Genomic DNA, 55,125 nt, shown 5'->3' with positions numbered 1-55,125 from the left:
CCGCGGGACGACCAGTCCGGGGTGCTGAAGCGCTGCCGGTGGTCGACCGCCTCGGGGCGGGTGACCGTGATGCCGAGGGACTCCAGGAGGGTGATGAATCCGTCGAGTTCCCGCTGGGCCCGCTCGATCAGGACGCGCGGGTAGCGGAACCCGGCGGCCAGTCCCTGCAGACGTGCCGCCCGCGGGGGGACGTTGCAGGTCACGACGGGATGGTCGGAGGGGATCGTCGCGCCCTCCAGCCGTCCGACGACGACTTCCTCCAGCGGGTCCCACTCGTTGTGGGAACCGACCGGCGGGGCGACGGGTTCCGCCGCCTCCGCGACACCGGTACCGGGCTCCTGCGCCACCGCCATGACTGACCGCTCTCGATCGATACGGCTCCGTGACGTTCCGGTGCCCGCGAACCGGGCCGACGACACCGCCGTTTCCGCGAGGCTTGCCAAGCCTATCGTTATTCGATAGATTTCCATCGTGGTTCGATTGGAGGAGGGGTGATGGGGCAGCTGACGACGCTTGCGCTGCGCGGTGTGATGGTGGTGCTGCTCGCCGGGGCGGCCTTCATCCAGGGCGTGTTGATCTGGCTGCTGGCGGCCGGCACCGGTGATCCCGACGCCGCTCTGGCGGCCGTGCGCACACCGGTCTTCCTGATCATCGTGCTGGGGGCCGCGGCTGCCGAGGTGGTGCTGGTCTGCGTGTGGCGGCTGGTGACGATGGTGCGGCGGGGGACGGTGTTCTCGCTCGGCGCCTTCCGGTACGTGCATGTCGTGATCGGCGCCTTCGTCGCGGCCGCGCTCCTGGTGTTCGCCCTCGCGGTCGTCCTCGCGCCGGGTGAGGCCGTCGCGCCGGGCATCGTGCTCATGCTGGGCGGGGTCGTCGTGGCGATCCTGGGCGTCGCGCTGGTGGTGCTCGTCCTGCGGATGCTGCTCGCCCAGGCCGTCGCGCGCGACATCGAGGCGGCGCGGATGCGGGCCGAGCTGGCAGAGGTGATCTGATGCCGATCGTCGTGGACATCGACGTGATGCTGGCCAAGCGGAAGATGTCCGTGGGGGAGCTCGCGGAGCGCGTCGGCATCACCCCCGCCAACCTGGCGGTGCTCAAGAACGGCCGCGCCAAGGCGGTGCGCTTCACGACGCTCGCCGCGCTCTGCGCCGTGCTCGAGTGCCAGCCCGGTGAACTGCTGCGCTACGAGGCCGGGGCCGCGAACGAGGGGGAGTGACGACGGGGCGGCGTCGGTCGCGGGTGGCTCCGCAGGCCCTTCCGGGCGCAATCTGGGAGAAGATCTGCGTGCCACGCGCGCCCGCGGGCGCCGACCCGGAAGGACCCGCTTGTGATCATCTTCGGCACCAAGGGATACCTCTACCAGCTCGCGGTACTGACGCTGGTGTGCGGTCGGTGCGGCAACCCCTCCGCACACACGCTCAGGAAGCGCGTCAACAAGTTCACGCTGTTCTTCGTGCCGCTGTTCCCGTTCTCCACGAAGTACCTGACCCAGTGCACCTTCTGCGGTGCCGAACAGCAGGTCGGCAAGGAGCAGGCGGAGCAGCTCGAGAAGCAGGCCGTGAGCGGCCAGAGCGGGCCCGGCACCGGCGGTCAGGCGTACGGGCAGGCGCCGCAGCACCCCTACCACCGGCCCTGACACCCGGCCCGCGTCCGCGGTCGAGCGGAAGACCGGCGATCGCGGGCCCGCGATCGCCGCGCACCGCCACCGGTCACCGCGCACCCTCACCGGTCACCCCGGGGGCCGCGCCCGCGTCGGCGGGGCGCTGCCCCCTCCCCCGGCGCGTTGCCGGTTTCCGGCAGCCCTGACTACCCTCACGTTGCCGAGACCGCGCACCGGGCGTGACCGGCAGGGGAGGCGCGGGGTGACGGACCAGCAGGCGGAGGACCAGGAGACGTACCTGGACGGGTACGCCGGGATACTCGGCGAGGCCGCCGCCACCGGGCGCCGGCTGACCCGCGACGAACTGGAGGAACGCCGGCGGCTCGGAGAGCGGGCCGCGGAGGCCGGACACAGCCTGCGCAGCCTCGTACGGTTGCACCTGGACGCCACGCGCACCTCCTGGCCGGGCGGTACCACCGCCTCCGGCACCGGCGTCGCCGACAGCGTGCTCGCCGCCGTCACCCAGGCCGTCGACGCCTTCGCGGAGGGCTACGAGCGCGCCCAGCGCCTCGCCGTACGGCAGGAGGAGGCCGCGCGGCGGGAGTTCATCGACGACCTGCTCTACGGGCGCAGCGACCTGGGCCGGCTCGCCGAACGGGCCGAGCGCTTCGGACTGGTCCTCTCCCGCGCCCACGCCGTCGCGGTGGCCGAGGGGCCCGAGGCGTACGACGACACCGCCCCCGTCACCCGGCTCGTGGAGACCGCGCTCATCTCCCGCTTCGGCGACCGCCGCATCCTGATCACCACCAAGAACGGGCAGCTCATCTGCATCGCGCCCGGCGACCAGGACGACGTCCTCGCGTTCTTCGCCAAGCAGGCCTACGCCGCCACCGACGGCAGCCGGGTCGCCATCGGGCGCCCGCAGACCGGCGCGGGCGGCGTCGTGCACAGCTACGAGGAGGCGCTGAGCACCCTGGAGCTCGCCGAGCGGCTGGAACTCGACGAGCCGGTGCTGCGCGCCGCCGACCTGCTCGTCTACCCGGTGCTCACCCGTGACCGGCAGGCCATGGCCGACCTCGTGGGGAGCGTGCTGGGTCCGCTGCGCGGAGCCCGGGGCGGGGCCGAACCGCTGCTGCGGACCCTGGAGGCGTACTTCGACTCCGGCTGCACCGCGGCCGAGGCGGCCCGGCGCCTCACGCTCAGCGTCCGGGCCCTCACCTACCGGCTGGACCGCATCCACCAGCTGACCGGGGCCAACCCGGCCGACCCGGTGCACCGCTACACCCTGCAGACAGCGGTGATCGGGGCGCGGCTGCTGGGCTGGCCCGCCCAGGAGATCTGAGCGGGCCGGCCGCAGGACGGCGGTGGCTGGTCAGCCGGTGATCTCGACCTTGCCGTTGAGCTGCTCCGGACCGGCCTGCGGCTCCTGCGAGTCGCCCTTCGCCGTGATGTTCTTCAGCAGCGCCGCCAGGTCGACGCCCGTGGTGGATCCCAGCAGTTCCATGCCCTGCGCCACGTTGTCGGCGACCGTGCGGGACAGGCGGCTCGCGCCGTCCGTCGAGATGACCGTCATCTTGTCCACGGCCGACAGCGGCTCCGACGCCTTGGCCACCACCTGCGGCAGCACCTCGACCAGCATCTGGAGCACGGCCGCGTCGCCGTACCGCTCGAAGGCGTCGGCCTTCTTGTGCATCGCCTCGGCCTCGGCCGCGCCCTTGGCGCCGATCGCGACGGCCTCCGCCTCGCCCTCCAGCCGTACGGCCTCGGCGATCGCCGCACGCCTCGCACGCTCGGCCTCACCCTGCTTCAGGCCCTCGATGGCCTCGGCCTCCGCGAGCGCGCCACGCCGCTGCTTCTCGCCCTCACCGGTCAGCCGGGCCCGCTCGGCCTCGGCCTGGGCGCCCGCGATCTCGGCCGCCCGGTCCGCCTCCGCCTGCTTGACCCGCGCCACCCGGCGGGCCTCCGCCTCCTGCTCGGCCTCGTACCGCTTGGCGTCGGCCGGCTTGCGCACCTCGGTGTCGAGCTGGCGGTCCTTCAGCGCCGCCTGCCGCTCGGCGACCTTCTCCTGCTCGGCGAGGATGTCCTGCTGACGGGCCGCCTCGGCGAGCGGACCGGCGGCGTTGGCACGGGCCGCGGCCTGGTCGGTCTCGGCCTTGATCTCGGCCTGCTTCAGGTAGAGGGTCCGCTGCGCGACCGCGATCTCCTCCTCGGCCTTCAGCCGCGCCTGCTCGGCCGCCCGCCGGGCCACGGCCTCGGCGATGTCCGCCTCCTGCTTGGCCCGCGCCGCCTCGGGACGGCCGAGATCCTCCAGGTAGGAGCCCTCGGTGGTGATGTCCTGGATCTGGAAGGCGTCGAGGACCAGACCCTGCCCGGACAGGCTCGCCTCCGCCTCCTCGGCGACCTGGCCGGCGAACGCGGCCCGGTCCCGGATGACGTCCTCCACGGACATCCGGCCGACGATCGCGCGCAGCGCGCCGGACAGCACCTCCTGGGTGAAGCCGACGATGCCGTCCTGCTGCATCAGGAACCGCTGCGCCGCCGCGCGGATCGCGTCCTCGGTGCCGCCGACCTTGACGATGGCGACGCCCTCCAGATTGGCCTTCACACCGCGCAGCGTCACCGCACCGCGCACGGCGACCGGGATGTGCCGCGAGGAGAGGTCGAGCGTGAACCGCTGCTGCACGAACGGCACGACGAACACGCCGCCGCCGACCACGACCTTCTGGCCGCTGTTGTCGGTGAAGACGCGGCCCGTCTCCGGGTCGGTGGACTTCTTGCCACGCCGCCCCGTGACGATGAACGCCTCGCTCGGACCGGCCACCTTGTAGCGGCTGACCACCACCAGCGCGAGCAGCACCAGGAGTACGACGACTCCCAGTACCGCGATGACGACAGGACTCATGGCAAGGCCCCCGAATCACAGAGAGGAACAGACGGAACAAGAAGAAGGAGGACGGAGGGGTCGCTCAGCGGTCCACCGGGCGGACCACGACCGACGTCCCGGTCGGCACCGCCTCGACCCACACCTCGGTGCCCCGCGCCACCGGCTCCGCGCTGCGCGCCGCGCACTTCAGCGGCTGGCCGCCGAGCCGGAGCAGCACCTCGCCGAAGCCGTCCGCGGGGATGGCGGTGACGACCTTGCCGGACGTGCCGAGCAGGTCGTCGGCACTGGGTGCGACGGCGGTCCGGTCGCGCATCAGCGCACGGCTGAAGCGGTACGTCAGCCAGCCGGCCCCCGCTCCGGCGACCGCGCCGGCCCCGGCGGCGCCCGCGGGGCCGGTCCAGCCGGTGCCGAGGGCGATGGCGCCGGCGAAGCCGGTCATCGCCGTGAACCCGGCGACGACCGGCAGCGACAGCCACCCCTCCAGGAAGCCGTCCGGCGCTCCCCCGAACGCGCCTTCCAGCACTCCGTCGAAGATCAGCGACAGGGCGAGCAGCACGACCCCCGTGATACCCAGCCCGAGAAACCAGGCCATCGTGCCGTCCCCCTCTCGCCCGTCGCTGAGCTTCGGTGAAAGGCATGTTCACACGCGGCGGGACATCCCGTCATTGCCGTGATCCGGCAGTCTTAACGCGTCTTTGATGCCGCCCTCCGGCTCTCCTCGATCCCCTCGGCGACTCATGGAACCGCGGCTCGCGCCGGTAATGTCCTTCAGCAAATGGGGACTTCGACGTGGAGCGTTCCGAACCAGGGCGGGCAGGGCGACGCGTACGCGCACATGGTGGTGTGCGGCGACGACGGACTGGCGCACCGGCTGGCCGCCGAACTGCGCGGGGTGTACCGCGAACAGGTCACCCTCGTCGTCCCGCCCTCCGGGCCCCGGGTGCGGCAGCCGGTGGCCGGGCGGGCCCGCGCGGCCTCGGCGGCGCTGCGGGACATGGTCAGCGCGGCCGTGAACCGCTCGGGCAGCGGCGCCCCGGAGGGCGGTGAGCCGAGCGGCGCCGGACGCGAACTGGAGGCCGCCGAGCCGACCGACGAGGTGCTCGCGCAGGCCGGCGTGGACCGGGCGGCGGCCCTGGCCCTCGTCTACGACGACGACGAGACCAACATCCGCGCCGCGCTGGCCGCCCGCCGGCTCAACCCCCGGCTGCGACTGGTCCTGCGCCTGTACAACCGGCGGCTCGGCCGGCACATCGAGGAACTGCTCGACCAGAGCGCCGCGCTCGCCACCGGCGACACCCGGGACGCGGGACTGGACGGCGCCGGGACGTCCACGACCGTGCTGTCCGACGCGGACACCGCCGCGCCCGCGCTGGCGGCGACCGCGCTGGTCGGCACCAGCAAGGTCGTCGAGACGGACGGGCTGCTGCTGCGCGCGGTGGAACGGCAGCCGCCGCGGCCCGGCGAGGTCGCCGACCCCGGGCTGTGCACGCTGGCGCTGCTGTCCGCCACGAGCAACGACCCGGCCGGGGCCGACGGTTCGGAGGGGAGCGGCGAGCAGGGGCCGCAACTGCTGCCCGACGCGGCGGCGGCGGAGGCGGCCACCGGACGCGGCACGGTCGTCCTGGAGCAGGTGTCGTACTCCGGTCCGCCGCTGCCCGCGGCGCGGGCGGGTGTGCCGCCGTTCGGCGAGCTGTTCTCGCGGCGGCTGCGGTGGTCGCTGGCGGGCCTGGGCGCGTGCGTGGTCGCGCTCGCCGTGGCGCTCATGGTGGTCACCGGGGACCATCCGCTGCACGCGACGTACGTGACGCTCCTCGACCTGTTCGCCATCAACGAGCCCGCGCACAACGAGGACTCCGGGCGGCAGGTGCTGCAACTGCTCTCCGGCTTCGTCGGACTGCTGCTGCTGCCGGTGCTGCTCGCCGCCGTGCTGGAGGCCCTGGGGACCTTCCGCAGCGCGACGGCGCTGCGCAAGCCGCCGCGCGGGCTCGGCGGGCACGTCGTCCTGCTCGGTCTCGGCAAGATCGGCACCCGCGTGCTGACCCGGCTGCGGGAGATGGACATCCCCGTGGTGTGCGTCGAGGCCGATCCCGAGGCGCGGGGCATGGCGACGGCGCGGCGGCTGCGGGTGCCGGTGGTGCTCGGCGACGTCACCCAGGAGGGCGTCCTGGAGGCCGCCAAGATCCACCGCGCGCACTCCTTCCTCGCGCTGACCAGCGTGGACACCACCAACCTGGAGGCCGTGCTCTACGCCCGTTCCGTGCGCTCCCGGCTGCGGGTGGTGCTGCGGCTGTACGACGACGACTTCGCGACCGCCGTGTACCGGACCCTGCGCGCCGCGCACCCGGGGGCGCTGACCCGCAGCCGCAGCGTGACGCACCTGTCCGCGCCGGCGTTCGCGGGGGCGATGATGGGCCGCCAGATCCTTGGGGCGATCCCCGTCGAACGGCGGGTGCTGCTGTTCGCCGCGGTACGGGTGGCGGGGCATCCGCAGCTGGAGGGGCGGACGGTCGGGGAGGCGTTCCGGGCCGGGGCCTGGCGGGTGCTGGCGCTGGAGGTCCGCGGCGACGCATCCGGCAACGCCTCCGAGGGTGATGCGGGGCAGGGGTCCAGGCTGGTGTGGGAGCTGCCCGACACGTACGTCCTGCGGGGTGAGGACCGGGTGGTGCTGGCGGCGACCCGGCGCGGGTTGGCCGAGTTGCTGGGGCGGCGGGCGCGGCAGGGGACGGGGCCGTAGGGGCGCCGCCGCCCCTACGGCCCCGCCGCGCGGCTAGCCCTGCGGCAAGTGCCTCGCCGCGAAGTCCAGTTCCAGCCGGACCTGCTTGATGCGCTCGTCCACCACCAACGACCCGTGCCCCGCGTCGTAGCGGTAGACCTCGTGGACCGCGCCCCTCGCCTCCAGCCGCTCGACGTAGTTCTCGACCTGGCGGATCGGGCAGCGCGGGTCGTTGACGCCGGCCGAGATGTACACCGGGGCCTTGACCTGGTCGACGTAGGTCAGCGGGGAGGACGCCTCGAAGCGGTCGGGGACCTCCTCGGGGGTGCCGCCGAGGAGGGTGCGGTCGAGGGCCTTCAGGCCCTCCATCTCGTCGTGGTACGCGGTGACGTAGTCGGCGACCGGGACCGCGGCGATGCCCAGCGTCCAGGACTCGGGCTGGGTGCCGATGCCGAGGAGCGTGAGGTAACCGCCCCAGGAGCCGCCGGTGAGGATCAGGCGCTCGGGGTCGGCGAGGCCCGAGGTGACCGCCCACTCGCGCACCGCCGCGATGTCCTCCAGCTCGATCAGGCCGACCCGGTGCTTGAGCGCGTCGGTCCAGGCGCGGCCGTAGCCGGTGGAGCCGCGGTAGTTGACCCGGACCACCGCGTAGCCGTGGTCGACCCAGGCGGCCGGGCCCGCGGCGAAGGAGTCGCTGTCGTGCCAGGTGGGGCCGCCGTGGATGTCGAACACCGTCGGGAGCGGGCCGACGGCGCCGGCCGGCTTCTGGACCAGGGCGTGGATGCGGCCGCCGGGGCCCTCCACCCACACGTCCTCCACCGGGACCGAGCGCGGCGACTTCATGCCGGGCGGGTCCAGGACGACCCGGCCGCTGGTGGAGCGGACGGCCGACGGCTCGGCGGCCGAGGACCACAGGTACTCCACGCTGCCGTCGGGGCGGGCCGTCGCCCCGGAGACGGTGCCGGCGGGGGTCTCGATCTCCACCAGCTCGCGCTCGGCGAAGTCGTACCGGAACAGCTCGCTGCGGGCCTCGAAGCCGTGCACGATCAGCAGGCCGCTGCCGTCCGGATACCACTCGGCACTGACGTCACCGGGCAGCTCCAGGGCGAGGTCGGTCTGCTCGCCGGTCGCCACGTCCCACACCAGGGGCTCCCAGCGGCCCCGGCGCTGGTGGCCGATGAGCAGGCGGGTGTCGCCGTCGACCGGCGCGAAACCGAGCACCTCCAGGCCGAGCTCCTCCTCACCGCCCCGGGTGTCGTCCAGCTCGGCGACGGTGGTGCCGTCGGGGCGCATCACGCGCAGCGCCGAGTGCATCGCGTCACCGTGCTCGGTGTGCTCGATCGCGATCAGCGTGCCGTCGTGGGAGATGTCGCCGACGCCCGCGGACTCGCGGTGGCGGTAGATCTCCACCGGGGCGCCGTCCCCGCGCGCGAGGTGGATCGTCGTGCCGTCCTCGTCGGTGGAGCGGCCGATCACCGCCGTGCGCCCGTCCCGGGCGAGGGCGAGGCCCGCCGGGTAGGACGGGTCCAGGCCGGGCACCGCGAGCTCGTCCTCGCCGCCCCCGAAGGGCTGACGGCGCCAGACGCCGAACTCGTCGCCGTCCTTGTCGTCGAACCACCAGATCCAGTCGCCGTCGGGCGAGAGCACACCGTCCGTCGTGCCGTTGGGCCGGTCGGTGACCTGGCGCTGCTCGCCGGTGGACCGGTCCCAGGCGTACAGCTCGTACGTCCCCGTCGCGTTCGACACGAACAGGGAGCGGTCCGGCGCGTCCTCGGCCCAGTCGGGCAGCGACACCCTCGGCGCCCGGAACCGCTTCTCCCAGTCGGGCATCTGCTCGTCCTGCGTCTGCCGCTCGTCCACGCCCACGTCCGACGGAACGGACCCGTTGCTCTCAGTCATGGCCCCATACTGCCCCGACCCGGCGACAACGCGCAGACCAGACCCCCAGCCTGTGGACAACCTCGTCCGTCCCGCCGCGCTCCCCCTGGTTTTCCACAGCCCCGCGGCAGAGGCGCCCGGGCGCGCCCCGTACCGTGGAGGGCGTGTACCGGTTTCTGCTGACGCCCCGCTGGTGGGGGATCAACGTCTTCGTCGTCCTGGCCATCCCCTTCTGCATCTTCATGGGTTCGTGGCAGCTGGGCCGGTTCGAGGACCGGGTCCAGGACCACGAGACCGTCACCACCCAGCAGGATCCGTCGCAGCGGGGGGCGGCCCGCCCCCTGGCCGAGATGCTGCCCGTGGACAAGGCGACGGTCGGCAAGCAGACGACCGTCAGCGGCCGCTACGCCGACCAGCTGCTGGTCCCGGAGCGGAAGCTGGACGACCGGGAGGGCTTCTACGTCCTCACGCTGCTGCGCACCGACGCCGGCAAGGCGCTGCCGGTCGTGCGCGGCTGGCTGCCCGGCGATCCCGACACGGCCAAGGTTCCGGCCCCGCCCACCGGCCACGTCACCGTCACCGGAGCGCTCCAGGCGGCCGAGTCGGTCGGCAGCAACGGCGTCAGCGGCCGCTCCGGGTGGCCGGACGGGCAGACCGGCGCCATCAGCGCCGCGACGCTGCTGAACCTGGTGCCGTACGACGTGTACGACGCGTGGGTCACGCTCAACGAGGGCGACTCCGGGATGCGGGCCGTGCCCGTGAGCGCGCCGCAGGGCACCGGGCTGGACCTGAAGGCGTTCCAGAACCTCGGGTACACCGCCGAGTGGTTCGCCTTCGTGGGCTTCGTGATCTTCATGTGGTTCCGGCTGCTGCGCCGCGAGGTCGAACTCGCCAGGGACGCGGAGCTGGGCCTGGACCCGGAGGACGGGACCGGGAGCGGGGGCGCGGACGGGGGCCGGTCCACGGAGCGGGACGCGGCCGAGGACGAGCCGAAGCCCCAGGCCAGCCCGTCCGGCGTCTGACGCCGGAGGCAGCCGAAGGGCGACGACGGCCACCGGCGGGTGCCGACCGGTGCCGACCGGTGCCGACGGGTGCTACGACGCGGCCAGCACGCCCGTCCAGTACACGGTCCCCGCGCACGCGCCGGAAACCGTCGCCGTCGCCGAGCCCGAGCCGCCCTCCGGGGTGTACGTCACCGCCACGCTCCCGTCGGCCGGGCCGTCCTCGGTGACCAGCTGGGTCGTGGTGCCGGAGTCGGCACCGTCGCCGCCGCCCGTGGAGGTGCCGCCCGCGGCGGTGGTGTCGGCGGTGGGCGAGGGGTCGGGCGACGGTCCGCCCGTGCCGCCGCCGGTGGTGTCGCCGGGGGTGGGACAGGTCTCCGAGGGCACCCAGGCGAACTGCACCTCGTACGCCGAGGCGGGCGCCAGGGTCAGCGAGGTGGTCTCCAGGGACGGGTCGGGCAGTCCGGCCGCCGCGTCCCCGGCCGCGTGCCGTGCGGTGCCGATCTTGCCGGCGTCCGCCGCGCCCTGCGGGGTGGCCGTCAGGGTGCCGGCGCCGACGACGGTACAGCCCTCGGAGGAGACGTTGGTGACGCGGAAGGAGCCGTAGACCACGCCCGTGGAGTCGGGGCCCGCGCTGCTCGCGACGGCCGGGCCGAGCTGCTCGGCCGTACACACGGGGACACCGGCGGCGGCGCTCGCGGAGGGGCCGGTGCCGGGGGCCGCGCCCGTCGCGGCGCCGCTCTCCTTGTCCTCGGGCTGCTCCTTCGGGTCGCCCTTCTCCTTGCCCTCGGCCGTCCCCGCGGTGCCGGCCACGCCGCTCTGGCCGCCGGCCGGGTCCTTGCCCTGGGAGGCGCCGCCCTGGGCCTGTGAGGCGTGACCGGCGACGGAGGGGTCGGCCCCCGGGCCGGTGGACTTGGAGACGTGCACGAGGGCCGGGACCGCCGTGCCGATGAAGAGGGCGGCGGCCGCCATGCCGACGGCGGCCTGGCGCTTGCGGGCCCTGCGGGCGGGCACCGCGCGGCGCAGGTGCTCCAGGGTGCCGTCGCTCGGCTCCACGTCCTGGACCGCCTGGCGCAGCATCCTGCGCAGGACCAGCTCGTCGGGGTCGAGCCCGTCGGGTTCCCGAGGAGGACCGTCCGCCCGCGAGGCCGCCCCCTGTTCGTGGGGGTCGGGGCTTGAGGCGTCGGGGCCCTGGTCGTCGGGGCCGTGATTCACAGTTCCGTTCCCAGCGTGCGTGTGCTTGTGCTCGTCACGGGCGTCGCGCCGTGCGTCGTGGCCGTCGCTCATGCCGGTGCCTCCATGGCGACCCTGAGCGCCGCGATGCCGCGCGAGCCGTAGGCCTTGACCGAGCCGAGGGATATGCCGAGCGTCTCGGCGACCTGGGCCTCGGTCATGTCGGCGAAGTAGCGAAGGACCAGGACCTCGCGCTGGCGGCGCTGGAGCCCCTTCATCGCCTTGATCAGGGAGTCGCGCTCCAGCTGGTCGTAGGCGCCCTCCTCCGCGCTCGCCATGTCCGGCATCGGCTTGGAGAGCAGCTTGAGGCCGAGGATGCGGCGGCGCAGCGCCGAACGCGACAGGTTGACGACGGTCTGGCGCAGGTACGCCAGGGTCTTCTCCGGGTCGCGGACGCGTTTGCGCGCCGAGTGGACGCGGATGAAGGCCTCCTGGACGACGTCCTCGCAGGAGGCGGTGTCGTCGAGGAGGAGCGCGGCGAGGCCGAGCAGCGACCGGTAGTGCGTCCGGTAGGTCTCGGTGAGGTGGTCGACGGTGGTACCCGCCGCCGCGGCTTCCTCCGCGCCGTCGCGCTGGTTCGATATGCGGGCCGGCCGCGCTGCGGGCATGGGCGCGATCACCGGCATGCCACCGGCCGGACCGGCCACACGGGGACGGACGGGCCGGACGGGTGGCCGCACGGCGGGGCCACGCGTCGCCGCGGGGAAATCGAGTACCTCTGCCACGCCAGTTGGACACGCCCACCCCCGTGAGGGTTGTACGTGCCGGGCGTCACGTTCCCGCGCCGGCCGGGCGGCAGCCCGGCCGGCGGTGCGTCATAGGCCCTCATCGTCCCGCTCTTCCCCTATGTCCCATGTGAACGAGCGTCCCCACGCCCGCCCTCGGCGTCCCCGCGCCACCTCACGCGCCCCCACGCCCTGAATGGGTGACCGCAAAGACGCTCCCCGCCCTCCGCACGGTTGCGGAGGGCGGGGAGGAAATCCTCTGATGCCACAGGTGCCGGGTACAAGTAGTCCGGACCGACTTCCGGATCACATCTCGTCCACGGATCCTACAAACGAACCCCACGGCTGCCGGGACGTATCGCCCCACCGGCCCCTGTCCGTCGGGCCGGTGACCCGCGCTCAGCCGAACTCGGCCGCGACCAGTTCCGCGATCTGAGCGGTGTTCAGCGCGGCTCCCTTGCGCAGATTGTCCCCGCAGACGAAGAGTTCGAGCGCCGTCGGGTCGTCCAGGGCCCGCCGCACCCGGCCGACCCAGGTCGGGTCGGTGCCGACGACGTCGGCGGGGGTGGGGAACTCGCCCGCGGCCGGGTTGTCGAAGAGGACGACGCCGGGCGCGGTGGCCAGGATCTCCCGGGCCTTGTCGACCGTCACCTCGCCCTCGAAACGGGCGTGCACGGTCAGCGAGTGCGTGGTGACGACCGGGACCCGTACGCAGGTCACCGCCACCGGGAGGTTCGGCAGCCCCAGGATCTTGCGGGACTCGTCCCGCACCTTCATCTCCTCCGAGGACCAGCCGTCCTCGCGCGGCGACCCGGCCCACGGCACGACGTTCAGCGCGACCGGCTCCGGGAACGGCCCGGTGTCGTCGCCGACGGCCCGCCGCACGTCACCGGGGTGCGTACCCAGCTCGGTCCCGGCGACCAGGGACAGCTGCCGCCGCAACGTCTCCACGCCGTCCCGCCCGGCCCCGCTCACCGCCTGGTACGACGAGACGACCAGCTCCCGCAGCCCGAACTCGGCGTGCAGCGCGCCCAGCGCCACGATCATGGACAGCGTCGTGCAGTTGGGGTTGGCCACGATCCCGCGCGGCCGCATCCGCACCGCGTGCGGATTGACCTCGGGCACGACGAGCGGCACGTCCGGGTCCATCCGGAACGCGCCGGAGTTGTCGACCACCACCACACCCTTGGCGGCGGCGATCGGCGCCCACTGCGCGGAGACCTCGTCGGGCACGTCGAACATGGCGACGTCGACCCCGTCGAAGGCCTCTTCGCCGAGCGCGACGACCTCGACCTCCTCACCCCGCACGGCCAGCTTGCGGCCGGCCGAGCGCGGCGAGGCGATCAGGCGGATGTCGCCCCAGACGTCCGCGTGCTGGGACAGGATCTGGAGCATGACCGCACCGACGGCGCCGGTCGCTCCGACGACGGCCAGGGTCGGCCGCCCGGTGCGCCCGGCACCCGCGATGTCGACCATCAGCGCCCGGTGCCTCCGTAGACCACGGCCTCGTCGCTGTCGGAGTCCAGCCCGAAGGCCGTGTGCACGGCGCGGACGGCCTCGTTCACGTCGTCCTTGCGGGTGACGACCGAGATGCGGATCTCGGAGGTCGAGATGAGCTCGATGTTCACCCCGGCCTCGGACAGCGCGGTGAAGAAGTCGGCGGTGACGCCCGGGTTGCTCTTCATGCCCGCGCCGACCAGGGAGATCTTGCCGATCTGGTCGTCGTAGCGCAGCGAGTCGAAGCCGATGCCCGCGCGGTTCTTCTCCAGCGCGTCGATGGCCTTGCGGCCCTCGGTCTTCGGCAGGGTGAAGGAGATGTCCGTCAGGCCGGTGGAGGCGGCGGACACGTTCTGCACGACCATGTCGATGTTGACCTGGGCGTCGGCGATCGCCCGGAAGATCGCGGCGGCCTCGCCCGGCTTGTCCGGGACACCGACGACGGTGACCTTGGCCTCGGAGGTGTCGTGCGCGACACCGGAGATCATGGCCTGCTCCACGTGCTTTTCCCCTTGCTTGATCGGCTCGCTGCTCACCCACGTGCCCTGAAGTCCGCTGAAGCTGGACCGCACGTGGATCGGGATGTTGTACCGGCGGGCGTACTCCACGCAACGGTGGAGCAGCACCTTGGAACCGGAGGCCGCGAGCTCCAGCATGTCCTCGAAGGAGATCCAGTCGATCTTCTTCGCCTTCTTCACCACGCGCGGGTCGGCGGTGAACACGCCGTCGACGTCGGTGTAGATCTCACAGACGTCCGCGTCGAGCGCGGCGGCGAGGGCGACGGCCGTGGTGTCGGAGCCGCCGCGGCCCAGCGTGGTGATGTCTTTGCTGTCCTGGCTGACGCCCTGGAAGCCGGCCACGATGGCGACGTTGCCCTCGTCCACCGAGGTGCGGATGCGACCCGGCGTGACGTCGATGATCCGGGCCTTGTTGTGGACCGAGTCGGTGATGACTCCGGCCTGGCTGCCGGTGAACGACTGGGCCTCGTGGCCCAGGTTTTTGATCGCCATGGCCAGCAGCGCCATGGAGATACGCTCCCCGGCGGTCAGCAGCATGTCGAGTTCGCGCCCGGCAGGGATCGGGGAAACCTGCTCGGCGAGATCGATCAGCTCGTCCGTCGTGTCGCCCATCGCGGAAACTACGGCGACCACCTGGTTGCCGTTCTTCTTCGCTTCCACGATCCGCTTGGCGACGCGCTTGATGCCCTCGGCATCGGCTACGGAGGAGCCTCCGTACTTCTGCACGACAAGGCCCACGTGCGCTCCTCGCTCAATCCGTCTCTTTCCGCACGTACGTACATGTACTGCGGTCGGCTCATTCTATCGAGCGTCCGAAATTCCCCCCTGCGGTATCGCATGGTGAGACTTCCGGGCCCGTCCAGGCAGGCTCATGCCCAGGAGGGCGCGGGTCACTCGGGAAAGTGCCCTGTGTCACACGTTCACAAGGGGGAGGCGCCCCGGATCCTCCCGCACGCTCAACGCACCGGTGTCGTAGAAGGCTCCGGGCTGAACCGCGGCGACGAACGCCGACCGATGACACTCCGGGCCGTTCTGCTCACGCTTTCCAGCGCGACACCCGTCCCCGGCCCACGCGACCGGACCGCGTCACCGCACCGGCCGCAGCCCCAGCGGGCCCGCGATCTCCCGCACCATGACCTTGCCGGCCTCCGTCTCCAGGGTCTCGTCGCCGAGGTCCTGGTCGGTGTCCAGGCCGTCCAGCTCCTCCAGGGGCTGGTTCAGGCGGACGTGGGCGACGACGGACTGGAGGGCGCGCAGGGTCGCGGACGCCGTGGAGCCCCAGTTGGAGAAGTAGGAGAACTGCCACCACCACAGGGCCTCCGTGGTGCGGCCCGCCTTGTAGTGGACCATGCCGTGGCGGAGGTCGGTGATGACGTCGGTGAGGTCGTCGGAGATACGGGCCGGGACCGGCGCCTTGCGCGGCTCGTACGGGTCGAAGACCTCGGAGTAGACGTCGATCGGGTCGAGGATGCGGGCGAGGTTCTCGCGGAGCTCGTCCACGTCCAGCTCGGGGCCCGGGTCGGGCTCGTAGCGCTCGTCGGGGACGATGTCCTCGTGGGCGCCCAGGCGACCGCCGGCCAGCATGAGCTGGGAGACCTCCAGAAGGAGGAAGGGGACGGCGGAGTCCGGCTCGTCGCCCTTGGCGACCTCGGTGACGGCGACCAGGAAGCTCTCGATCTGGTCGGCGATCTGTACCGCGAAGTCGTCCGGGTTCTGGTTGGTCGCGTGCAGCGTGGCGTCAGACATCTAGGAGTCGTCTCCCCTCGAAGGCGCGGCCGAGGGTCACCTCGTCCGCGTATTCCAGGTCGCCGCCCACCGGGAGGCCGCTGGCCAGGCGGGTGACCTTGAGGCCCATGGGCTTGATCATGCGGGCGAGATACGTGGCCGTGGCCTCGCCCTCCAGATTCGGGTCCGTGGCCAGGATCAGTTCCGTGACCGTACCGTCGGCCAACCGCGCGAGAAGTTCCCGTATACGCAGGTCGTCGGGGCCGACCCCGTCGATGGGGCTGATCGCGCCGCCGAGCACGTGGTAGCGCCCGCGGAACTCGCGGGTGCGCTCGATGGCGACGACGTCCTTCGGCTCCTCCACGACGCAGATGACGGCGGGATCACGCCGGGTGTCGCGGCAGATGTTGCACTGCTCCTCCTGCGCGACGTTTCCGCAGGTCGCGCAGAAGCGGACCTTGGCCTTCACTTCCATGAGGGCCTGGGCGAGCCGCCGTACGTCGGTCGGCTCCGCCTGGAGGACGTGGAAGGCGATCCGCTGCGCGCTCTTGGGACCGACGCCGGGCAGCCGCCCGAGTTCGTCGATGAGGTCCTGGACCACGCCTTCGTACAACGGACTGCCGTCCTTCCTGGGGTTCCTGCACTACGTACGGTAGAGGGCTTCGGCCGGTCTGAGAAAGGCGAACTCAGAAAGGCAGGCCGGGGATGCCGCCGCCGCCCAGGCCCTGGGCGAGCGGGCCGAGCTTCTGCTGCTGGAGGTTCTGCGCGTTCTCGTTGGCCGCCTGGACGGCCGCCACGACCAGGTCGGCGAGGGTCTCGGTGTCCTCCGGGTCCACCGCCTTCGGGTCGATCACGAGGGCGCGCAGCTCGCCTGAGCCGGTGACGGTGGCCTTCACCAGACCGCCGCCGGACTGGCCGTCGACCTCCGTCTGCGCCAGTTCCTCCTGGGCCTTCGCCAGATCCTGCTGCATCTTCTGGGCTTGCTGGAGCAGCTGCTGCATGTTGGGCTGGCCACCACCGGGGATCACGTTCAGCTCCTGTCGCCGCTGTCGCCGCGGGGTCGCCGCGGGATTTGCCGTTCGGCACGAGCCTACGTGGTCCGGGCGGCCCTCGCTCCAGCACTCTTTCGAGTGACACCGCGGGAGCCCTATACCTGATCAACGCCCTCTTCCGGGCGGAAAAGCTGCGGAACCCGGGGCCGGGCCACCCATTGGGCGGTAGGAAGGTTCCGGTGTACGGGGTCCGCGGGTCTCCGGTCTTCAGTCTTCAGGTTCTTCTGTCTTCAGGTCCTCACGGACGGTGAGCAGTAGGGAGTGCCGGGTGGGTCAGCCGGAGATGCAGCCCGAGAGGCCGCCGCACGACGGGCGGGGCGGTGAGGGGGCGGCCGGGCTCCGGCCGGGCGACCTGACCGGGCGGGCGTTTCCGCTCGGGGACTGGGCGCTGCCCGCGGAGCGGCTGGACGAGCTGTACCGGTGGGTGGAGCGGGGTGCGCTGGACACGGCGGCCTGGTATCTCGCGGACCGCGTGTGGAAGCGCCGGGGCGCCGTGGCGCTGCGGGGCGGGGCCGCGGCAGGGGCGCTCGCCGGGGCGGCGCTGCCGCTGCTGGACATGTCCGGGATGGTGGACGGGGCCGCGCCCTGGGGTTATCTCGCGCTGCTGCTGGCGGTCGCGTGCGTGGCCGGGGACCGGTACTTCGGGGTGACGTCCGGGTGGATGCGGGACGTGGCCACGGCGCAGGCGGTGCAGCGGCGCCTCCAGATGCTCCAGTTCGACTGGGCGTCGGAGAGCGTGCGGGAGGTGCTGGGTCCGGCGGACGGGACGGCGAGCGAGGCGGCCGAGCGGTGTCTGACGGTGCTGCGGCGGTTCTCCGAGGACGTCACGGAGCTGGTGCGGGCGGAGACGGCGGACTGGATGGTGGACTTCCGCAGCGGGGTCGCTCCGCTGGGGTTGCAGTGGGGGGCGGTCGGCGGGGGCGCCGGGCGTTCCGAGGCCGGGGGCGGAGGGGCCGGACGATTCTCCGTGGCACCGAACGGGGCTCGCCCGAACATGCCGAGACAGCGACCCCCCGAGCCCCGGTGACCGTGTGGGCCGCGGTGCCTGTGTGAGCCGCGATGCCTGTGCGAGCGACGGCACTGTGCGAGCCGCGGTGCCTGTGGGCCGCGGGGGCTCACTCCCGGGTGTAGGTCAGGCTCTCCCCGTTGTCGTTGTTCACCCGCCGCAGGCTGCCGTTCGGCAGCAGGGTGACCGTGGTGGGCTCGCCCGGGGCGCAGGAGGCGGCGGGACCCACCGTCACCGTCGAGGGGCCGATGCTCAGGGGACCGTCGGAGTCCGGGGCGGCTGACAGGTCGGCCTCGAAGACGCAGTGGTAGCTGCCACTGCCCGCCGGGCCGTCGGCGACGAGGGACAGGACCGTGTCGCCCACCTCGCCCTGCTGGATGGTCAGCCGCCGGGTGTGGACGCCGGAGGCGTTGTCGATGGTCGTGCTCCACGTGCCCAGGTACGCCGTGGGGATCGTGCCGTCCCGGGGCGTCGGGGTGGTGGGCCGGTCGGCTTCCGTCGTCGGGGCCGAGCCGTCCGGCGTCGGGTCCTGCCCCTGCCCCTGTCCCTGGGACACGGCCGTCGCGGTGCTCGTGGGGTCGCCGCCGGCCCGGTTGCCGCCGTCGTCCTGGCCGCTCATCAGCGCGTAGACCGAGCCTCCGGCGCCGAGCGCCACCACCAGGGCGACCACGACCAGGAGCGCGGTGGAGCGGCCTCTTCCGGCCGGCTCGTGGGGCGGACCGTACGGCGGCGGCCCGTACGGCGGTGGCCCGTAGGGCGGGGTCCCGTGCGGCGGCGGCCCGTAGGGCGGGGTCGAGCCGAGACCGCCGTACGGGTGCTGCACCGGCTGCGGCGCGCCGTAGGGCGAGGCGTGGCCGTGGGAGGCGGGCGGGGGGGCCGGAGGGCTCTGGCCCGCGACGAGTGTGGGCAGGTGGTTCAGCGGGGCGCCGCCGCCACTGCCCGGTTCGCGCGGGGGCGGTGGACCGGACGGATCCCCGTCGGGGGGCGAGGGCCGGTCCCGGTCCGGGTCCGGGACGTCAGGCGGCGGAGCCGCCGCTGCCGGTGACTCCGGGTTCTCCGCGTCCAGCAGCCGCACCGCGTGCCGGCCGAGCTGGGCGACCAGCGCGCCGGGCAGCCACGGTTCGCGGGAGCGGCCGTCGGCGACCGTGTCCTCGGCGCCCGTGCGGGCCAGTACCTCGGCGAGGGCGGGGCGGGCGGCGGGGTCCTTCTTCAGGCAGTCCCGTACGAGGTCGGCGAGGCCCTCGGGCACCCGGTCGAGGTCGGGCTCCTCCTGCGCGATGCGGAACATCAGCGCGTGCACGCCGCTGTTGGCGGCGCCGAAGGGCAGCTCGCCGGTGGCGGCGTAGGCGATGACGGAACCGAGGCAGAAGACGTCGCAGGCGGGCGTGATGCGGTCGCCGCGCACCTGCTCGGGTGCCATGAAGCCGGGCGAGCCGACGAGCGCGCCGGTGCGGGTGAGCCCGCCGTCGGTCACCGTCTGAAGGGCCCGCGCGATGCCGAAGTCGATGACCCGGGGGCCGTCGATGGTGACGAGCACGTTGGACGGCTTGAGGTCCCGGTGGATGATCCCGGCGGCGTGGATGTCCTGGAGGGCGTGGGCGAGCCCGGCCGCCAGGGTCCGTACCGAGCGCTCGGGCAGGGCGCCGTGGTCGTGCCCGACGACCTGCTGGAGGCTGGGCCCCGCGACGTACCCGGTGGCGACCCAGGGCACGGCGGCCTCGGTGTCGGCGTCCAGCACCGGAGCCGTCCAGTGGCCGCCGACCCGCCGCGCGGACTCGACCTCCTTGCGGAACCGCTCCCGGAACTCCTCCTGCGCGGCCAGCTCCTCGCGCACCAGCTTCACCGCGACCGTGCGGCCCCGGTCGGAGCGGGCCAGATAGACGTGGCCCATGCCGCCCGCGCCGAGTCTTCCCAGCAGCCGGTAGGCCCCGATGTGACGCGGGTCCCCGCCCCCGAGCTTCTGCATGTTCGCGCCGCCTTCCCCCCGCACGTGAACCCACGTGAGCAACAGACCGAGGATAGTGCGGGGCGGCCGTACGGGGAGCCGGTCTACTTCTACGGTTCCGTAACGGGCGGGCCGTCGAGCGCGCCCAGCACCTCCGACAGGCGTTCCAGGGCGGCCACCGCCTCGGCCAGCTCCGCGTCCGACCCGTACGCCCTCGCCAACCGGTCGGCGAGGGCCGCGTGTCCGGGGTCGATGCGGGAGACGGCGGCGCGGCCCGCGTCCGTCGGCGCGAGGAGCTTGGCGCGGCGGTGGGCCGGGTTCGGCCGGTACTCGGCGAGGCCGCGTTCCACCAGCAGGTCGGCGACGCGCTGCACGCTCTGCCGGGTGATGCCCATCGCGCGCGCGACGCCGGAGACGGGCAGCGGCTCGGGCAGGACCGCGCCGAGCACCTGCCACCAGGCGGCGGTGAGCCCGGCGGGGCGGGCCAGTTCCTCGGCGACCGCGAGGAACTGGCCGTTGAGCCGGAAGACGCCGAGCGCGGCGCGGCTGAGCAGGTCCTGCCGCTCCCGGCCGCTCACGCGGCGCCCGCCTTCTCCAGTACGGCGTAGGCCTGCGGGTCGGAATCGTGGAACAGCCGGTACCAGGCGTCCAGCACCTCGCCCTCGTACACCCCGAGCAGGCCGAGGATCTCGCGGGCGAAGGCGACCGGCTCGGTGGGGCCGGCGGTGATCAGGCCGCGGTCGGTGACCGCGTCGGCGTCCACGTACCGCCCGCCGCCCGCGTAGCCGGTGGCGGCCAGGTAGAAGGAGACGGCGCCGGTGTGCGCGCGGTCGTCGAGCAGGCCCTCGCGGGCCAGTCCGGCGGTGGCGCCGCAGATGGCGGCGACGGGGACGCCGGCGTCCAGGAAGGCGCGGGCGGCGCGGGCGAAGGGGGCGAGGTCGTCACCCGCGTCCCAGAGGTCGGCGCCCGGGAGGATCAGGAGCGAGCTGTCCGCGGGGCGCAGGTCCGCGAGGGCGAGGTCGGGCTGGACGCGCAGGCCGCCGACGCTGGTGACGGAAGCGGTGGTCGGGGCGACGGTGCGGACCGGGAACCCGGCGCGGGCCAGGTGGGCCGTCGCGTGTCCGGTCTCCCAGTCGGCCAGGGTGTCGTACACGGCGAGGTGGACGGGCTTGCGGGTGCCGTTCATGACTCCTCCTCAAAGCGGTGCCCAGGGCGAGGCGCCCATGAGTGCCTATGACAGAAGGCTGTCATTTAGACAGCAAGCTGTCAATGGCTTTCCTGACCGCCTCCGCCGCCTCCGCCCCGGCTCCCGTCGACAACCTGTCGCGGAAAGCCTCCGTCCACAGACAGGACGCCGATTACGTTTCCGCATCGCGGACACCTACCCTCGGCCGCATGACCCCTCAGCCCGATCCTCAGGCCGGCGCCGCCGTGAAGGCGGCGGACCGTGCGCACGTCTTCCACTCCTGGTCCGCGCAGGAGCTCATCGACCCGCTCGCCGTCGCCGGCGCCGAGGGGTCGTACTTCTGGGACTACGAAGGCAAGCGCTACCTCGACCTCGCCAGCGGTCTCGTCTACACCAACATCGGCTACCAGCACCCCAAGGTCGTCGCCGCGATCCAGGAGCAGGCGGCGAAGCTGACGACGTTCGCGCCCGCGTTCGCCGTCGAGGCCCGCTCGGAGGCGGCGCGGCTGATCGCCGAGCGGACGCCCGGCGACCTGGACAAGATCTTCTTCACCAACGGCGGCGCGGACGCCGTCGAGCACGCCGTGCGGATGGCGCGGCTGCACACCGGCCGGCCGAAGGTGCTGTCGGCGTACCGCTCGTACCACGGCGGCACCCAGCAGGCGATCAACATCACCGGTGACCCGCGCCGCTGGGCCTCGGACGGCGGCACGGCCGGGGTCGTGCACTTCTGGGCGCCCTTCCTGTACCGCTCGCGCTTCTACGCCGAGACCGAGGAACAGGAGTGCGCGCGGGCGCTGGAGCACCTGGAGACGACGATCGCCTTCGAGGGCCCGGGGACCGTCGCCGCCGTCATCCTGGAGACGATCCCGGGCACGGCGGGGATCATGATGCCGCCGGCCGGTTATCTGGCCGGGGTGCGCGAGATCTGCGACAAGTACGGGATCGTGTTCGTCCTGGACGAGGTCATGGCCGGGTTCGGACGGACCGGCACGTGGTTCGCCGCCGACCTCTACGACGTCGTGCCCGACCTGATGACCTTCGCCAAGGGCGTGAACTCGGGCTACGTCCCGCTGGGCGGCGTCGCGATCTCCGGCGAGATCGCCGCGACCTTCGCCGAGCGCCCCTACCCGGGCGGCCTGACGTACTCCGGGCACCCGCTGGCCTGCGCCGCCGCCGTCGCCACCATCAACGTGATGGAGGAGGAGGGCATCGTCGAGCACGCCGCGCGGCTCGGCGCCGAGGTCGTCGAGCCGGCGCTGCGGGAACTGGCCGAGCGGCACCCGAGCGTCGGCGACGTGCGCGGGACCGGCATGTTCTGGGCGCTGGAGCTGGTGAAGAACCGCGAGACCCGGGAACCGCTGGTCCCCTACAACGCGACCGGGCAGGCCGCCACCCCGATGAACGCCTTCGCCGCCTCCGCCAAGGCGCACGGCGTGTGGCCGTTCGTGAACATGAACCGGACCCATGTCGTGCCGCCGTGCAACATCTCCGAGGCCGAGCTGAAGGAGGGCCTCGCGGCCCTGGACACGGCACTGTCCGTGGCGGACGAGTACACCGAGTAAGGGGCCTGCCCGCATACGGGCAGGGAAGCGACCCGAGCGCGTAAGGTGGCGTGCTCGTACACCGTAGACATGTGTGCGAGCACGCCACAGACGTGTGTACGAGTACGCCCCCCCGTACGCGACGAGGAGACCGCCCGACCATGCCCGGCCCCAGCCACACCGGTGCCGTCACACGCAGCACCCTGCGGCAGCAGATCGCCGACGCGCTCCGCGACGAGGTGCTGGCCGGGCGGCTCCAGCCGGGGCAGGAGTTCACGGTCAAGGAGATCGCCGAGCAGTACGGGGTGTCCGCGACGCCCGTGCGCGAGGCGCTGGTCGACCTGTCCGCGCAGGGGCTGCTCGAGGCCGACCACCACCGCGGCTTCCGCGTGCACGAGTACTCGGTCGACGACTTCCGCGGCATGGTCGAGGCCCGCAGTCTCGTCATCGGCGGCATGTTCCTCGCCCTCGAAGGCGCCCGGCGGGGCGGACCGGACCCGGACGCCCCGCGGGTCGCCGCCGCGCTCGCCGGGGTCCGCCGACGCGGCGAGGAGGCCCAGCGCGCCGCCGCGGCCGGGGACCTGACCGTCCTCATCGGCTACGACCTGCGGTACTGGCGCGAGCTGGCCGTGCTCTTCGGCAACCGCTACCTCGCCGACTTCCTGCACCGGCTGCGCGTGCAGAGCTGGGTGTGCACCGTGCAGCACCTGCGGCGGCTCAGCGACCTGCGCGGCGCCCTGTGGTGCGGGCACACCGAACTGGTCGACGCCCTCGCCCGCCGCGACGCCCCGGCCGCGCGTGCGCTGATCGACGCGTACAACGCCCACTCGCTCGCCCTGATCGAGCGGCTCTCCCGGCGATGACCAACGCCTGAGGTGTCGTGGCCGGGCCCCAGATGGGTATGGGACCTGCACGCACCGCGCACCGACTACGCTTCCAGACCGTCCCGCCCGCCCGCCGTGCTGTGTGAGGAGCCCTCTTTTGGCCTGTGACCTGTGGCTGGTACCGCTCGTCGACGTCTTGTGCCACACCCCGGACAACCCGTTCGCCGAGGAACTCGCGCAATACGACAAGGTGCTCGCCGAGGCCGGGCTGCCGCCGGTGCCGGTGTACCAGTACATGCCGGGACTGTCCGGCGAGGTCGCTCCGGTGGCCGGATTCGACTACGACGCCCTGCACTTCCTGCGCCGGGCCTACCTGCTCCAGGTCTGCGGGCTCCCCGTGACGCCGGTGGACGAACTCGGCGGGGACTACGAGCAGTTGCTGGAGATGTTCGAGGCGACGGCCCAGCAGTCGCACCTGGTCTGGCACTACGACCACGCGGGCGCCTACGTGCCCGTGGACTTCCCGCACCCGCTCTCCAGTGACGAACTGCTGGCGGGTGGCGGCCCGTTGGGCTCCTCGCACACCCTGCTGCGGGAACTGGAGGCCGTCGCCCCGGTCCTCGGCATCGATCCCGCCAACCCCCCGGCACCCCCGGCGCCGCCGCTCGGCCCGACAGAGCTGGAGGAACCGGCCGTTCCCGCGCCGTACGACGCGAGCCCCTTCGCCCGTGAGCGCCATGTGTGGCTGGGCCTGCACGCGGCGGCCACGCGGAGCCTGGCGCAGGGATCGATGATCGTGTTCAGCTGATCCGCCGACGGGCGGTCAGCGCATCTGGGAGAGCCCCTTCGCCAGGTCGTCGCCGTTCATGATCGGACAGAGGTCGACCTCGGCGTTCAGCTCCAGGAAGAACGGTTCACCGATCGGCGGCATCTGCGAACTGTCCTGCATGTCGAAGACCATCAGGGCGGTCCGCCGTCCGCCGATGGTGCCGAAGTAGGCGGCCTCCGGCTTGATGTGGTCGACGGTCTCCTTGATCAGGTCCGCCATCCTGCCGTTGCGGATCACCTCGTTCGACTTCTCCGTGTCCAGCGTCGCCTTGAGCAGCACACGCATCGCACTCACCTTCTTCTGCCGGCGCGACGTGTACAGCTTCAGCCTATGCACCTATGCCCGAGATGCGCAGTTCGCCCAGTCGGTCCGGCTCCGCGATCACGTCGATGCCGGTGATGAGACCGTTGTCCGCGAAGGTGAAGCGGAGCACCACGCGCAGCCTGCCGTTCTCGGCCATGGCCAGGCCGACCCGGCCGTCCACCAGGACCACGCCGGTGAGCCGTGCCCGCGCCATCGAGGCCATCGCTCCCCTGGCGACCTGCTCGACGCCGGTGACGGCGACGGGCCCGGGCGTCGGGACGACCGCCGCGTCGGCACGCAGGACCACGTCCGGGTGGAGCAGGGAGACCAGCGCGTCGAAGTCGCCGCCGCGGGTGGCCGCCAGGTAGGCGTCGACCGCACGGCGCCGGCGGGGCAGGTCGGCGTCGGGCGCGGGGACGCCCCGGACCCGGCGGCGGGCGCGGCTGGCCAGCTGGCGGGTGGCGGCGGGGGTCTTGTCGAGCATCGCGGCGATGTCGTCGAAGGGCACGTCGAACATGTCGTGCAGGACGAAGGCGAGCCGTTCCGCGGGGCCCAGGGTGTCCAGGACGATCAGCAGCGCGAAACCGACCTCGTCGGCGAGCTGGACCTCCTCCGCGGGATCGGGGCCGGGCACTCCTGTCCGTGGCCCCTCGTCCAACGGCTGCTCACCACGGGTGTCGCGGGCGCGCAGCATGTTGAGGCAGACCCGGGCGACGACGGTGGTGAGCCAGCCGGAGAGGTTCTCCACCTCGGAGGTGTCCGCGCGGTCTGCCCGCAGCCAGGCGTCCTGGAGGGCGTCGTCGGCCTCGCTCAGGGAGCCGAGGATGCGGTACGCGACGGCACGCAGCCGGGGGCGGTCCCGCTCGAAGCGCTCCGCCAACGCCTCAGGTCGTCCGAGCACCGTACGACGTCCCTCCGTGTCCTCGAGGCCCCGCTCCGGGGTCTCGCAAGTGAATCACTTCGCCGCCCGGCGTCCCTCAGCGGATCAGCGAGATTCCCGGCGGCCACAGCACCGCGTCCGCCAGCAGCAGGGACGGCCCCAGGTGCACGGGGCACACCCGCAGCGGCGTCCTGCGGTGCCGGGCGACCTCGAAGCGGGCCGGGTCGCCGCAGTCCCCCGGGTCGCCCTCGCCACCGTACGGGCCCTGGCAGGAAGCGGCGCGGTCACGGTCGGTCATGCCCACGATCCGACACCACGCCCCGCTCCGGCGCCCGGCGAAAGGGGCCGAACGGCTACCGGGCGTCAGCGGCTGCGGCTGCGGCTGCGGCTGCGGGCCGTCAACGCCTGTCGGGCGCCAGCGGCTACAGCACGACGTCGGCGTCCTGGAGGCCGACGCACTTCCGCTCCTGCGGGAGCCACTTCACGGCAGGATCCAGCGCGGTGAGGATGCCGCCCACCTCCTCGCGCGGCCCCGTGTACGTGAACTCGACGGCCGGGGAGCGCCCGTAGGTCCGCAGGACGCTCACGCCGTCGCGCTTGAGCCGCTCCTCGTCCAGGACCCAGTCGACGCCGTCGACGGTGACGCAGAGGTTGATGTTCGGCGGCAGTTCCTCGGCGCCGCAGCGGAACACCGCCTTCTGGCCGCCCCAGGAGGCGACGCCGTCGCCGAGGGCCCAGTCGCGCGAGGCGCCGGGTATGTCGTCGGGGAGGCGGTCGACCACCTTGTCGCACTTGGCGTCGTCGGCGTGCGGGGCGGCGGAGACGCGGTGGCTGTCGACGTAGAGGAGCCCGCCGGTGACGGCGACGACCGCGACGGTCAGCCAGATCCACATCCGGGTGGTGGGCTTCCGCATGTTCCGATCCGCTCCGCGCTGTCTGTCCGCCGCTGGCACCCGCCAGCGTATCCGCCGGGTGAACGGCGGCGGCCGGGACCCCGCTCGGGCCCCGGCCGCCGCTGTCCGCCGCCGTTCCTACAGGAACGAGTTGATCTCGATCGTCTCGTCCCGGCCCGGGCCGACGCCGATCGCGGAGATCGGGGCGCCGGACATCTCCTCCAGCGCCTTGACGTACGCCTGGGCGTTCTTCGGCAGCTCGGCGAACGACTTCGCCTTGCTGATGTCCTCGCTCCAGCCGGGCAGCATCTCGTAGACCGGCTTCGCGTGGTGGAAGTCGGACTGCGAGTACGGCAGCTCCTCGACGCGCTTGCCGTCGATCTCGTACGCCACGCAGACCGGGATCTGCTCCCAGCCGGTGAGGACGTCGAGCTTGGTGAGGAAGAAGTCGGTGAGGCCGTTGACGCGGGTGGCGTAGCGGGCGATCACCGCGTCGAACCAGCCGCAGCGCCGGTCGCGGCCGGTGGTGACGCCGCGCTCGCCGCCGATGCGGCGCAGGGCCTCGCCGTCCTCGTCGAACAGCTCCGTCGGGAACGGTCCGGCGCCGACGCGGGTCGTGTACGCCTTGAGGATGCCGATGACCCGGCTGATCTTCGTCGGGCCCACGCCGGCGCCGGTGCAGGCGCCGCCCGCGGTCGGGTTCGACGAGGTGACGAAGGGGTACGTGCCGTGATCGATGTCGAGCAGCGTGCCCTGGCCGCCCTCGAAGAGGACCACCTTGTCGTCGTCGAGGGCCCGGTTGAGGACCAGGACGGTGTCGGCGACGTAGGGCGCGAGCTTGTCCGCGTAGCCCAGCAGCTCCTCGACGACCTGGCCGGTGGCGATCGCCCGGCGGTTGTAGAGCTTGGTGAGCATCTGGTTCTTGACGTCCAGCGCCGCTTCGACCTTCTGGGTGAGGATCGACTCGTCGTAGAGGTCCTGGACGCGGATGCCGACGCGGTTGATCTTGTCGGCGTAGGTCGGGCCGATGCCGCGGCCGGTGGTGCCGATCTTGCGCTTGCCGAGGAAGCGTTCCGTGACCTTGTCGACGGTCACGTTGTACGGCGTGATGATGTGCGCGTTTCCGCTGATCAGGAGCTTGGACGTGTCGACGCCTCGCTCGTTCAGCCCGCTCAGCTCGGAGAACAGGACCGACGGGTCGACGACGACGCCGTTACCGATGACCGGCGTGCAGCCGGGGGAGAGAATCCCGGAAGGGAGCAGGTGGAGGGCGTACTTCTGATCACCCACGACTACCGTGTGGCCGGCGTTGTTGCCGCCCTGGTAGCGCACCACATAGTCGACGGAGCCACCGAGCAGGTCCGTCGCCTTTCCCTTGCCTTCGTCACCCCACTGAGCACCGAGCAGCACAAGTGCGGGCACGCGCGTACACCCCTTCCGGGCGGGGCATGTCCATGGTCGAGGGCGTATGAGGTGGGTTTCCGCCACGTACACCGCGACCGTCGTTGGCCGCCACCGTCGGACCGGATGCCCCGGAATAGACGAAGCCCCTGGCGCAATAGCGCAAGGGGCTCTTGCACAAAGATGCTACCCGAGGAAGCGAGGCATGGCCGAGGTGGCGACTTCCGCGAGAACATCCGGCACTTCTTCCGCGATGCCCGATCAGCTTCTGGTGGTCGTAGATCCGGTCGCCCGGCGGACGGACGGGGAGTCCGTCCGGATCGCGAAAGACGTGCTCAGCGCGGGTGCGTCGAGTACGAAGGTGTGTCTGCCGGACGGTCCGGAGGAGTTCGCGCGGGCACTGCGGCGGCGGGGTTCGCGGCGGCCGGTGGTGGTCGGCGACGACCGGGCGCTGCTGCGTGCCGTGGGCCTGCTGCACCGGCACCGGGAGCTGGCGGCGTGCGCGCTGTCCGTGGTGCCGGTGGGGCCGGTGCTGGGCCTGACCCGTTCGCTGGGGCTGCCGTCGGGCGCGGTGGCGGCGGCACGGGCGGTGCTGGACGGGGCCGAACGACGCCTGGACCTGCTCGTCGACGACAGTGACGGGGTGGTGCTGGGGGCGGTGGGGATCCCGCCGGTCGCGGCGGAGGAGGACCAAGGGGACGACGGGACGGGGCCGGGTGGTGAAGCCGGGCCGGGCGGGTCGCGCTCGGCGTCCGCCTCGGCACGTCCCTGGCTGCGGACCTGTCAGTCCCTCGTCCGGACGCTGGCCTCCTCACGGCCGGTCCGGGCAGCGGCGGCCACGGGGGCGGCCGGTCCCTCCCGGCTGCGGGTGGAGGTCGACGGGGTGACGCTGGTGGACCTGGACCAGCCGGTCGAGGGGGTCTCGGTGATGCCGGGCACCGGCGGAGTGGCCGAGGTGGAGGTGCGGCCGCTGTCGGTGGGCGCGGAGGCGGCGCCGCTGACGGCGCGGGGGCGGACGGTGACCGTGTCGGGGGCCCACTTCCGGTACCGGGCCGACGCGGTGGTGTCGGGGCCGGTGGGGACGCGGACGTGGGTGGTGCGGGAGGGGGCCTGGGGGCTGACGCTGCCGGCGGGGTGAACGGCTCACGGGCCGCCCCGGCCGGGCGCCCGCCGGGAAAAGGGCGTGCGGACGACCGGTCCCGATACCTAGGCTTCCCGCCTGTTCTGATCAAGGGGGCACCTATGAGCCAGTACTTCGACATGGGCGACGAGACGCTGTGGAACCCGTCCAACGGAGCGGCCCGGCTGTTCCTGCGACACGTGGCCCTGTACGAGGCGGAACTCGGTGTCCCCTCCGGCATCGGGGAAATGGTGAACGACGAGTGCCAGGTCGATCCCGGCGCGTTCGAGACGTTCGTGAACAGACTGCTGGAGTGGCACCACGACACCGCGCACGCGGTCATCCACGGCCTCTCCCGCGGGTTCGTCGCCACCGCGCTGGCCCTCGCCCACCGGGCGGGGATCGAGGTCGGCTCGCCGGACACGGCGGACGGGCTCGAAGGGCGCACGGACGTGCAGGTGCCGCTGCCCGACCGCTCGCACTGGGAGGAACGGCTGCGGGAGCAGGCCACGGCGATCGAGCGCCGTATGCCGCGCTGAGCCGCGCGCCCGCGTCAGTCGCCGCCGAAGGTGCGCGCGCGGTGCACCCGCCAGCGCTCCATCATCGCGACGATCTCCCCGTCGACGAACTCGAAGAAGGCCAGCGTCTCCGCCATCCGGCGGCCCGCCGGGGTGTCCGCGCCGAGGCTGGTCACACCCTCGCGCAGGGCGCCCTCCCACCGCTTGAGGACCGCCTCGCGGTTGGTGAGCGCCTCGTACCACTGGTCGCTGTGCACCCGGTACCGCTCCCGGCGCGAGCCCGGTTCCCGCTCGCGCGAGACCATGTGCTGCTGGGCGAGGTAGCGCACGGCACCGGAGACGGCGGCGGGGCTGACCTGGAGCCGCGCACCGAGCTCGGCCGAGGTCAGGGCACCGGAGTCGGAGGCCAGCAGGGCGGCGAAGACCCGGGCGGGCATGCGCTGCATCCCGGCCTCGACGAGCTGGGCGGCGAAGCCCTCCACGAACCTCGACACCGCCTCCGGGTCGCGCTCCCGCTCCGTCGGCTCCGCTGCTTCCCTCATGCTTCGATCATCCCTCACATCCTGACGCTTTCTTAACTTCACAAATTTGTGAAAGTAGCGTACGTTCCGAATTATGACGAAGGCAATCAGCGTCTCCGGACTCCACAAGTCCTTCGGCCGGACACGCGCGCTGGACGGCCTCGACCTGACCGTCGAGTCCGGCGAGGTCCACGGCTTCCTCGGCCCCAACGGCGCCGGCAAGTCCACCACCATCCGCGTCCTGCTCGGCCTGCTGCGGGCCGATTCCGGCGCCGCCCAGGTCCTGGGCATGGACCCGTGGGCGCAGGCGGTCGACCTGCACCGCCGCCTCGCGTACGTCCCCGGCGACGTCGAACTGTGGCCGAACCTGACCGGCGGCGAGGCCATCGACCTGCTCGCGCGGCTGCGCGGCGGGCTGGACCGGCGGCGCCGGGCCGAGCTCGTCGAGCGGTTCGGCCTGGACCCCACCAAGAAGGGCAGGGCGTACTCCAAGGGCAACCGGCAGAAGGTCGCCATCGTCGCCGCGCTCGCCTCCGACGCCGAACTGCTGCTCCTGGACGAGCCCACCGCCGGCCTGGACCCGCTCATGGAGGTCGTCTTCCAGGACGTCATCACCGAGGCCAAGGCCGCCGGCAAGACCGTGCTGCTCTCCAGCCACATCCTGGCCCAGGTGGAGAAGCTCGCCGACCGGGTGAGCATCATCCGGCTCGGCCGGATCGTCCAGTCCGGCACCCTCGGCGAGCTGCGGCACCTGACCCGCACCACCATCGAGGCGGAGACCGAGCGCCCCGCCACCGGCCTGGAGACCCTGCCCGGCGTCCACGACCTGCGGGCCGACGACGGCCGGGTCCGCTTCGCCGTCGACGGCGGCGAGGTCGACGGCGCGGTGCGCAAGCTCACCGAGTTCGGCATCCGCAGCCTGGTCAGCCACCCACCGACGCTGGAGGAGCTGATGCTCCGCCACTACGACGACGCCCTGCCCGCCGCCGACCGGCAGGGCACGGACGGCAGGGACGGCAGGGACGGCAGGGACGGCAGGGACGGCGCTCAGGTCGCCGGCTCCCAGAGTGCTCAGGGCGGTCAGGGCGCTCAGGGCGGTCACGGAGCCGTGCGATGACCTCCACACCGACCACCACCGCCGCCGAGGCCCGGGTGCCCGACGCGACCGCCGCGGGCGGCGCGGGCGCGGCGGTCGTCGGCACCGGCACGCTCATCCGCTTCGCCCTGCGCCGCGACCGCGTCCGGCTCCCGGTATGGATCCTGGCGCTGCTGCTGGGCACTCTGTCCACGGCCAACAGCTACCAGGAGCTCTACGGCTCCCCCGAGGACCGGGCGAACGCCGTCGAGACCATGGGCAGCCCGGCCGGCCTCGCCATGTCGGGCCCGCGCCACTACCTCGACGCCTACACCTCCGGCGCCATGCTCGGCCACCAGATGCTCGGCTTCACGGCCGTTCTCGTCGGCCTGATGAGCGTCCTGACCGTCACCCGGCACACCCGGGCCGAGGAGGAGACCGGCCGGGCCGAGCTGCTGCGCTCCGCGGTCGTCGGCCGGCACGCCCACCTGGCCGCCGCCCTGTCGGTCGCGGCCCTCGCCAACCTCGTCCTCGCCCTGCTGCTGGCCCTCGGGCTGGCCGGCCTCGGCATCGAGGGCATCGACGCGGGCGGGTCGCTGCTCTACGGCGCCGGCCACGCCGCCGCCGGCCTCGTCTTCGCCGCCGTCGCCGCCGTCACCGTCCAGCTCACCGCGCACGCGCGCGGCGCCACCGGCACGGCCCTCGCGGTCATCGGCGCCGCCTACGTGCTGCGCGCCGCCGGCGACAGCGGGGAGAGCGGCGCCCTGTCCTGGCTCTCCCCGATCGGCTGGGTCCAGCGCACCTACGTCTACGTCGACGACGACTGGTGGCCGCTGCTGCTCTGCGCCGCACTGGCGGTGGCGTGCGCGGCGACGGGATTCGTGCTCTCCACCCGGCGGGACGTGGGCGCGGGCCTGAGGCCGGAGAAGCTGGGCAGCCCGGTCGCCTCCGGCGCGCTCGGCACCCCGCTCGGCTTCGCCCTGCGACTGCACCGAGGCATGCTCGTCGGCTTCGGGGCGGGCCTGTTCCTGATGGGCGCGATGTACGGGTCGATCCTCGGGCAGGCCGAGGACATGCTGAAGGACATCGACCAGCTCCAGGAGGCCCTGGACCGCATCGGCGGCACCGGCATGGCCGAGGCCTTCGCCTCGATGGTGATGGTGGTCATCGCGGTGGTCGCCGCGGTGTACGTGGTGATGGCCGCGCTGCGGACGCGCGCCGAGGAGACCGCGGGCCGTGCCGAGCCGCTGCTCGCCACCGGGTTGTCGCGCGAGCGCTGGGCCGGCAGTCACCTGGCCGTGGCCCTCGGCGGCGGCACGCTCGTCCTGCTCATGGCCGGCCTCGGCTTCGGCATCGCGGGCGCCGCCTCCACCGGCGACGGTGTCATGGTGCCCGAGCTGACGGGCGCGGCCCTCGCCCACGCGCCCGCCCTGTGGGTCACGGTCGGGGTGGCGGCGGTGCTGTTCGGCTGGTTCCCGAGGGCGAGCGCGGCGGCCTGGATCGTGCCGGTGTACGCCTTCGTCGTCGGCTACCTCGGCCAGATCCTCCAGTTCCCCGGCTGGATGAACAACCTCTCCCCCTTCGGTCACGTCCCCAGCCTCCCGGCCGCGGACATGAACTGGACGCCGCTGCTGGTGCTGACCCTCGTCGCCGCGGGTCTGGTGTGGCTGGGGCTGGCGGGCTTCCGGCGCCGGGACCTGGAGACGAAGTAGCCCGTCCGGTGAGGAGGGAGGGGTGGGGCGGGGTCCTGGGGCCGTGCGGTCAGACCTCGACGGTCAGGCCCTTCAGGCCCCGGATGACGAAGTTCGGTTTGCGCTCCGGCTCGGCGACGGGCCGGAGCGCCGGCGCCCGCTCCAGCAGGGCGGTCATGGACGCGGCCAGCTCGATCCGGGCGAGGGGCGCGCCGATGCAGTAGTGGATGCCGGCGCTGAACGAGATGTGCGGGTTGTCGCGACGGCCGAGGTCGAGGTGGTCCGGGGCGGAGAAGACCGCCGGGTCGTGGTTGGCGGAGCCGAAGAGCATCGCCACCTCCGCGCCCCTGGGAATCGTCGTCCCGTCGATCTCGATCTCGTCCAGCACCCAGCGTTCGAAGAGCTGGAGCGGGGTGTCGTAGCGCATCAGCTCCTCCACGGCGGTCGGCACCAAGGAGTGGTCCGCGCGGAGGGCGGCGAGACTGCCGGGGTCGCGGAACAGGGCCCACCAGCCGTTGACCGTGGCGTTCACCGTCGCCTCGTGACCGGCGTTCAGGAGCAGGGCGCAGGTGGAGACCATCTCCTGTTCGGTGAGGCGGTCGTCCTCGTCGTGGGCGGCGATCAGGCCCGTCACCAGGTCGTCGCCGGGGTCCTTGCGGCGGGCGGCGATCAGGGCGCGCAGGTACTCCGAGAACTCGAGCGAGGCGCGCACCGCCCGGGCCGCCGTCTCCTCGGACGGATTCAGCTCGTACATCCCGCAGATGTCCGCCGACCAGGGACGCAGCGGCGCGCGGTCCGACTCCGGGATGCCCAGCATCTCCGCGATCACGGCGACCGGGAGCGGTTCGGCGACATCGGTCAGCAGGTCACCGCCGCCCGACTCGACGAGACGGCCGACCAGGTCGTCCGCCAGGGAGCGGACGTACGGCTTCAGCCGCTCCACCGTGCGCGGCGTGAACGCCTTCGACACCAGGCGCCGGATGCGCGTGTGGTCCGGCGGTTCCAGGTCGAGCATCCCGTGGTCATTGAGCGTGTGGAAGGGCTCGTGCTCCGGGGGCGGCGGGGTGCGGCCGAAGTCCTCGTGCGTGTACCGGTGCACGTAGGTCCGGCCCAGGCGGCGGTCGCGCAGCAGCGCCGAGACGTCCGCGTGGTGCGGGACCAGCCACTGGTCGGTCGGCTCGTAGTAGTGCACGCGCCCCCGGTCCCGCAGCCCGGCGTAGGCGGGGTACGGGTCGGCGAGGAAGTCCGGGTCCCACGGGTCGAAGCTGTCGGAGCTGTCGGAGCTGTCGAAGGCGGCCATGGACGGACGCTAGCCGGTGACGCCCACGCTGAACAGGGGGCTGGGTGAGGCCCCTCCCGAACCCCGCGGGGCGGCCCCGGGCGCGGCGCAGAGGGCCGTCCCGATCCCCCTCAGCTCGGTGTCACCAGCCGCGCCTCGTACGCGAACACCGCCGCCTGCGTGCGGTCCCTGAGGCCCAGCTTCACCAGGATGCGGCTGACGTGGGTCTTGATCGTCGACTCGGCGACCACCAGGCGCTCGGCGATCTCCGCGTTCGACAGACCCTGGGCGATCAGCACCAGCACCTCCGTCTCCCGCTCGGTCAGGTCGCCGTAGGCCGCCTGGGCCTGGGGCATCATGCGCGGGCCGTCGGACAGCTTCGAGAACTCGGTGATCAGGCGCCTGGTGATCGAGGGGGCGAGCAGGGCCTCCCCGGCGGCCACCACCCGGACCCCGTCGGCGAGCTGGCGGGCGGAGGCGTCCTTGAGGAGGAAGCCGGAGGCGCCCGCGCGCAGTGCCTGGTACACGTACTCGTCGAGGTCGAAGGTGGTGAGGACGAGGACCTTCGCCGCATCGTCGGCGGCGACGATCTCGCGGGTCGCCTCGATGCCGTTCAGCTCCGGCATGCGGATGTCCATGAGGACGACGTCGGGGGCGAGTTCACGCACCTTGGCGACCGCCTCCCGGCCGTTGACCGCCTCTCCGACGACCTCGATGTCGGGCATCGCGTTCAGCAGCACCGAGAAGCCCTCGCGCACCATCATCTGGTCGTCGACGATCAGTACGCGGATCGTGCTCCCGGTCATGCGTCACCTTCGTTCGGCACGGTGACCGGCAGGAACACCGCCACCTCGTAGCCCCCGTCGTCGGTGGGGCCGGCGGTCATCTCGCCGTTCAGCATCGACACCCGCTCCCGCATGCCGGTGATGCCGTGCCCGGCGCCCGGCGAGGGCTTCACCAGGGAGGGCTCCGGCATCGGCCCGTTGACGATTCTCAGACCCAGCCCGCCCAGCACGTAGGAGACCTCGACGCGTGCGGTGGCGCCGGGCGCGTGCCGCAGGCTGTTGCTCAGCGCCTCCTGCACGATCCGGTACGCCGACAGCTCCACGCCCGGCGGCAGTTCGCGCACCGCGCCGGTCACCGCCTTCTCCACGTTCAGGCCCGCGTCGCGGACGTTGCCGAGCAGGGCGTCCAGGTCCGCGAGCGTGGGCTGCGGGGCGTCCGGGGCCTCGTAGTCCTCGGCGCGGACGACACCCAGGACACGGCGCAGCTCGGTGAGGGCGGCGACCGCGTTCTCCCGGATGGTGGTGAAGGCCCGCTCCAGCTCCGGCGGCGGGTTCTCCACCCGGTAGGGCGCGGCCTCGGCCTGGATGGCGACCACCGACATGTGGTGGGCGACCACGTCGTGCAGCTCGCGCGCGATGTTGGTGCGCTCCTCCAGCAGGGTGCGCCGGGAACGCTCGTGCGCGGTGACCGTCTGCTGGGCCGTCACCTCCTCCTGGGCGGCGTGGCGGACGTGCCAGAGGCAGACCACGAGCAGGGCGAACGCGGACGTCACCATCATGGGCCCGCTGTTCGTGTAGTAGTACGACCCGCCGAAGGCGACATCCGAGAGGAAGCCGTACACGCAGGTCAGGGCCCACATCCAGACGCCGGTGCGGGGCCGGGTGCGCAACGCCACGACGATCAGCACCGCGAGGTGGGAGACGAACGCCCCGGGCAGCCACGGCCAGTCCAGACCGTCGCCGTTGATGAGCGCGACCAGCGGGGTCGCCGCCAGGGACAGCCAGAACGCGCCGATCGGCCGGACCAGCGTGGCGAGCACCGGCAGGGCGCACAGCAGGCCGGACAGCAGGGCCGGTGCGTCACCGCCGGGCAGGCCTCCCGACACCGAGCCGACGGCCAGGGCGAGCAGTGCGGTCGCACCCACCACCGCGTGCGGGAGGTGCTGCGCGGCCTGCCGGAGCCGGCCGGGCAGCCGGCGCACGAACGGGCCGTCCGTGCGCCGGGGCGGCAGCGGGCGGTAGGCGAAGGGGTCGTGGAAGAGGTCTTGGCGCAGTCCCCGCAGGGCGTTCCGGAACAGCCGGTACTCCGGGCTGCGGGTCCCGTCCCCGTGCTGCGGGTGAGTCGTCTCGGTCACGCTCACACCGTAGGCCGCCCGGGTGAGGCCGGTCGTCCCCGTTAAGACGGGTTCCCGGGGGTCCGTCTCAGGTACTAGGCGGGCCACGACGCGTCGCTCCTCAGTACCCCGAGGGGCGTACCAGACCCGACTCGTAGGCGAAGACCGCCGCCTGGGTGCGGTCCCTGAGGCCCAGCTTCACCAGGATCCTCCCCACATGGGTCTTCACCGTCTGTTCGGCGACCACCAGCCGCTGGGCGATCTCCGCGTTCGACAGGCCCTGGGCGATCAGGGCGAGCACCTCCGTCTCCCGCTCCGTCAGGTCGCCGACGCGTTCCTTCAGCGGGGCGCGCGGTCTGTCGCGCATCCGGGAGAACTCGGTGATCAGCCGACGGGTGACGCCCGGCGCGAGGAGCGCGTCCCCGGCCGCCACCACCCGGACCGCCTCGGCGAGCTGGTCGGCGGAGGCGTCCTTGAGCAGGAACCCGGAGGCGCCCGCGACCAGCGCCTCGTACACGTACTCGTCGAGGTCGAAGGTGGTCAGCACCAGCACCCTGATGTCCGGGTTCTCCCCGACGATGCGGCGGGTGGCCTCGATGCCGCCCAGCTCCGGCATGCGGATGTCCATGAGGACGACGTCCGGGTCGAGTTCGGCGACCTTGGACACGGCGTCCAGGCCGTCCACCGCCTGCCCGATCACCTCGATGTCGGACTGGGTGTTGAGCAGCACGGTGAATCCCTGCCGGACCATCTGCTGGTCGTCGGCGATCACCACGCGGATCACGTCGGGGGTGCCGCTCGTCATCTGCTGCCGTCCTCGGGGTAGTAGTGGATGCTCGGGTCGTCGGGGGGCGGGTGGTCGGTGCCGTCGGCGGGCAGGAAGGCGGACACCTGGTAGCCGCCGTCCGGCAGTGAGTGCGCCGTCAGGGTGCCGCCGAGCATCGCCACCCGCTCCCGCATGCCGAGCAGCCCGTGCCCGGCTCCCTGCGACGGCGGGGCCTGCCGCACCGGCGGCGAGTTGACGACCTCCACCCGCACGCCGGTCGGGAGATGGGTGAGGTGCACCCAGGCGCGCGCGCCCGGCGCGTGCCGCAGCACGTTGCTCAACGCCTCCTGCACGATCCGGTACGCGGACAGCTCCACGCCCGGCGGCAGCGGCCGACGCCTGCCGCTGATCTCGACGGTCACGGTCAGGCCCGCCGCCCGGGTGTTGTCCACCAGCGCGTCGATCCGGTCGAGAGTGGGCTGCGGGGCGTGCGGGGCGGCGACCGTGCCGGGCTTGCCGGGAGCGTCGAGTGCTTCTCCCGTCTCGGGGTGCTCGGACCGCAGTACGCCCAGAACCCGGCGCAGTTCGGTGAGGGCCTCCAGCGCGTTCTCCCGGATGCCGGCGAGGTTCTCCTTCAGCTCGTCCGGAGGGTCCTTGACGAGGTGGGGCGCGACCTGGGCCTGGATGGAGATCACGGACATGTGGTGGGCGACCACGTCGTGCAGCTCGCGCGCGATGCGGCTGCGCTCCTCCAGCACGGTGCGGCGGGCTCGCTCCTCGGCGGTGAGGGAGGTCTGCTGCACCAGCTCGGCACGCGCCTCGCGTCGGCCGCGCAGGGCGGTGCCGAGGACGGCGACGACCGCGAAGAGGATGACGGCGAGCTGGCCGGTGGGCTGGTAGTTCAGCCCGCCCACCGCGCCCTGCAGGACGTAGGTGGCGAGCGCGGTCAGGGCCAGCACCTCCACGGTCACCCGGGTGCGGACCCGCAGGGCCAGCAGGAGCAGCACCAGCAGGTGTCCGATGAGCCCGGCGGCCGTCCACGGCCAGGTGAACTTCTCACCGCCCGCGACCATCTCCGCCCGCACGGCGAAGGCCCCCACCAGCATGGCCGCCATCGACATCCACCACGCCGCGACCGGCCGCCGCAGCGCGAACACCATCGCGCCCGCCTGGACGAGAGCGATCACGAAGGCGAACCCGGAGTCGACCCCGCCGTTGTCACCGAGCTGGGCCGCGTCACCGAGCAGCACGCCGAGCGCGGCGAGACAGACGACCCCGTGCGGGAGCCAGCGCAGCCACACCGACGGCGGCAGCGGGTCCGCCCGCCAGGTCCACAGGTCGTCGTGCAGCACCCTCAACAGGCGCTGGACCCGACCCGTGTCCTGCTGCCCGCTCCCCCTGCGCATCACACGGTCCACCCTAGACATGACGGGCACCTTCCGTCCCCGCCCCGGTCGGTGGGCGATGGGTGCGGACCACCCGGCTGCGGCGCCGCCCGCCGCGGCGTCCGACTCCGTGCTCGCAGGAGCGGAACGCGGCCCAACACCCCACCAGGACCAGCATGAACACCGGAAGCCACATGAGCCGGGCGGCGACCCAGTCCAGCCCGTCGGGGAGCGTGTGCAGGCCGGGCAGGCGGCCCGCGAGGAGGCCGGTGGCGGTGGTCGCCATCAGCGCCGTCTGGTGCCACAGGAAGATCGTCATCGCGGAGAGGTTGACCAGCGCGACCGCCGCCCACCCCACGGGCCGCCGCATCGCCCGGCGCAGCCGCTCCCGCAGCAGCAGGGCGAGGCCGCACTGGGCCAGTCCGAAGGTGACGGCGGCCAGCGTCGGCGGGTTCAGGTTGGACACCTCGGCGCCGGGGACGCCGACCATGGAGGCCGGGTAGCCCGCCCAGGCGACGAGTGCGGCGGTCACCGCCGTACCGCCGGTGAGCAGGAGCACGCCCGCACGGCGGCGGTCCAGTTCGCCCCGGGTCCAGGCGGCGCCGAGGGTGTAGGGGACCAGCCAGCCGGCGGCGAGGTTGATCCAGCCGAGCCAGGAAGGGGCGCCGAGCCCGAAGCGCAGCAGGTCGACGTGGAGGACGACGACCAGCGGCCACAGCGGATGCAGCCGGGTCAGCAACGGGGTCGCCGCGGTCAGCGCGGCGAAGACCAGCAGGAACCACAGCGGGGACAGGGCGAGCTTCACCAGGGTGTGGACGGTCACGAACTCCGCCCCCGATATGAGCAGCAGCCCCGCCGTCGTCGTCCACAGGGTGAGGACGGCCGCGACCGGGCGGAACAACCGGGTCAGCCTTGCGGACAACCAGCCGCCGTAGGACACGCCCCGGGCACGCGCCGACGCGTAACCCCGGGTGGCCACATGACCGCCGACCAGGAAGAACACGGCGAGGGTCTGGAAGGCCCAGGAGACCGGGGCCAGCCAGGGCATGTGCCCCAGCGGGCTGGCCGCGCGCAGGCCGGTGCCGTCGGCGACCAGGGCTGTGACCAGCCAGTGCCCGAGGACCACACCGAGGATGGCGAAGGCACGCAGGGCGTCCACGGCACGGTCCCTGTTCGCCGGCGTGACGGCGTCGACGCGTTCGGCGGTGCGGCGCAGAGCACGCAGGGCGCACCGGGCACGCAGGAGGCCGTACGACGGTGCCTGCCCGGGGGGCGGCATCGGAGCCGGTCGCGACGGGCTCACCGTCCGGGGGGCTCGCTTCAGGTCAGTCATGGGTCACCTCCGCGGTCTCGCCCAGGACGATCCGGGCCAGGTTCGTCAGGGAGAGGGAGCCGGGGTCGAAGTAGTCGCTGTGGCCGCCGTCGCCGGCCGCGAAGACCCGGGCGCCGAAGTCCCGGGAGACCGGGTCGGTGCCGAAGCCGACGGTGGTGCCGAAGAGGTCGGCGCTGAGGTGCGGGACGTGCTCCACCCAGTCGTCGGCGCCGCGCGCCGCCCAGACCCGGGCTCTCGTGTGCAGCCCGGCGGCGGAGTCGGCACCGGTGCCGGGGCTGCCGACCAGGGCGATGTCGGTGACGTCCAGGCCCTCCGCGGCGCGGGCGCACACGACCGAACCGTAGGAGTGGCAGAGGAGGGTGACGGAGGTGCCCGGGCCGGTGACGGCGCGCAGGTCGTCGACGAGGGCGCGCAGCCTCGGGGCCGCCGAGTCGGCGCGGTCGGTGGTGGCGACCGTGGTGCTGACGGTGCCCGGCGTCTCGTAGCCCAGCCAGGCCACGACCGCGGTGCCGGTGCCCTCGGGTGCCTTCGCGGCGAGCCGCCGGTGCAGGGCGAGGGCGGCGGCGCGGAACCGGTCGTACGTGTCGAGGCTGGTGTCGGAGCCCGGGACGAGGACGGCGACGCGGTCGGCGTGGGCGAGGTCGCCGAAGACCTCCGTGGCCAGTCCGGCGCCCCGGCCGTCGAAGGCGAGCAGCCGCCGGGACGGGTCGGCGAGCGAGCGGTCCGCCGCCGCGCGGTGGCGGTCCCCGTGAGCGGCGGCCATCCGGGACGCCTCGGCGGCGTTGGCCCGGTGGGCGGCGTACGCCTCCTCCAGCGTGCCGGCCGTCGGGGCCGCGAGCACCGCGGGGGGCGGGGCGGGGATCTCGGGCCGCGCGGCGCCGGACAGTGGAAGGACCACGGCGCCGCAGATGAGCGCGGCGAGGACGGTCCGGCGCCATCTGCTCCCATGCCGCCGCCAACGCTCCGCCGTCCCCGACCCCATGGCCACTCCCCTCCAGCTCGCCCGCCCATCGGGCGCGTCTGAAAGGAAAGTTATGGATCGAGCCGGGTAACTCGCGTCCCGCCAGGGAGCTCACCCGGCAGGTAGCTCTGAGGTACTACGGGTACGACAGCCCGCCGGGCACAACGCCCACTCCCGCTCATCCGAGCGGCCCGAGGACATTCACCGCGGAAGTGTTCACACTTTTTCGCAACGCCCCCGGCTCACCAAGCCAGCTGCGCGATCTCCTCCGCCACCACCGCGCACGCGTCCGCCACCGGGTCGATCAGCGGGAAATGGCCGACGTCCTCCAGCAGCGTCACACCCACCACCTCCCCGGCCTTCGCCGCCGCGTCGGCGTACGCCTCGGCGACCGCCTGCGGAACGTCCACGTCGGCGCGCCCCTGGACGAGGGTCGTCGCGATGCCGGTGGGCAGCAGCAGGGCGGGATCGGCGTAGGGCCGCCGCTCCTCGAAGAACTCCGGCCCACCGAGGAGTTGCCGTGCCGCGCCGCCGCACACGTTCAGCCTGCCGGCGACCTCGAAGTCGGCGATCGGCGCGAGGGCGACCACACCGCGCAGGGGCGCCGGGCGGTCGAGGCGCCAGGGCGCGTCGGCGGGCAGCAGGTGCCGGGCCGCCGCCCACAGGGCGAGGTGGCCGCCGGCGGAGTGGCCGGTGAGCACCATGCGGCGCGCGTCGGCCGCCGGGAGGTGCTGTCGCACCAGCGCGGGCAGCGCGTCGAGCGCGGCGGCCACGTCGTCGAAGGTGTCGGGCCAGCGTCCGGCCACCGGATCGCCCTCGCCCCGGTCGCCGGCTTCCCCGTCCGCACCCCGCCGGTACTCCACACTGGCCACGGCGAACCCCCGGTGGGCCAGGAAGTCCGCGAACGGACTGACGTGGCGGCGGTCGTACGGCGCCCGCCACGAGCCCCCGTGCAGCAGCACCACGACCGGCGCGGACCCGTCCGGTCCCCCGGCTCCGCGCGGCGCGTAGAAGTCGATCACCTGGTCGGGGTGCCCGCCGTACCCCGCGCTCGCGTCGGGTTCGACCGCCGGATGCGACAAGGCCGATCTCTCCTCCGCGGCGGTCCGCCCGGCAGCGGTACCCGGTTCTGCGGTGGCGTCCGGCATGCTCAACCTCTCAGCGACGACACGGTGTTGGCGGACCGGAAGTGGGGATTCGGCCGTTGGCGGGACGGTATCAGGCCGATGACGTGCGCGAACACGGGGTTGTCACGCAGGGTGAGGGACAAAAGGTGCGGCGGGCGCCCGAGCGACGAGTGTGGCCTGTCCCGTGAACTCGGGCCGCTCGTACGGCGTCCACCAGGACGTCAGCCCCCACACCCCCACCCCGAGCGCGGCCACGGCCACGAGCGCCGCCGCCCACGCCCGGCCGCCCAGCAGACGCAGGCCCAGGGCCCACGCCACGGCCGGCACGAGCGCACCGCCGAGCGCCACCAGCGGCAGGTCGACGTACAGCACGCTCAGGTCGCGGTGCTGCTGCTCGAAGCCGCCGGTGACGCTGACGCGGGCGAGCGGCGCCCAGGCGATCAGCGCGGTCACGGCGCCGACCACGCCGGCGGCCAGGCATCCGGCGCAGCCACGGGTCCGGTGATCCACATCGTCCATGTCCGCGTTCACGCGCCGGAGCCCCCCACCGGTTCCTCAGCCGGTCTCGGCCAGCGTCAGAGCCAGCACCCGCGCCGCCCGCTCCACGTCCGCGAAACCGACGTACAGCGGGGTGAAGCCGAAGCGCAGGACGTCCGGCGCCCGGAAGTCCCCGACCACCCCGCGCTCGATCAGCCGCTTCATCACCTCGCTCGCGGTGGGGGCCCCGCCCGCCCGAGCGGAGCCGGGACCGGGGGGACAGCGCAACGCGACCTGGCTGCCCCGCTCGGTATGCGCAGCGGGCGTCACGGACTCCACCCGGCCGTCCGGGACGTACTCCCCGACGCAGCGCAGGAAGAAGTCCGTCAGTGCCAGGGACTTCGCCCGCACCGCCGCGACCGAGACCCCGTCCTCGTCCCACACGTCCAGCGCCGCCTCCAGGGCGAGCAGCGAGAGGATGTCCGGTGTGCCCACCCGGCCGCGCAGGGCGCCGGACGCCGGCTCGTACCCCGGCCGCATGCCGAAGGGCTCGGCGTGCGAGTTCCAGCCCGGCAGCGGGGAGTCGAAGCGGTCCTGGAGTTCGCGGCGCACGTACAGGTACGCGGGCGAACCGGGCCCGCCGTTGAGGTACTTGTAGGTGCAGCCGACCGCCAGGTCCACGCCGTGCTCGTCGAGCCCGACCGGCAGGGCGCCCGCGCTGTGGCACAGGTCCCAGACGGCGTACGCCCCCGCCGCGTGCACGGCGGCCGTGAGCGCGGGCAGGTCGTGCAGCCGGCCGGTGCGGTAGTCGACGTGGTTGAGGAGCACGGCGGCCGTACGGTCCCCCAGCGCCGACGGCACCTCGGCCGGGGCGACCGGGCGCAGGGCGCACCCCGTCATCCGGGCCGCCGACTCGGCGATGTAGCCGTCCGTGGGGAAGGTGGACGCGTCGACGAGGATCTCGTCCCGCGCGGGAGCGTCCTCCCTCGCCATCCGCACCGCGGCCACCAGCGCCTTGAAGACGTTCACGCTCGTCGAGTCGCCCACGACGATCTGCCCGGCCGCCGCCCCCACCAGCGGGGCGATCCGGTCGCCGATCCGCTCGGGGGCGGTCCACCAGCCGCTCTCCTCCCAGGACCGGATGCGCAGTTCGCCCCACTGGCGGCGCACGACGTCCGCCACGCGGTCGGGGACGTGCGCCGGGAGGGCGCCCAGCGAGTTCCCGTCCAGGTACACGACGTCGTCGAGGACGAACCGTTCGCGCAGCGCCGCCAGCCCGTCGGCGGCGTCCAGCTCCTTCGCGGCACTCTTCAGCTCGTACGGAAGCTCAGACATAGGACCGCGCCGTCCACAGCTCGGGGAACACGCTGCCACGGGCCCGCTTCTCCAGCCAGGCCACCCCGGCGGAGCCGCCCGTTCCCGTCTTGGAGCCCATCGCGCGGCGGGTGGCGACCAGGTGGTCGTTGCGCCAGCGCCACACCAGCTCGGCCACGTCGGTGAGGGCCTCGCCGAGGCGGGCCAGCTCGCCGTTCTGGTCACCGGAGTAGACGGCCGTCCAGGCGGCCTCCACCTCGGGCGCCGGCTCGTACTTCCGGGTGACGTCGCGCCGGAGCACGGCGTCCGGGATGTCGTACCCGCGCCGCGCCAGCAGCCGGACCACCTCGTCGTACAGGCTCGGCTCGTGCAGCGCCTTCTCCAGCTCGGCGTGGACGCGCGGGGCGCCGCGGTGCGGGACGAGCATGGACGCGGACTTGTCACCGAGCAGGAACTCCAGGCGGCGGTACATCGCCGACTGGAAGCCGGAACCCTCGCCGAGTGCGCCGCGGTAGGAGTTGAACTGGGCGGGCGTGAGACCCGCGAGCGGCGTCCAGGAGGCGTTCAGCGCCTCCAGCTCCCGCACCGAGCGCTTGAGCGCGTCGGTCGCCGGCTGGATCCGGTCCTCGCGCAGGGCGCGGGCCGCGGTCTCCCACTCGTGGACGATGACGGTGAACCACAGCTCCATGACCTGGGTCGTGACCAGGAAGACCATCTCTCCGGGATCGTCGGAGAGGGTGTGCTGGAGGTGGGTGAGCACGTCCGCCTTGACGTAGTCCTCGTACGGCGTGCTGCCCTCGAAGTCGAGATTCGGGGCGTCGTGGGACATTTCTGTCTCCTGATGGCACTACGGGTAGCGGTCCGCCCTGCCGTTACCGGCACGGGGCCCCGGTCCCCACACGGCATCCTCCGCAATCGTCGCAGGAAACCGCAAGGCCCGCCTGCGCACCGCAGACGGGCCGGCACAGGGCGGAGTCAGCCCAGGACCTCGGCCGCCTCCGGCGAGGAGTCCTTCAGGAACTGGCTGCAGCGCTCGTACTCCTCCTTCTCGCCGATCGCCTGCGCGGCGCGGGCGAGGGCGTGCAGGGCGCGCAGGAAGCCGCGGTTCGGCTCGTGCTCCCAGGGCACCGGGCCGTGGCCCTTCCAGCCGCTGCGGCGCAGGGCGTCCAGGCCGCGGTGGTAGCCCGTACGGGCGTACGCGTACGACTCCACGACGCTACCCCGCTCGAACGCCTCGTCGGCCAGCCGGGCCCAGGCCAGCGAGGACGTCGGGTGCTTGGCGGCGACGTCGGCGGCGGAGGTCCCGCCGGCCAGCAGCTCGCGCGGCCCGGGGTCGTCGGGGAGGTGGGTCGGGGGCGGTCCCCCGAGAAGGTTCTCGTGAATGGCCATGGGGACAAGTCTGCGGCATGCCGGCGGCATACGTACGCGGGCCCGGCGCCCCGGGGAGATCCTGGGGTGCCGGGCCCGTCGCGGGCGGCGCGGGGTGGTCGGCGCCGACCGCCCCGAGGCCCTTACTTGATCTTCTGGCCCGCCGAGCGCAGGTGGCCGCAGGCCTCGACGACGCGCGCGGCCATGCCGGCCTCGGCCAGCTTGCCCCAGGTGCGCGGGTCGTAGGTCTTCTTGTTGCCGACCTCGCCGTCGACCTTCAGGACGCCGTCGTAGTTGCGGAACATGTGGTCGGCGACCGGACGCGTGAAGGCGTACTGGGTGTCCGTGTCGATGTTCATCTTGACCACGCCGTTCTCCAGGGCGGTCGCGATCTCCTCGGCGGTGGAGCCGGAGCCGCCGTGGAAGACGAAGTCGAACGGCTTGCTGCCGGCCGGCTGCCCGTACTTCGCGGCGATGCCCTCGTTCAGCTCCTTGAGCAGCTCGGGGCGGAGCACGACGTTGCCCGGCTTGTACACGCCGTGCACGTTGCCGAAGGAGGCGGCGAGCAGGTAGCGGCCCTTCTCGCCCAGGCCGAGGGCCTCGACGGTGCGGATCGCGTCGTCGACCGTCGTGTAGAGGGAGTCGTTGATCTCGTGGGAGACGCCGTCCTCCTCGCCGCCGGTCGGGGTGATCTCGACCTCGAGGACGATCCTGGCGGCGCGGGCGCGCTCCAGCAGTTCCTGGGCGATGGAGAGGTTGTCGGACAGGGTCTCGGCGGAGCCGTCCCACATGTGCGACTGGAACAGCGGGTTGCGGCCGGCCTTGACGCGCTCCTCGGAGACCGCCAGCAGCGGACGCACGTACCCGTCGAGCTTGTCCTTCGGGCAGTGGTCGGTGTGCAGGGCGACGGTGACGTCGTACTTCTCGGCGACGATGTGCGCGAACTCGGCGAGGGCGACGGCGCCGGTCACCATGTCCTTGCTGTGCTGGCCGCCCAGGAACTCGGCACCGCCGGTGGAGATCTGGACGATGCCGTCGCTCTCCGCCTCCGCGAAACCGCGCAGGGCCGCGTGCAGCGTCTGGGAGGAGGTCACGTTGATGGCCGGGTAGGCGAACTTCCCCGCCTTCGCCCGGTCCAGCATCTCGTTGTAGACCTCGGGAGTTGCGATGGGCATCTGTCCGCTCCTTGTATGTGCGGGTGGGCGTGGTACGTGCTTAGGCCCTGACCTAGACCATGGGGGGCGACGTCATCGTCGGCCCCATCCTTCCAGACGAACCGGGATACTCCGAGTGGCCGTCCGTCCCCCGGTCCGGCAGCGGCCTCAGTCCAGGCCCAGCTCGTCCTTGTCGTACGCGTACCGGTACGGCACCCCCGCGCCCTGCTCGATCTTCTCGGCGGCGCCCGTCGCCCGGTCGACGATCGTGGCGACGGCGACGACCTCGGCGCCCGCCTCGCGCACGGCCTCGACGGCGGTGAGCGGGGAGCCGCCGGTGGTGGAGGTGTCCTCGACGACCAGGACGCGGCGGCCCTTGATGTCCGGGCCCTCGACACGGCGCTGCAGCCCGTGCGCCTTGGCGGCCTTGCGGACGACGAACGCGTCGAGGCGCTTCCCGCGCGCGGCGGCGGCGTGCAGCATGCTCGCGGCGACCGGGTCGGCGCCCATGGTCAGCCCGCCGACCGCGTCGAAGTCGAGGTCGGCGGTCAGGTCGAGCAGCACCTGTCCGACCAGCGGCGCCGCCTCGCCGTCGAGCGTGATGCGGCGCAGGTCGACGTAGTAGTCGGCCTCGAGACCCGAGGAGAGGGTCACCTTGCCGTGCACCACGGCCTTGTCCTTGATCTGCTGCAGCAGCGCGCCGCGTACGTCACTCATGGTGGCCAGCTTAAAGGCGCCGCCAGCTCCAGGTCGTCGTGGCCTCCAGCGGCTCCAGGGGCGTGACCAGGCGCGGGAGGGTGTTCAGGCCGTTGGGCGGGCCGGTCTGCGGCTCCACGCAGACGGCGGCCTCCTGCTCGTCGTAGACCACGGCCCACTGCTCGGGGCTGGTCACCTTCAGCTCCAGCCGGTCCGGCCAGGTCAGGGTGACGTCGACGCCGTCGGGCATGCCGAAGCAGTCGTCCCAGGGGCCCGGCTGCGGGTCGATCCGGTTGCCGGTGGGGAGGTGGTCCTCGCCGCGCTCCTCCTGCCAGGCGGGGGAGAAGTCGATCTCCACGCCGGTGCCGTCGAGGGTGCGGTTGAACCAGGGGTGCCAGCCGATCTGCGCCGGGAAGGACGACTCGTACGTCTCGACCGACATGGTCAGCGTCAGCGCGTCCCCGGTGAGGGCGATCACCTGGGTGACGCGGCCGGGGTAGGGCCAGGGGTCGGTGAGGTCGTACGTGAGGACGGCCTCGTCGGCGGTGACGCGGGCGGTGCGCCAGGCGGCGTCGCGGGCGGTGCCGTGGATGGCGTGCGGCGGGGAGTTCAGCGGCATCCGGTGGACGACGGCGCCGTCGCTGAAGCGGCCGTCACGGATGCGGCCGCACCAGGGGACCATCGGGAAGCAGCCGTAGCGCTCGCCCTGGCGGAGCAGTTCCGTGCCGCCGACGCGCAGCCCGCCGATCCGGCCGCCGTTGCCCGGCAGCACGGTCGCCTCCGCGTCACCCGCGGTCAGCGTGATGGGTTCGTTACTCACGCCATGACCCTACTGGGGCGATCAACGGCGCGCGGGTGGGACGGCGGTACGGCGGCGGTCCCGCTCCGGTTCAGCGGCGCCTGCGCAGTGCCCGCCCCACCACGATCGCCGACGCCACGACCAGTGCCGCGGCCGGTGCGGCCCAGCGCATGGACACGCCGGTAGCGCCCGCCTGGGGCGCGGGTACGGGGGCGTACCGGCCGCGCGGCGGGGCGTGGTCCACCTCCTCGGCGCTGCGGCCGATCATCGTGCGGCGCGCGTGCGCGGCCTCGGCGGGGGGCTCGGGGACCTCCGGGGTATCCGGGATGGCTGGGACGTCGGGGACGTCGGGGACGTCGGGGACGTCGGGGACGTCGGGCACGTCTGGAACATCCGGCGCGCCCGGCTCGTCGTCGGTCGCGGTCTCGTCCGCGAGCGAGGACGGGGGGACCTCGGTGTCGAAAACGGAGACGTGCCCGGGTTCCGACTCCTGGCCGGGCCGGGGGCCGGAGTGGGGCTCGGAGGCCTCCTGCCCGGGCTTCCCCTCCTGCTCCGCCGCCCTGCCCAGGTTCTCCGCGAAGCGGGTCAGCAGCCGGGTCGCCGCCGACGTCACCGCGTCCGCCGGCAGCTCCGTGACCCGCCCGTCCGCCGTGGCCGTCCCGGCGAACACGAGGGTGCAGCCGCCGTCCGCGTCCGCCACCCGAAGCGTGAGGGCGAGCGCGACCGCACCGGTGCCGCGCGACTCGGTGGCGTCGCCCTCGACGGCGTACGTGCCGTCGTCCCGGGCGGACAGGCGCAGCGTGCCCCGGTAGGTAATGGAGTGACTGCCGATGCGCACCTTCAGCCGCCCCGCGACGGGCTCGGCACCGGCGTCCTGCTGGAGCCCCGGAACGGCCCGCGCCACCCGGGCGGGGTCGGCCAGCGCCTCCCCGAGCCGCTCGGCCGGAACCGGAACGAACACCTCATGCTCCATGTCACGGCACCCTACCCAGCGGGCGCCCGGTGCACCCCCCGTCGGCACAAAGTCATCCGCCGCCTCACATGCCTCCCGTACTCCCCGGCGTCACCAGTCCCGTCTCGTAGGCGACCACCACCGCCTGGGCCCTGCTGGTCAGGCCGAGCTTGGTCATCGTGCGATTGAGGTGGGTCTTCACCGTGGCCTCGCTGATGAACAGCCGGTCGGCGGCCTCGGCGTTGCTCAGGCCGCGGGCGACCAGCTTCAGCACCTCGGCCTCACGCCCGGTCAGCGCCGTCAGCCCGGGCGGCGGGCCGGCGTCCGGCGCACCCGGCGGGCCGGTGTCCGACATCCGCGTGAACGCCTCCACCAGGCGCCGGGTGACCGCGGGGGCGAACAGCGCGTCGCCGCCGTGCACCGCGGTGACGGCAGCGAGCAGCCGTTCGGGACCGGCGTCCTTGAGCAGGAAGCCGGAGGCGCCGGCGCGCAGGGCGCCGTACACGTACTCGTCCAGGTCGAAGGTGGTCAGGACCAGGACGCGGGGCGCGGGGTCCACCGCCTCGGCGAGGATGCGCTCGGTGGCCTGGATGCCGGTCATGCCGGGCATGCGGATGTCCATCAGGACGACGTCCGGCCGGGTCCGTGCGGCCAGTGCCACCGCCTCGGCCCCGTCGGACGCCTCGCCGACGACCTCCATGCCGGGCGCGGCACGCAGCAGCGCGGCGAGCCCGCTGCGGACGAGGAACTGGTCGTCGACGACGAGCAGCCGGATCGGCCCGCCGGCCGCGGGGTCCGTCGCGCGGCCGGCGGCGGGGTCTGGGTCGGTCATTCGCGGACGGTGTCTCCCCGGCGTGCGGTCTGTACCGGCGTCGGCAGGGTCAGGCGCACGCCGAATCCCCCCTCGCTGCGCGGGCCGACTGCGATCGTCCCGCCGTAGAGCTTGGCCCGCTCCCGCATCCCGATCAAGCCGTGGCCGCCGCGCTCCGGGATTGTGGCCGGATCCACCCCCTCCCGGCTCTTCGCGCCACGCCCGTCGTCGGTCACCGACACCGTGACCTCGCCCGCGCGGTAGGCGAGTTCGACGGCGGCGTGCGCGCCGGGCGCGTGCTTGAGCACGTTGGTGAGGGCCTCCTGCACGACCCGGTAGACGCACAGCTGGACGCCGGGCGGCAGCGGGCGGGGGACGCCGGTGACCCGCAGCTCCACGCCGACGCCGCCGGTGCGCACCCGGGTGACCATCTCGTCGAGCTGGTCGAGGCCGGGAGCGGGGGCGCCGTCCGCGCCCTGGACGCCGTCGGCCCGCAACAGACCCAGCATGCGGCGCAGTTCGGCGAGGGCCTCGCCGCTGGCCCCCTCGATGGTGTCGAGGGCGTCGCGGGCGGTGCGGGCGTCGGTGCGGAAGACGAAGCGGGCGAGGCCGGCCTGGACGTTGATGACGGCGATGTGGTGGGCGACCACGTCGTGCAGCTCCCGGGCGATGCGCACGCGTTCCTCGGCCACCTCGCGCCGGGCCCGGTCGGCCTGTTCGACCTGGAGCTGCCGGGTGAGTTCGCCGGTGCGGCGGGCGACGTACCCGAACCGCCAGAGGACCAGCGGGAAGCCCACGGCCTGCCCCACGACCGACGCCATCGCCTCGGCGTCGCTGACCACCCCGGCGCAGATCCAGACGCCGGCGAGCAGTGCGGCGCAGGCGGCGGCGGTGCGGGTGGGGCGCAGGGAGGCGACGGTGTAGACGGCGAGCATGGGGCCGAAGGAGCCGACCACGGGCCAGTAGTCGAGGGCGATGTAGGCCGCCCAGCAGGCGTGGACGGTGAGGCAGACGGTGACGGGGGCGCGGGTGCGCAGGGCGAGCGGGAGCGTCACCAGCGCGACGAGTGTCCAGGCGAGCGGGTCGAGCGCGGGCCACCCCTGGGCGACGGCCTCGGTGCCGAGCAGTACGGCCACGGTCGTCAGCGCCGCGGCGATCAGGCCGTCGGCCGCCAAGGGGTGCAGGCGCATTGCCGCAGCGTAGATCCGCCCGCTCGACGGCGGCGTCATCCTTTCGCCGTACCGCGGAAGTTGCAGGAACCGTCGGCATACCGCGCTGGGTTGGCCTCCATGTCCACCCACCGCGGGATTCCGGGACGGGCGGGGCGGCCGTAGGTTCTCGGTGCGAACGATCCGCAGGGGGGTGTGGCGGTCCGTCCCGTGTCCGGGGGGAAGGGGGTCGGGCCGCCGCACGCGGCGGTGTTCGCCGGGAGGGCGCGGGCAAGCACCCCGGTCGGGGCACGGGGCTACAGGCACCCGGGGGGCGCCGCTTCCCGGGCAAGGGGGCGACGGGGCGACGGGGTCAGTACCGCGGGTGCACCAGCGTCGACGGCGGCAGCCCCGCCATCCGGGCGCGGGCGGCGGCGCGGGCGTCCCGGGTCAGGGAGCCGGTCGTGAGGGTGTGGGGGCGGGGAGCGGCCGGGTCGAGCCGCAGTCCAGGGGGTCTGCGGGCGGCCAGGAGGAAGCCCCAGTCGCGGGGCGCGTGCCCGGTGGCGGCGGTCGTCCGGTCCGGGCCGGGCGTGTGGCCGGCGTCCCGGGCGACGACCCTGTAGGGGACGGTCCGCAGTCCGGCCGCCCGCAGCGTCGCGTCCACCGTCCAGAAGGCCCGGGGGCGTGCCGAGACGGACCCGGCGTGCACGACGAGCCGTCCGCCGGGGGCGAGCACCCGGCGCAGCAGGCCGTAGAACTCCTGCGAGTACAGCTTGGTGCCGGCCGTGATGCCCGGGTCGGGCAGGTCCGAGATCACCACGTCGTACGTCCCGGTGGGCGTCGTGCGCAGCCGCCGGAAGGCGTCGCCCGCGGCGGTGTGGACGCGGGCGTCCCCGTAGGCGTGCTCGTTCAGCGCCGACAGGCCGGGGTCGTGCCGGGCCAGCCGGGTCAGCCCCCGGTCGAGTTCGACGACGTCGACGCGGCGCACGTCCGGGTGGCGCAGCACCTCCCGTACGGCGAGGCCGTCGCCGCCGCCGAGGACCAGCACGCGGGAGCGCGCGCCGCTCATGGCGGGGTGCACCAGCGCCTCGTGGTAGTGCCGTTCGTCGTCGGCGCTGACCCGCAGCCGGCCGTCCAGGAACAGGTCGAGGGGCCGGCCGTCGCTGTCACCGGTGAGGACCACCTCCTGCACGTCGGTCCGGACCGCCACGCGGACGTCCTGGCCGTAGACGGCGTGCCGGGCGGCGCGCTCGAAGTCGTCGGCGAGGAGGGTCGCGGTGGCGAGGAGGGCGAGGACGACGGCGTTGGCGGTCAGCAGCAGCCAGCGGGCCCGGCGGGACATGTCGCGCCGGAACAGGCCGAGGACCAGGGCCGCGCCGACCACCGCGTTGACGGTGCCGGTGAGCAGCGCGCCGGTCAGCTGGCCCAGGAAGGGCAGCAGCACGAAGGGGAACGCGAGGCCGCCGACGAGCGCGCCGACGTAGTCCGCGGCGAACAGGTCGGCGACGGCGCCCCCCGCGTCCTGGCGGCGGACCCGCTGGATCAGCTCCATCAGCAGCGGCACCTCGGCGCCGATCAGTACGCCGATGACGAGCGAGAAGGCGACCAGGAGGAAGCGCGGGCCGTCCACCCACAGGCCGCCCCAGCCACCGGTCCAGGCGAAGACTGCATACAGCACCATCGCGCTGGAGCCGCCGACGAGGGCGAGGACGGCCTCCACCGCGCCGAAGCCGGCCGCCGCGAAACGGCGCAGCCGCTTGGCCGCGAGCGAACCGAGGCCCATGGCGAAGACCATGACGGACAGGACGACGGACGCCTGGGTGACCGAGTCGCCGATCAGGTACGAGGCGAGGGCGACGAGTTCGAGTTCGTACACGAGCCCGCAGGCCGCGCAGACGAACACACCCGCCAGCACCAGGAACCGCCCGGTGCCCGGACGGACGGGCAGCCGCGCCGGCGCTCCGCTGCCGGAGGACGGGGAGGTGCCGGACGGGGAGGGCGTGCCGGGGCCGCCGGAGCCGCCCCAGGACGGCCGGGAGCCGGGTGGGGCGGACGCGCGCGGTTCGATCACGCAGTGACGTTACGTCACTCTCCGGCTGCGCTTCGTCACCCACACGTGTGGTTCCGGCGTTCCGTTGGACACCGCAGGTTTGCCCCGCCGTCCGCCCGGCCCCAGCCGTCCGGTTCCCGTCCGCTCACCCCGCGGACGGGCTGAGCTCCGGCACCGGTACCCGTACGCCCACCCGCGTCCGGGTCGCCACCAACTGGCCGTCCTGCGGATAGGCGTGCCAGGTCCGCCAGTGCACCTGCCCCTCGTGCCGCTGGGCCAGCAGCGCGGTGAAGGCGTGCGGGCTGCCGGGGAAGACACCGGCCAGGCCGTGCGGGTGGTCGGAGACCAGGGCCAGCAACTCCTGGGCCCGGCCCGCGAAGGAGCCCGGTGTCAGCACCTCCACGCGGGCGGCGAACTCGTACTCCCAGTCACCCACCCGCTTGGCGACGCCGAGCGGAAGAGGGGTACTGCTGCCCGGGATGCACGCCACCGTCTCCGAGCAGCTGCCCCGCTCCTCCTCGAGCAGGACTTGGTGGGAGGCGCCCAGGAGTCTCAACTGCAGTTTGGCGCCCGTCAGTTCGACGTCGAGACTGGCGAGCGCCGGCAAGGGCTCGCGCCCCAGGGCCCAGGCGAGGTCGGCGGCGCGCGTGTCGGTGTAGGCGGTTTTCAGGGTCGTGAGCATGGATCGGCTCCGCAAGCACACAAGGAGAATGAGGTGTGGGGCCTGCGCATCCCGGTCGCAGCCGGGTATGCGGCCCGCTCAGCCCAGTCGGCCGGTCAGGAGGGGGGTCAACAGGTCGTCCGAGGAGCTGCGTTGGTGAGGGAGAGCGAATCATGAACCGTGGCGCCGCCACAGCGTTTTTACCCAACTTCGTAGGCTTTCCATCCCTCAGGGGGCTCGTCAGCTCAACTGTTCAACCAAGGCGTACGCCCAGCCCGCACGGCGCGCGCCGGTGCGTGGGAGCGCCCGCCGGGTGTGTTTCCCGGCGGGCGCTCGTGTCGGGGGCGGACCCGGTCCCAGGGTCGGGCCCCGTGGCGGGGATGCGGTTCCCCCTGCCGGAGCTCAGCTGCCCCGTGTCAGCTGCCTCCACCGCATCCGCCGCCGCCCCCTCCCCCGCAGGACGAGCCGCCTCCGCAGGACGACCCGCCACCACAGGAGTGGCTCGCGTGATGTCCGCCCGAGGACGAGCCGTCGTCCCCGGCCCACCAGCTGTTCCGCCTGCCCCCGCCGGACGGCCGCGAGCCGCGGCCCCGCGCCCCGCCGGCGGACGAAGCGCTGCGCGCTCCGGCCAGGAGCCCTGCGATCACCAGGGCGGCGAACACGATCAGGATGAGGCCGATGACCATGGCGTCACCCTCCTTCCGATGCCCGGGCTCGCGCCCGGAAGGTCCCCCGAAGCAACCCCCCGTGGGTGCCTCGCTGTCTGCGCCTTGTGCGCACTCGGCGGCGAAGCTCTCGTCGCGTGCACGGGAGATGCCCCCCGCCGCCACGCCCCAAAGCAGAGTTGAGGAAGCTCAGAGCTTCGGCGCAGGATGACCGCCATGACCTCCATGCCCCCCGCGAGTTCCAGCGCCCGTCCCCTCCTCAATCGCCGGCTCGCCGAGTTCGGGACGACGATCTTCGCCGAGATGTCCGCCCTGGCCGTGCGCACCGGCGCGATCAACCTGGGCCAGGGCTTCCCGGACACCGACGGCCCCGAAGAGGTCCGGGAGGCAGCCGTACGGGCGCTGCGCGACGGACGCGGCAACCAGTACCCGCCGGGCCCCGGCGTCCCCGAGCTGCGCACCGCCGTCGCCGCCCACCAGCACCGCCGCTACGGCCTGTCCTACGACCCCGACACCGAGGTCCTGGTCACCGCCGGCGCCACGGAGGCCATCGCCGCCTCGCTGCTGGCCCTGCTGGAGCCCGGCGACGAGGTCGTCGCGCTGGAGCCGTACTACGACTCGTACGCGGCGTGCATCGCCATGGCGGGCGGCACGCGCGTACCGGTGACCCTGCGCCCGCACGAGGGCGCGTTCCGGCTGGACCTCGACGAGCTGCGCGACGCGGTCACCGACCGCACCCGCCTGCTGCTGCTGAACACCCCGCACAACCCGACGGGCACGGTCCTCAGCCGCGCCGAACTGTCGGCGATCGCCGAACTCGCCGTCGAACGGGACCTGCTGGTGGTCACCGACGAGGTCTACGAGCACCTGGTCTTCGACGAGGCCGAGCACATCCCGCTCGCGTCCGTCCCCGGCATGCGCGAGCGCACGGTGACCATCGGGTCGGCCGGCAAGACGTTCTCGTTCACCGGCTGGAAGGTCGGCTGGATCACCGCCGCGCCGGCCCTGCTCACGGCGGTCCGCTCGGCCAAGCAGTACCTGACGTACGTGTCGGCCGGCCCCTTCCAGTACGCGATCGCCGAGGCCCTCGCCCTCCCCGACTCCTACTTCACCGCCTACCGCGAGGACATGCGGGCCAAGCGGGACCTGCTGGCGGCGGGGCTGGAGGAGGCGGGCTTCGGCGTCTACCGTCCCGCCGGCACGTACTTCGTCACCACCGACATCCGCCCCCTGGGCGAGGAGGACGGCTTCGCCTTCTGCCGCGCGCTGCCGGAACGGGCGGGCGTCGTCGCCGTCCCCAACGCGGTCTTCTACGACCACCGGGAGGCGGGCGCGCCCTTCGTCCGGTTCGCGTTCTGCAAGAGGATTCCGGTGCTGGAGGACGCGGTCGGCCGGCTGAAGGCGCTGGGGGGCCGGGCGGCCTGAACAAACGCGGCCCCGACCGCAGCCCTGTCGGGTCCTGACGGGCCCCGAACGGCGAGAGCCCCGGCCCGGACGG

At 73.3% G+C, this 55,125-nt stretch carries 55 protein-coding genes (1 of these 55 running past the window's edge); 15 read left to right on the top strand and 40 right to left on the bottom strand.

The genetic code is table 11. The features are described 5' to 3' along the window. On the bottom strand, positions 1–353 hold the start of the coding sequence (locus ACLIN4_RS18715) for an amidinotransferase (protein WP_411576029.1). Its footprint begins 778 nt before the window's first position; 353 of the gene's 1,131 nt are visible here — the first part of the coding sequence; it begins with the start codon at positions 351–353; its stop codon lies off the left edge, out of view. A gap of 141 nt (positions 354–494) precedes the next feature. On the opposite strand from ACLIN4_RS18715, the gene ACLIN4_RS18710 reads away from it, so the two are divergent. The 4 genes from ACLIN4_RS18710 (at position 495) to ACLIN4_RS18695 (ending at position 2,942) form a co-directional block, all read left to right on the top strand. After that, positions 495–992 (top strand): DUF2975 domain-containing protein, encoded by a 498-nt coding sequence (locus ACLIN4_RS18710; protein WP_100045328.1) that lies wholly within the window; start codon positions 495–497, stop codon positions 990–992. Then, complete coding sequence (locus ACLIN4_RS18705; RefSeq protein ID WP_289908644.1) at positions 992–1,216, top strand: helix-turn-helix domain-containing protein; 225 nt, start codon at positions 992–994, stop codon at positions 1,214–1,216. The genes ACLIN4_RS18710 and ACLIN4_RS18705 overlap by 1 nt, the downstream gene beginning before the upstream one ends. A 111-nt stretch (positions 1,217–1,327) precedes the next feature. After that, positions 1,328–1,636, top strand: coding sequence for a zinc-ribbon domain-containing protein (locus tag ACLIN4_RS18700; RefSeq protein WP_100045326.1), 309 nt, complete (start codon positions 1,328–1,330; stop codon positions 1,634–1,636). Positions 1,637–1,862: 226 nt separating this feature from the next. Further along, on the top strand, positions 1,863–2,942 hold the full coding sequence (locus ACLIN4_RS18695; protein WP_107477892.1) for a PucR family transcriptional regulator: 1,080 nt from the start codon (positions 1,863–1,865) through the stop codon (positions 2,940–2,942). Positions 2,943–2,972: 30 nt separating this feature from the next. On the opposite strand, the gene ACLIN4_RS18690 is transcribed toward ACLIN4_RS18695, so the two are convergent. Together ACLIN4_RS18690 and ACLIN4_RS18685 are read right to left on the bottom strand one after the other, a co-directional pair. Continuing rightward, complete coding sequence (locus ACLIN4_RS18690; protein WP_411576028.1) at positions 2,973–4,502, bottom strand: flotillin family protein; 1,530 nt, start codon at positions 4,500–4,502, stop codon at positions 2,973–2,975. A 64-nt stretch (positions 4,503–4,566) separates the two neighbouring features. Beyond that, entirely contained in the window at positions 4,567–5,076 is a 510-nt protein-coding gene (locus ACLIN4_RS18685; protein WP_289908643.1) for an NfeD family protein, read from the bottom strand. Positions 5,077–5,319: 243 nt separating this feature from the next. Here ACLIN4_RS18685 and ACLIN4_RS18680 point away from each other — a divergent pair, with 243 nt between their 5' ends. Further along, positions 5,320–7,218 (top strand): NAD-binding protein, encoded by a 1,899-nt coding sequence (locus ACLIN4_RS18680; protein WP_411576762.1) that lies wholly within the window; start codon positions 5,320–5,322, stop codon positions 7,216–7,218. Positions 7,219–7,251: 33 nt separating this feature from the next. Here the strand turns inward: ACLIN4_RS18680 and ACLIN4_RS18675 are convergent, their stop codons facing one another. Beyond that, positions 7,252–9,096: a S9 family peptidase gene (locus tag ACLIN4_RS18675; RefSeq protein ID WP_411576027.1), complete on the bottom strand. Its 1,845-nt coding sequence runs from the start codon at positions 9,094–9,096 to the stop codon at positions 7,252–7,254. Positions 9,097–9,239: 143 nt separating this feature from the next. Here ACLIN4_RS18675 and ACLIN4_RS18670 point away from each other — a divergent pair, with 143 nt between their 5' ends. Continuing rightward, positions 9,240–10,097 carry an SURF1 family protein gene (locus ACLIN4_RS18670; RefSeq protein WP_107477895.1) on the top strand — a complete coding sequence of 286 codons (858 nt, stop codon included), beginning with the start codon at positions 9,240–9,242 and terminating at the stop codon, positions 10,095–10,097. 72 nt (positions 10,098–10,169) lie between these two features. Here the strand turns inward: ACLIN4_RS18670 and ACLIN4_RS18665 are convergent, their stop codons facing one another. From ACLIN4_RS18665 to ACLIN4_RS18635, 7 genes are all read right to left on the bottom strand, one after another. Further along, positions 10,170–11,363, bottom strand: coding sequence for a hypothetical protein (locus ACLIN4_RS18665; protein ID WP_289908642.1), 1,194 nt, complete (start codon positions 11,361–11,363; stop codon positions 10,170–10,172). Continuing rightward, positions 11,360–11,935, bottom strand: a complete 576-nt coding sequence (locus ACLIN4_RS18660; RefSeq protein ID WP_043371709.1) for a SigE family RNA polymerase sigma factor — start codon at positions 11,933–11,935, stop codon at positions 11,360–11,362. Before ACLIN4_RS18660 ends, ACLIN4_RS18665 begins: the two co-directional genes overlap by 4 nt. Positions 11,936–12,433: 498 nt before the next feature. Beyond that, a complete protein-coding gene (locus tag ACLIN4_RS18655) occupies positions 12,434–13,510 on the bottom strand; it encodes an aspartate-semialdehyde dehydrogenase (protein ID WP_289908641.1) in 1,077 nt (358 codons plus the stop codon). After that, positions 13,510–14,787 (bottom strand): aspartate kinase, encoded by a 1,278-nt coding sequence (locus ACLIN4_RS18650; RefSeq protein ID WP_043371704.1) that lies wholly within the window; start codon positions 14,785–14,787, stop codon positions 13,510–13,512. Before ACLIN4_RS18650 ends, ACLIN4_RS18655 begins: the two co-directional genes overlap by 1 nt. Before the next feature lie 348 nt (positions 14,788–15,135). Further along, positions 15,136–15,795: a DUF5063 domain-containing protein gene (locus ACLIN4_RS18645; protein WP_107477897.1), complete on the bottom strand. Its 660-nt coding sequence runs from the start codon at positions 15,793–15,795 to the stop codon at positions 15,136–15,138. Next, on the bottom strand, positions 15,788–16,387 hold the full coding sequence (gene recR, locus ACLIN4_RS18640; protein ID WP_073726473.1) for a recombination mediator RecR: 600 nt from the start codon (positions 16,385–16,387) through the stop codon (positions 15,788–15,790). Before recR ends, ACLIN4_RS18645 begins: the two co-directional genes overlap by 8 nt. Positions 16,388–16,460: 73 nt before the next feature. Beyond that, positions 16,461–16,802 carry a YbaB/EbfC family nucleoid-associated protein gene (locus ACLIN4_RS18635; RefSeq protein WP_107477898.1) on the bottom strand — a complete coding sequence of 114 codons (342 nt, stop codon included), beginning with the start codon at positions 16,800–16,802 and terminating at the stop codon, positions 16,461–16,463. A 292-nt stretch (positions 16,803–17,094) separates the two neighbouring features. Here ACLIN4_RS18635 and ACLIN4_RS18630 point away from each other — a divergent pair, with 292 nt between their 5' ends. Continuing rightward, a complete protein-coding gene (locus ACLIN4_RS18630; protein ID WP_100045319.1) occupies positions 17,095–17,853 on the top strand; it encodes an SLATT domain-containing protein in 759 nt (252 codons plus the stop codon). Between the two features lie 88 nt (positions 17,854–17,941). Here ACLIN4_RS18630 and ACLIN4_RS18625 read toward each other — a convergent pair whose 3' ends face one another. The 3 genes from ACLIN4_RS18625 to ACLIN4_RS18615 form a co-directional block, all read right to left on the bottom strand. Further along, entirely contained in the window at positions 17,942–19,798 is a 1,857-nt protein-coding gene (locus tag ACLIN4_RS18625; RefSeq protein WP_411576026.1) for a serine/threonine-protein kinase, read from the bottom strand. 89 nt (positions 19,799–19,887) lie between these two features. Next, on the bottom strand, positions 19,888–20,355 hold the full coding sequence (locus tag ACLIN4_RS18620; RefSeq protein ID WP_100045317.1) for a MarR family winged helix-turn-helix transcriptional regulator: 468 nt from the start codon (positions 20,353–20,355) through the stop codon (positions 19,888–19,890). Next, positions 20,352–20,963 carry a DJ-1/PfpI family protein gene (locus ACLIN4_RS18615; RefSeq protein WP_382086653.1) on the bottom strand — a complete coding sequence of 204 codons (612 nt, stop codon included), beginning with the start codon at positions 20,961–20,963 and terminating at the stop codon, positions 20,352–20,354. Before ACLIN4_RS18615 ends, ACLIN4_RS18620 begins: the two co-directional genes overlap by 4 nt. Positions 20,964–21,172: 209 nt before the next feature. Between ACLIN4_RS18615 and ACLIN4_RS18610 the strand changes: the two genes are divergently transcribed. From ACLIN4_RS18610 to ACLIN4_RS18600, 3 genes are all read left to right on the top strand, one after another. Beyond that, a complete protein-coding gene (locus tag ACLIN4_RS18610) occupies positions 21,173–22,528 on the top strand; it encodes an aspartate aminotransferase family protein (protein ID WP_381911057.1) in 1,356 nt (451 codons plus the stop codon). A gap of 140 nt (positions 22,529–22,668) precedes the next feature. Continuing rightward, positions 22,669–23,370: a GntR family transcriptional regulator gene (locus ACLIN4_RS18605; protein ID WP_100045314.1), complete on the top strand. Its 702-nt coding sequence runs from the start codon at positions 22,669–22,671 to the stop codon at positions 23,368–23,370. 118 nt (positions 23,371–23,488) lie between these two features. Next, the gene (locus ACLIN4_RS18600; protein ID WP_107477903.1) at positions 23,489–24,139 is read left to right on the top strand and encodes a hypothetical protein; all 651 of its coding nucleotides are present in this window, start codon (positions 23,489–23,491) and stop codon (positions 24,137–24,139) included. A gap of 15 nt (positions 24,140–24,154) precedes the next feature. Here ACLIN4_RS18600 and ACLIN4_RS18595 read toward each other — a convergent pair whose 3' ends face one another. The 5 genes from ACLIN4_RS18595 to ACLIN4_RS18575 all read right to left on the bottom strand — a co-directional run bounded on the left by ACLIN4_RS18595 (position 24,155) and on the right by ACLIN4_RS18575 (position 27,658). Beyond that, positions 24,155–24,445 (bottom strand): hypothetical protein, encoded by a 291-nt coding sequence (locus ACLIN4_RS18595; protein ID WP_107477904.1) that lies wholly within the window; start codon positions 24,443–24,445, stop codon positions 24,155–24,157. A gap of 43 nt (positions 24,446–24,488) precedes the next feature. Next, positions 24,489–25,364, bottom strand: a complete 876-nt coding sequence (locus tag ACLIN4_RS18590; protein ID WP_107477905.1) for a sigma-70 family RNA polymerase sigma factor — start codon at positions 25,362–25,364, stop codon at positions 24,489–24,491. Between the two features lie 76 nt (positions 25,365–25,440). Beyond that, on the bottom strand, positions 25,441–25,641 hold the full coding sequence (locus ACLIN4_RS18585; RefSeq protein WP_100045311.1) for a hypothetical protein: 201 nt from the start codon (positions 25,639–25,641) through the stop codon (positions 25,441–25,443). 124 nt (positions 25,642–25,765) lie between these two features. After that, the gene (locus ACLIN4_RS18580) at positions 25,766–26,257 is read right to left on the bottom strand and encodes a DUF3515 family protein (protein WP_100045310.1); all 492 of its coding nucleotides are present in this window, start codon (positions 26,255–26,257) and stop codon (positions 25,766–25,768) included. 117 nt (positions 26,258–26,374) lie between these two features. After that, the gene (locus ACLIN4_RS18575; RefSeq protein WP_289908631.1) at positions 26,375–27,658 is read right to left on the bottom strand and encodes an adenylosuccinate synthase; all 1,284 of its coding nucleotides are present in this window, start codon (positions 27,656–27,658) and stop codon (positions 26,375–26,377) included. Positions 27,659–27,842: 184 nt separating this feature from the next. Between ACLIN4_RS18575 and ACLIN4_RS18570 the strand changes: the two genes are divergently transcribed. Both ACLIN4_RS18570 and ACLIN4_RS18565 read left to right on the top strand, forming a co-directional pair. Next, positions 27,843–28,775 carry a diacylglycerol kinase gene (locus tag ACLIN4_RS18570; protein WP_289908630.1) on the top strand — a complete coding sequence of 311 codons (933 nt, stop codon included), beginning with the start codon at positions 27,843–27,845 and terminating at the stop codon, positions 28,773–28,775. 104 nt (positions 28,776–28,879) lie between these two features. Then, positions 28,880–29,296, top strand: a complete 417-nt coding sequence (locus ACLIN4_RS18565; protein WP_289908628.1) for a DUF6086 family protein — start codon at positions 28,880–28,882, stop codon at positions 29,294–29,296. Positions 29,297–29,310: 14 nt separating this feature from the next. Here the strand turns inward: ACLIN4_RS18565 and ACLIN4_RS18560 are convergent, their stop codons facing one another. After that, on the bottom strand, positions 29,311–29,817 hold the full coding sequence (locus tag ACLIN4_RS18560) for a GbsR/MarR family transcriptional regulator (protein WP_381911051.1): 507 nt from the start codon (positions 29,815–29,817) through the stop codon (positions 29,311–29,313). Positions 29,818–29,890: 73 nt separating this feature from the next. Here ACLIN4_RS18560 and ACLIN4_RS18555 point away from each other — a divergent pair, with 73 nt between their 5' ends. Both ACLIN4_RS18555 and ACLIN4_RS18550 read left to right on the top strand, forming a co-directional pair. Continuing rightward, positions 29,891–30,913, top strand: a complete 1,023-nt coding sequence (locus ACLIN4_RS18555; RefSeq protein ID WP_411576025.1) for an ABC transporter ATP-binding protein — start codon at positions 29,891–29,893, stop codon at positions 30,911–30,913. After that, positions 30,910–32,583: an ABC transporter permease gene (locus ACLIN4_RS18550; RefSeq protein ID WP_257101702.1), complete on the top strand. Its 1,674-nt coding sequence runs from the start codon at positions 30,910–30,912 to the stop codon at positions 32,581–32,583. Before ACLIN4_RS18555 ends, ACLIN4_RS18550 begins: the two co-directional genes overlap by 4 nt. Positions 32,584–32,632: 49 nt before the next feature. Here the strand turns inward: ACLIN4_RS18550 and ACLIN4_RS18545 are convergent, their stop codons facing one another. The 20 genes from ACLIN4_RS18545 to ACLIN4_RS18450 form a co-directional block, all read right to left on the bottom strand. Next, on the bottom strand, positions 32,633–33,862 hold the full coding sequence (locus tag ACLIN4_RS18545; RefSeq protein ID WP_411576024.1) for a cytochrome P450: 1,230 nt from the start codon (positions 33,860–33,862) through the stop codon (positions 32,633–32,635). Between the two features lie 110 nt (positions 33,863–33,972). After that, positions 33,973–34,647, bottom strand: a complete 675-nt coding sequence (locus ACLIN4_RS18540) for a response regulator (RefSeq protein WP_107478646.1) — start codon at positions 34,645–34,647, stop codon at positions 33,973–33,975. Continuing rightward, on the bottom strand, positions 34,644–36,068 hold the full coding sequence (locus ACLIN4_RS18535; protein WP_107478647.1) for a sensor histidine kinase: 1,425 nt from the start codon (positions 36,066–36,068) through the stop codon (positions 34,644–34,646). Before ACLIN4_RS18535 ends, ACLIN4_RS18540 begins: the two co-directional genes overlap by 4 nt. A 13-nt stretch (positions 36,069–36,081) precedes the next feature. Continuing rightward, positions 36,082–36,765 carry a response regulator gene (locus ACLIN4_RS18530; RefSeq protein ID WP_100045303.1) on the bottom strand — a complete coding sequence of 228 codons (684 nt, stop codon included), beginning with the start codon at positions 36,763–36,765 and terminating at the stop codon, positions 36,082–36,084. After that, a complete protein-coding gene (locus ACLIN4_RS18525; RefSeq protein WP_107478648.1) occupies positions 36,762–38,153 on the bottom strand; it encodes a sensor histidine kinase in 1,392 nt (463 codons plus the stop codon). Before ACLIN4_RS18525 ends, ACLIN4_RS18530 begins: the two co-directional genes overlap by 4 nt. After that, positions 38,146–39,390, bottom strand: coding sequence for an acyltransferase family protein (locus ACLIN4_RS18520; protein ID WP_289908697.1), 1,245 nt, complete (start codon positions 39,388–39,390; stop codon positions 38,146–38,148). The genes ACLIN4_RS18525 and ACLIN4_RS18520 overlap by 8 nt, the downstream gene beginning before the upstream one ends. A 46-nt stretch (positions 39,391–39,436) precedes the next feature. Beyond that, positions 39,437–40,426, bottom strand: coding sequence for an alpha/beta hydrolase (locus ACLIN4_RS18515; RefSeq protein WP_107478650.1), 990 nt, complete (start codon positions 40,424–40,426; stop codon positions 39,437–39,439). 221 nt (positions 40,427–40,647) lie between these two features. Further along, positions 40,648–41,553 carry an alpha/beta hydrolase gene (locus ACLIN4_RS18510; RefSeq protein ID WP_289908623.1) on the bottom strand — a complete coding sequence of 302 codons (906 nt, stop codon included), beginning with the start codon at positions 41,551–41,553 and terminating at the stop codon, positions 40,648–40,650. 102 nt (positions 41,554–41,655) lie between these two features. After that, on the bottom strand, positions 41,656–42,051 hold the full coding sequence (locus ACLIN4_RS18505; protein WP_107478655.1) for a hypothetical protein: 396 nt from the start codon (positions 42,049–42,051) through the stop codon (positions 41,656–41,658). A gap of 36 nt (positions 42,052–42,087) precedes the next feature. After that, positions 42,088–43,344, bottom strand: a complete 1,257-nt coding sequence (kynU, locus tag ACLIN4_RS18500; RefSeq protein ID WP_100047946.1) for a kynureninase — start codon at positions 43,342–43,344, stop codon at positions 42,088–42,090. Next, positions 43,337–44,152 (bottom strand): tryptophan 2,3-dioxygenase, encoded by an 816-nt coding sequence (locus ACLIN4_RS18495; protein WP_100047945.1) that lies wholly within the window; start codon positions 44,150–44,152, stop codon positions 43,337–43,339. Before ACLIN4_RS18495 ends, kynU begins: the two co-directional genes overlap by 8 nt. Before the next feature lie 146 nt (positions 44,153–44,298). Continuing rightward, positions 44,299–44,712, bottom strand: coding sequence for a DUF3151 domain-containing protein (locus tag ACLIN4_RS18490; RefSeq protein ID WP_043371629.1), 414 nt, complete (start codon positions 44,710–44,712; stop codon positions 44,299–44,301). A gap of 122 nt (positions 44,713–44,834) precedes the next feature. After that, on the bottom strand, positions 44,835–45,866 hold the full coding sequence (fbaA, locus tag ACLIN4_RS18485) for a class II fructose-bisphosphate aldolase (protein ID WP_107478652.1): 1,032 nt from the start codon (positions 45,864–45,866) through the stop codon (positions 44,835–44,837). A 147-nt stretch (positions 45,867–46,013) separates the two neighbouring features. Further along, entirely contained in the window at positions 46,014–46,562 is a 549-nt protein-coding gene (pyrE, locus tag ACLIN4_RS18480) for an orotate phosphoribosyltransferase (protein WP_043371624.1), read from the bottom strand. 10 nt (positions 46,563–46,572) lie between these two features. After that, complete coding sequence (locus tag ACLIN4_RS18475) at positions 46,573–47,361, bottom strand: aldose epimerase (protein WP_100047943.1); 789 nt, start codon at positions 47,359–47,361, stop codon at positions 46,573–46,575. A gap of 70 nt (positions 47,362–47,431) precedes the next feature. Continuing rightward, positions 47,432–48,313: an SRPBCC family protein gene (locus ACLIN4_RS18470; protein WP_381940625.1), complete on the bottom strand. Its 882-nt coding sequence runs from the start codon at positions 48,311–48,313 to the stop codon at positions 47,432–47,434. Positions 48,314–48,377: 64 nt separating this feature from the next. Next, on the bottom strand, positions 48,378–49,124 hold the full coding sequence (locus ACLIN4_RS18465; protein ID WP_289908619.1) for a response regulator transcription factor: 747 nt from the start codon (positions 49,122–49,124) through the stop codon (positions 48,378–48,380). Beyond that, entirely contained in the window at positions 49,121–50,293 is a 1,173-nt protein-coding gene (locus tag ACLIN4_RS18460) for a sensor histidine kinase (RefSeq protein ID WP_107478653.1), read from the bottom strand. Before ACLIN4_RS18460 ends, ACLIN4_RS18465 begins: the two co-directional genes overlap by 4 nt. A gap of 331 nt (positions 50,294–50,624) precedes the next feature. Beyond that, positions 50,625–52,322, bottom strand: a complete 1,698-nt coding sequence (locus ACLIN4_RS18455) for a polyamine aminopropyltransferase (RefSeq protein ID WP_411576023.1) — start codon at positions 52,320–52,322, stop codon at positions 50,625–50,627. Between the two features lie 124 nt (positions 52,323–52,446). Next, positions 52,447–52,983 (bottom strand): DUF2617 family protein, encoded by a 537-nt coding sequence (locus ACLIN4_RS18450; RefSeq protein ID WP_179342529.1) that lies wholly within the window; start codon positions 52,981–52,983, stop codon positions 52,447–52,449. Between the two features lie 860 nt (positions 52,984–53,843). Here ACLIN4_RS18450 and ACLIN4_RS18445 point away from each other — a divergent pair. Continuing rightward, complete coding sequence (locus ACLIN4_RS18445; protein WP_289908618.1) at positions 53,844–55,052, top strand: pyridoxal phosphate-dependent aminotransferase; 1,209 nt, start codon at positions 53,844–53,846, stop codon at positions 55,050–55,052. The last annotated feature ends 73 nt before the right edge of the window (positions 55,053–55,125 follow it).

Source organism: Streptomyces mutabilis, assembly GCF_046628145.1.
Taxonomy (GTDB): domain Bacteria; phylum Actinomycetota; class Actinomycetes; order Streptomycetales; family Streptomycetaceae; genus Streptomyces; species Streptomyces mutabilis.
Note: the sequence above shows the minus strand (reverse complement) of the source record. Positions and strands in the feature narration are given on the sequence as shown.

Coding starts and splice junctions, on each gene's coding strand:
- ACLIN4_RS18710 (WP_100045328.1), top strand. CDS start 495: ATGGGGCAGCTGACGACGCTTGCGCTGCGCGGTGTGATGGTGGTGCTG.
- ACLIN4_RS18705 (WP_289908644.1), top strand. CDS start 992: ATGCCGATCGTCGTGGACATCGACGTGATGCTGGCCAAGCGGAAGATG.
- ACLIN4_RS18690 (WP_411576028.1), bottom strand. CDS start 4,502: ATGAGTCCTGTCGTCATCGCGGTACTGGGAGTCGTCGTACTCCTGGTG.
- ACLIN4_RS18685 (WP_289908643.1), bottom strand. CDS start 5,076: ATGGCCTGGTTTCTCGGGCTGGGTATCACGGGGGTCGTGCTGCTCGCC.
- ACLIN4_RS18680 (WP_411576762.1), top strand. CDS start 5,320: ATGGTGGTGTGCGGCGACGACGGACTGGCGCACCGGCTGGCCGCCGAA.
- ACLIN4_RS18675 (WP_411576027.1), bottom strand. CDS start 9,096: ATGACTGAGAGCAACGGGTCCGTTCCGTCGGACGTGGGCGTGGACGAG.
- ACLIN4_RS18665 (WP_289908642.1), bottom strand. CDS start 11,363: ATGAGCGACGGCCACGACGCACGGCGCGACGCCCGTGACGAGCACAAG.
- ACLIN4_RS18660 (WP_043371709.1), bottom strand. CDS start 11,935: ATGCCGGTGATCGCGCCCATGCCCGCAGCGCGGCCGGCCCGCATATCG.
- ACLIN4_RS18655 (WP_289908641.1), bottom strand. CDS start 13,510: ATGGTCGACATCGCGGGTGCCGGGCGCACCGGGCGGCCGACCCTGGCC.
- ACLIN4_RS18645 (WP_107477897.1), bottom strand. CDS start 15,795: ATGTCTGACGCCACGCTGCACGCGACCAACCAGAACCCGGACGACTTC.
- ACLIN4_RS18625 (WP_411576026.1), bottom strand. CDS start 19,798: ATGCAGAAGCTCGGGGGCGGGGACCCGCGTCACATCGGGGCCTACCGG.
- ACLIN4_RS18615 (WP_382086653.1), bottom strand. CDS start 20,963: ATGAACGGCACCCGCAAGCCCGTCCACCTCGCCGTGTACGACACCCTG.
- ACLIN4_RS18610 (WP_381911057.1), top strand. CDS start 21,173: ATGACCCCTCAGCCCGATCCTCAGGCCGGCGCCGCCGTGAAGGCGGCG.
- ACLIN4_RS18605 (WP_100045314.1), top strand. CDS start 22,669: ATGCCCGGCCCCAGCCACACCGGTGCCGTCACACGCAGCACCCTGCGG.
- ACLIN4_RS18595 (WP_107477904.1), bottom strand. CDS start 24,445: ATGCGTGTGCTGCTCAAGGCGACGCTGGACACGGAGAAGTCGAACGAG.
- ACLIN4_RS18585 (WP_100045311.1), bottom strand. CDS start 25,641: ATGACCGACCGTGACCGCGCCGCTTCCTGCCAGGGCCCGTACGGTGGC.
- ACLIN4_RS18580 (WP_100045310.1), bottom strand. CDS start 26,257: ATGCGGAAGCCCACCACCCGGATGTGGATCTGGCTGACCGTCGCGGTC.
- ACLIN4_RS18570 (WP_289908630.1), top strand. CDS start 27,843: ATGGCCGAGGTGGCGACTTCCGCGAGAACATCCGGCACTTCTTCCGCG.
- ACLIN4_RS18565 (WP_289908628.1), top strand. CDS start 28,880: ATGAGCCAGTACTTCGACATGGGCGACGAGACGCTGTGGAACCCGTCC.
- ACLIN4_RS18560 (WP_381911051.1), bottom strand. CDS start 29,817: ATGAGGGAAGCAGCGGAGCCGACGGAGCGGGAGCGCGACCCGGAGGCG.
- ACLIN4_RS18555 (WP_411576025.1), top strand. CDS start 29,891: ATGACGAAGGCAATCAGCGTCTCCGGACTCCACAAGTCCTTCGGCCGG.
- ACLIN4_RS18550 (WP_257101702.1), top strand. CDS start 30,910: ATGACCTCCACACCGACCACCACCGCCGCCGAGGCCCGGGTGCCCGAC.
- ACLIN4_RS18545 (WP_411576024.1), bottom strand. CDS start 33,862: ATGGCCGCCTTCGACAGCTCCGACAGCTCCGACAGCTTCGACCCGTGG.
- ACLIN4_RS18540 (WP_107478646.1), bottom strand. CDS start 34,647: ATGACCGGGAGCACGATCCGCGTACTGATCGTCGACGACCAGATGATG.
- ACLIN4_RS18530 (WP_100045303.1), bottom strand. CDS start 36,765: ATGACGAGCGGCACCCCCGACGTGATCCGCGTGGTGATCGCCGACGAC.
- ACLIN4_RS18525 (WP_107478648.1), bottom strand. CDS start 38,153: ATGTCTAGGGTGGACCGTGTGATGCGCAGGGGGAGCGGGCAGCAGGAC.
- ACLIN4_RS18520 (WP_289908697.1), bottom strand. CDS start 39,390: ATGCCGCCCCCCGGGCAGGCACCGTCGTACGGCCTCCTGCGTGCCCGG.
- ACLIN4_RS18515 (WP_107478650.1), bottom strand. CDS start 40,426: ATGGGGTCGGGGACGGCGGAGCGTTGGCGGCGGCATGGGAGCAGATGG.
- ACLIN4_RS18510 (WP_289908623.1), bottom strand. CDS start 41,553: ATGCCGGACGCCACCGCAGAACCGGGTACCGCTGCCGGGCGGACCGCC.
- ACLIN4_RS18505 (WP_107478655.1), bottom strand. CDS start 42,051: ATGGACGATGTGGATCACCGGACCCGTGGCTGCGCCGGATGCCTGGCC.
- kynU (WP_100047946.1), bottom strand. CDS start 43,344: ATGTCTGAGCTTCCGTACGAGCTGAAGAGTGCCGCGAAGGAGCTGGAC.
- ACLIN4_RS18495 (WP_100047945.1), bottom strand. CDS start 44,152: ATGTCCCACGACGCCCCGAATCTCGACTTCGAGGGCAGCACGCCGTAC.
- ACLIN4_RS18490 (WP_043371629.1), bottom strand. CDS start 44,712: ATGGCCATTCACGAGAACCTTCTCGGGGGACCGCCCCCGACCCACCTC.
- fbaA (WP_107478652.1), bottom strand. CDS start 45,866: ATGCCCATCGCAACTCCCGAGGTCTACAACGAGATGCTGGACCGGGCG.
- pyrE (WP_043371624.1), bottom strand. CDS start 46,562: ATGAGTGACGTACGCGGCGCGCTGCTGCAGCAGATCAAGGACAAGGCC.
- ACLIN4_RS18470 (WP_381940625.1), bottom strand. CDS start 48,313: ATGGAGCATGAGGTGTTCGTTCCGGTTCCGGCCGAGCGGCTCGGGGAG.
- ACLIN4_RS18465 (WP_289908619.1), bottom strand. CDS start 49,124: ATGACCGACCCAGACCCCGCCGCCGGCCGCGCGACGGACCCCGCGGCC.
- ACLIN4_RS18460 (WP_107478653.1), bottom strand. CDS start 50,293: ATGCGCCTGCACCCCTTGGCGGCCGACGGCCTGATCGCCGCGGCGCTG.
- ACLIN4_RS18450 (WP_179342529.1), bottom strand. CDS start 52,983: ATGCTCACGACCCTGAAAACCGCCTACACCGACACGCGCGCCGCCGAC.
- ACLIN4_RS18445 (WP_289908618.1), top strand. CDS start 53,844: ATGACCTCCATGCCCCCCGCGAGTTCCAGCGCCCGTCCCCTCCTCAAT.